This is a genomic window from Parasphingorhabdus sp. (assembly GCF_059726685.1).
The window spans coordinates 113616-170723 of sequence record NZ_AP041068.1 but is presented as its reverse complement, the minus strand read 5'-3'; the positions used below and the strand labels follow the sequence as shown (position 1 = coordinate 170723).

57 protein-coding genes and 1 pseudogene (2 of these 58 running past the window's edge) are annotated in these 57108 nt (G+C 54.4%); 13 read left to right on the top strand and 45 right to left on the bottom strand.

The features are described 5' to 3' along the window. Window positions 1–732, bottom strand: the 5' portion of a protein-coding gene (locus AC6I9Z_RS00810; RefSeq protein WP_461457893.1) for an LD-carboxypeptidase. It extends 102 nt beyond the left edge of the window; the window shows 732 of its 834 coding nt (coding positions 1–732); it begins with the start codon at window positions 730–732; its stop codon lies beyond the left edge, outside the window. Between the two features lie 76 nt (window positions 733–808). Between AC6I9Z_RS00810 and AC6I9Z_RS00805 the strand changes: the two genes are divergently transcribed. Continuing rightward, the gene (locus AC6I9Z_RS00805) at window positions 809–2206 is read left to right on the top strand and encodes a glutamate ligase domain-containing protein (RefSeq protein WP_461457895.1); all 1398 of its coding nucleotides are present in this window, start codon (window positions 809–811) and stop codon (window positions 2204–2206) included. Window positions 2207–2299: 93 nt separating this feature from the next. On the opposite strand, the gene AC6I9Z_RS00800 is transcribed toward AC6I9Z_RS00805, so the two are convergent. Both AC6I9Z_RS00800 and AC6I9Z_RS00795 read right to left on the bottom strand, forming a co-directional pair. Beyond that, window positions 2300–2554 carry a hypothetical protein gene (locus AC6I9Z_RS00800; protein ID WP_461457897.1) on the bottom strand — a complete coding sequence of 85 codons (255 nt, stop codon included), beginning with the start codon at window positions 2552–2554 and terminating at the stop codon, window positions 2300–2302. 178 nt (window positions 2555–2732) lie between these two features. Continuing rightward, on the bottom strand, window positions 2733–3611 hold the full coding sequence (locus tag AC6I9Z_RS00795; protein WP_461457899.1) for a LysR substrate-binding domain-containing protein: 879 nt from the start codon (window positions 3609–3611) through the stop codon (window positions 2733–2735). A 353-nt stretch (window positions 3612–3964) separates the two neighbouring features. On the opposite strand from AC6I9Z_RS00795, the gene AC6I9Z_RS00790 reads away from it, so the two are divergent. Further along, entirely contained in the window at window positions 3965–6301 is a 2337-nt protein-coding gene (locus tag AC6I9Z_RS00790; protein ID WP_461457901.1) for a CDC48 family AAA ATPase, read from the top strand. A 52-nt stretch (window positions 6302–6353) separates the two neighbouring features. On the opposite strand, the gene AC6I9Z_RS00785 is transcribed toward AC6I9Z_RS00790, so the two are convergent. The 3 genes from AC6I9Z_RS00785 to AC6I9Z_RS00775 all read right to left on the bottom strand — a co-directional run bounded on the left by AC6I9Z_RS00785 (window position 6354) and on the right by AC6I9Z_RS00775 (window position 8564). Next, window positions 6354–6743 carry a hypothetical protein gene (locus tag AC6I9Z_RS00785; RefSeq protein ID WP_461457903.1) on the bottom strand — a complete coding sequence of 130 codons (390 nt, stop codon included), beginning with the start codon at window positions 6741–6743 and terminating at the stop codon, window positions 6354–6356. Window positions 6744–6862: 119 nt separating this feature from the next. Continuing rightward, the gene (locus AC6I9Z_RS00780; RefSeq protein ID WP_461457905.1) at window positions 6863–8209 is read right to left on the bottom strand and encodes an MFS transporter; all 1347 of its coding nucleotides are present in this window, start codon (window positions 8207–8209) and stop codon (window positions 6863–6865) included. 7 nt (window positions 8210–8216) lie between these two features. After that, complete coding sequence (locus tag AC6I9Z_RS00775; protein WP_461457907.1) at window positions 8217–8564, bottom strand: antibiotic biosynthesis monooxygenase family protein; 348 nt, start codon at window positions 8562–8564, stop codon at window positions 8217–8219. Between the two features lie 104 nt (window positions 8565–8668). Here AC6I9Z_RS00775 and AC6I9Z_RS00770 point away from each other — a divergent pair, with 104 nt between their 5' ends. The 3 genes from AC6I9Z_RS00770 (at window position 8669) to AC6I9Z_RS00760 (ending at window position 12677) form a co-directional block, all read left to right on the top strand. Continuing rightward, window positions 8669–9295, top strand: coding sequence for a class I SAM-dependent methyltransferase (locus tag AC6I9Z_RS00770; RefSeq protein WP_461457909.1), 627 nt, complete (start codon window positions 8669–8671; stop codon window positions 9293–9295). A 129-nt stretch (window positions 9296–9424) separates the two neighbouring features. Then, window positions 9425–12343, top strand: coding sequence for a M16 family metallopeptidase (locus tag AC6I9Z_RS00765; RefSeq protein WP_461457911.1), 2919 nt, complete (start codon window positions 9425–9427; stop codon window positions 12341–12343). A 37-nt stretch (window positions 12344–12380) separates the two neighbouring features. Next, entirely contained in the window at window positions 12381–12677 is a 297-nt protein-coding gene (locus AC6I9Z_RS00760; RefSeq protein WP_109354279.1) for a hypothetical protein, read from the top strand. A gap of 74 nt (window positions 12678–12751) precedes the next feature. Here AC6I9Z_RS00760 and pal read toward each other — a convergent pair whose 3' ends face one another. From pal to AC6I9Z_RS00685, 15 genes are all read right to left on the bottom strand, one after another. After that, window positions 12752–13255 carry a peptidoglycan-associated lipoprotein Pal gene (gene pal / locus AC6I9Z_RS00755; protein ID WP_461458240.1) on the bottom strand — a complete coding sequence of 168 codons (504 nt, stop codon included), beginning with the start codon at window positions 13253–13255 and terminating at the stop codon, window positions 12752–12754. An 82-nt stretch (window positions 13256–13337) separates the two neighbouring features. Next, the gene (tolB, locus tag AC6I9Z_RS00750) at window positions 13338–14678 is read right to left on the bottom strand and encodes a Tol-Pal system beta propeller repeat protein TolB (RefSeq protein WP_461457914.1); all 1341 of its coding nucleotides are present in this window, start codon (window positions 14676–14678) and stop codon (window positions 13338–13340) included. 22 nt (window positions 14679–14700) lie between these two features. Then, entirely contained in the window at window positions 14701–15447 is a 747-nt protein-coding gene (gene tolA / locus AC6I9Z_RS00745; protein WP_109354277.1) for a cell envelope integrity protein TolA, read from the bottom strand. Between the two features lie 21 nt (window positions 15448–15468). Continuing rightward, a complete protein-coding gene (gene tolR, locus AC6I9Z_RS00740; protein WP_461457916.1) occupies window positions 15469–15909 on the bottom strand; it encodes a protein TolR in 441 nt (146 codons plus the stop codon). A gap of 3 nt (window positions 15910–15912) precedes the next feature. After that, window positions 15913–16611, bottom strand: a complete 699-nt coding sequence (gene tolQ, locus AC6I9Z_RS00735; RefSeq protein WP_461457918.1) for a protein TolQ — start codon at window positions 16609–16611, stop codon at window positions 15913–15915. A 12-nt stretch (window positions 16612–16623) separates the two neighbouring features. Next, a complete protein-coding gene (locus AC6I9Z_RS00730; RefSeq protein WP_461457920.1) occupies window positions 16624–17121 on the bottom strand; it encodes a YbgC/FadM family acyl-CoA thioesterase in 498 nt (165 codons plus the stop codon). A 76-nt stretch (window positions 17122–17197) separates the two neighbouring features. Further along, a complete protein-coding gene (locus AC6I9Z_RS00725) occupies window positions 17198–17698 on the bottom strand; it encodes an SRPBCC family protein (protein WP_461457922.1) in 501 nt (166 codons plus the stop codon). Then, window positions 17691–18029, bottom strand: a complete 339-nt coding sequence (locus AC6I9Z_RS00720; RefSeq protein ID WP_461457924.1) for an ArsR/SmtB family transcription factor — start codon at window positions 18027–18029, stop codon at window positions 17691–17693. Before AC6I9Z_RS00720 ends, AC6I9Z_RS00725 begins: the two co-directional genes overlap by 8 nt. Before the next feature lie 291 nt (window positions 18030–18320). Further along, a complete protein-coding gene (locus AC6I9Z_RS00715) occupies window positions 18321–18914 on the bottom strand; it encodes a hypothetical protein (RefSeq protein WP_461457926.1) in 594 nt (197 codons plus the stop codon). Next, window positions 18911–19258, bottom strand: coding sequence for a TraR/DksA family transcriptional regulator (locus AC6I9Z_RS00710; RefSeq protein ID WP_461457928.1), 348 nt, complete (start codon window positions 19256–19258; stop codon window positions 18911–18913). The genes AC6I9Z_RS00715 and AC6I9Z_RS00710 overlap by 4 nt, the downstream gene beginning before the upstream one ends. Before the next feature lie 6 nt (window positions 19259–19264). Next, a complete protein-coding gene (locus tag AC6I9Z_RS00705) occupies window positions 19265–20611 on the bottom strand; it encodes an amidohydrolase (protein WP_461457930.1) in 1347 nt (448 codons plus the stop codon). A gap of 34 nt (window positions 20612–20645) precedes the next feature. Continuing rightward, on the bottom strand, window positions 20646–21038 hold the full coding sequence (locus AC6I9Z_RS00700; protein WP_461457932.1) for a VOC family protein: 393 nt from the start codon (window positions 21036–21038) through the stop codon (window positions 20646–20648). Window positions 21039–21042: 4 nt separating this feature from the next. Continuing rightward, window positions 21043–21426, bottom strand: a complete 384-nt coding sequence (locus AC6I9Z_RS00695) for a VOC family protein (protein WP_461457934.1) — start codon at window positions 21424–21426, stop codon at window positions 21043–21045. A gap of 63 nt (window positions 21427–21489) precedes the next feature. After that, window positions 21490–22641 carry a serine hydrolase domain-containing protein gene (locus tag AC6I9Z_RS00690; protein WP_461457936.1) on the bottom strand — a complete coding sequence of 384 codons (1152 nt, stop codon included), beginning with the start codon at window positions 22639–22641 and terminating at the stop codon, window positions 21490–21492. A 40-nt stretch (window positions 22642–22681) separates the two neighbouring features. Then, the gene (locus tag AC6I9Z_RS00685) at window positions 22682–23209 is read right to left on the bottom strand and encodes a DUF3617 domain-containing protein (protein ID WP_254054239.1); all 528 of its coding nucleotides are present in this window, start codon (window positions 23207–23209) and stop codon (window positions 22682–22684) included. Between the two features lie 149 nt (window positions 23210–23358). Between AC6I9Z_RS00685 and uvrB the strand changes: the two genes are divergently transcribed. From uvrB to AC6I9Z_RS00670, 3 genes are all read left to right on the top strand, one after another. After that, the gene (gene uvrB, locus AC6I9Z_RS00680) at window positions 23359–25536 is read left to right on the top strand and encodes an excinuclease ABC subunit UvrB (protein ID WP_461457938.1); all 2178 of its coding nucleotides are present in this window, start codon (window positions 23359–23361) and stop codon (window positions 25534–25536) included. Between the two features lie 112 nt (window positions 25537–25648). After that, window positions 25649–26452: a class I SAM-dependent methyltransferase gene (locus AC6I9Z_RS00675; RefSeq protein ID WP_461457940.1), complete on the top strand. Its 804-nt coding sequence runs from the start codon at window positions 25649–25651 to the stop codon at window positions 26450–26452. 326 nt (window positions 26453–26778) lie between these two features. After that, the gene (locus AC6I9Z_RS00670; protein WP_461457942.1) at window positions 26779–27153 is read left to right on the top strand and encodes a hypothetical protein; all 375 of its coding nucleotides are present in this window, start codon (window positions 26779–26781) and stop codon (window positions 27151–27153) included. Window positions 27154–27408: 255 nt separating this feature from the next. Here the strand turns inward: AC6I9Z_RS00670 and AC6I9Z_RS00665 are convergent, their stop codons facing one another. Together AC6I9Z_RS00665 and AC6I9Z_RS00660 are read right to left on the bottom strand one after the other, a co-directional pair. Continuing rightward, complete coding sequence (locus AC6I9Z_RS00665) at window positions 27409–28044, bottom strand: thioredoxin family protein (RefSeq protein ID WP_461457943.1); 636 nt, start codon at window positions 28042–28044, stop codon at window positions 27409–27411. 24 nt (window positions 28045–28068) lie between these two features. Further along, window positions 28069–30213 carry a protein-disulfide reductase DsbD family protein gene (locus AC6I9Z_RS00660; protein WP_461457945.1) on the bottom strand — a complete coding sequence of 715 codons (2145 nt, stop codon included), beginning with the start codon at window positions 30211–30213 and terminating at the stop codon, window positions 28069–28071. 83 nt (window positions 30214–30296) lie between these two features. On the opposite strand from AC6I9Z_RS00660, the gene AC6I9Z_RS00655 reads away from it, so the two are divergent. Further along, window positions 30297–31970: an alkaline phosphatase family protein gene (locus tag AC6I9Z_RS00655; protein WP_461457947.1), complete on the top strand. Its 1674-nt coding sequence runs from the start codon at window positions 30297–30299 to the stop codon at window positions 31968–31970. A 105-nt stretch (window positions 31971–32075) separates the two neighbouring features. On the opposite strand, the gene AC6I9Z_RS00650 is transcribed toward AC6I9Z_RS00655, so the two are convergent. The 5 genes and pseudogenes from AC6I9Z_RS00650 to AC6I9Z_RS00630 form a co-directional block, all read right to left on the bottom strand. After that, window positions 32076–33020, bottom strand: a complete 945-nt coding sequence (locus AC6I9Z_RS00650) for a right-handed parallel beta-helix repeat-containing protein (protein ID WP_461457949.1) — start codon at window positions 33018–33020, stop codon at window positions 32076–32078. Between the two features lie 147 nt (window positions 33021–33167). Next, on the bottom strand, window positions 33168–35798 hold the full coding sequence (gene metH, locus AC6I9Z_RS00645) for a methionine synthase (protein ID WP_461457951.1): 2631 nt from the start codon (window positions 35796–35798) through the stop codon (window positions 33168–33170). A gap of 119 nt (window positions 35799–35917) precedes the next feature. Beyond that, window positions 35918–36967, bottom strand: coding sequence for a homocysteine S-methyltransferase family protein (locus tag AC6I9Z_RS00640; RefSeq protein ID WP_461457952.1), 1050 nt, complete (start codon window positions 36965–36967; stop codon window positions 35918–35920). Then, a pseudogene (gene metF / locus AC6I9Z_RS00635) lies at window positions 36964–37921 on the bottom strand (methylenetetrahydrofolate reductase [NAD(P)H]). The gene AC6I9Z_RS00640 and the pseudogene metF overlap by 4 nt, the downstream one beginning before the upstream one ends. Then, the gene (locus AC6I9Z_RS00630; protein WP_461457955.1) at window positions 37918–38934 is read right to left on the bottom strand and encodes an ArsR/SmtB family transcription factor; all 1017 of its coding nucleotides are present in this window, start codon (window positions 38932–38934) and stop codon (window positions 37918–37920) included. The pseudogene metF and the gene AC6I9Z_RS00630 overlap by 4 nt, the downstream one beginning before the upstream one ends. 232 nt (window positions 38935–39166) lie before the next feature. Between AC6I9Z_RS00630 and AC6I9Z_RS00625 the strand changes: the two genes are divergently transcribed. Both AC6I9Z_RS00625 and AC6I9Z_RS00620 read left to right on the top strand, forming a co-directional pair. Further along, on the top strand, window positions 39167–39526 hold the full coding sequence (locus AC6I9Z_RS00625) for a hypothetical protein (protein ID WP_461457957.1): 360 nt from the start codon (window positions 39167–39169) through the stop codon (window positions 39524–39526). A gap of 119 nt (window positions 39527–39645) precedes the next feature. Beyond that, a complete protein-coding gene (locus AC6I9Z_RS00620; RefSeq protein WP_461457958.1) occupies window positions 39646–39837 on the top strand; it encodes a hypothetical protein in 192 nt (63 codons plus the stop codon). A 16-nt stretch (window positions 39838–39853) separates the two neighbouring features. Here the strand turns inward: AC6I9Z_RS00620 and bla are convergent, their stop codons facing one another. Both bla and AC6I9Z_RS00610 read right to left on the bottom strand, forming a co-directional pair. After that, window positions 39854–40951, bottom strand: a complete 1098-nt coding sequence (gene bla / locus AC6I9Z_RS00615) for a class A beta-lactamase (protein WP_461457960.1) — start codon at window positions 40949–40951, stop codon at window positions 39854–39856. Between the two features lie 156 nt (window positions 40952–41107). After that, window positions 41108–42346, bottom strand: coding sequence for a phospholipase D-like domain-containing protein (locus AC6I9Z_RS00610; protein ID WP_461457962.1), 1239 nt, complete (start codon window positions 42344–42346; stop codon window positions 41108–41110). Window positions 42347–42481: 135 nt separating this feature from the next. Here AC6I9Z_RS00610 and rpoZ point away from each other — a divergent pair, with 135 nt between their 5' ends. Further along, window positions 42482–42829, top strand: coding sequence for a DNA-directed RNA polymerase subunit omega (rpoZ, locus tag AC6I9Z_RS00605; protein ID WP_109354237.1), 348 nt, complete (start codon window positions 42482–42484; stop codon window positions 42827–42829). 8 nt (window positions 42830–42837) lie between these two features. Here the strand turns inward: rpoZ and AC6I9Z_RS00600 are convergent, their stop codons facing one another. The 15 genes from AC6I9Z_RS00600 to AC6I9Z_RS00530 all read right to left on the bottom strand — a co-directional run bounded on the left by AC6I9Z_RS00600 (window position 42838) and on the right by AC6I9Z_RS00530 (window position 56311). Then, on the bottom strand, window positions 42838–43704 hold the full coding sequence (locus tag AC6I9Z_RS00600) for a sterol desaturase family protein (RefSeq protein WP_461457965.1): 867 nt from the start codon (window positions 43702–43704) through the stop codon (window positions 42838–42840). A 114-nt stretch (window positions 43705–43818) separates the two neighbouring features. After that, complete coding sequence (locus AC6I9Z_RS00595; RefSeq protein ID WP_461457967.1) at window positions 43819–44067, bottom strand: hypothetical protein; 249 nt, start codon at window positions 44065–44067, stop codon at window positions 43819–43821. After that, the gene (gene ccoS, locus AC6I9Z_RS00590) at window positions 44054–44251 is read right to left on the bottom strand and encodes a cbb3-type cytochrome oxidase assembly protein CcoS (RefSeq protein WP_461457969.1); all 198 of its coding nucleotides are present in this window, start codon (window positions 44249–44251) and stop codon (window positions 44054–44056) included. The genes AC6I9Z_RS00595 and ccoS overlap by 14 nt, the downstream gene beginning before the upstream one ends. Further along, window positions 44248–46380, bottom strand: a complete 2133-nt coding sequence (locus tag AC6I9Z_RS00585) for a heavy metal translocating P-type ATPase (protein ID WP_461457970.1) — start codon at window positions 46378–46380, stop codon at window positions 44248–44250. Before AC6I9Z_RS00585 ends, ccoS begins: the two co-directional genes overlap by 4 nt. Next, on the bottom strand, window positions 46377–46853 hold the full coding sequence (locus AC6I9Z_RS00580) for a FixH family protein (RefSeq protein ID WP_461457972.1): 477 nt from the start codon (window positions 46851–46853) through the stop codon (window positions 46377–46379). The genes AC6I9Z_RS00585 and AC6I9Z_RS00580 overlap by 4 nt, the downstream gene beginning before the upstream one ends. Next, on the bottom strand, window positions 46850–48307 hold the full coding sequence (gene ccoG / locus AC6I9Z_RS00575; protein WP_461457974.1) for a cytochrome c oxidase accessory protein CcoG: 1458 nt from the start codon (window positions 48305–48307) through the stop codon (window positions 46850–46852). The genes AC6I9Z_RS00580 and ccoG overlap by 4 nt, the downstream gene beginning before the upstream one ends. After that, window positions 48294–49247 (bottom strand): cytochrome-c oxidase, cbb3-type subunit III, encoded by a 954-nt coding sequence (gene ccoP / locus AC6I9Z_RS00570; RefSeq protein ID WP_461457976.1) that lies wholly within the window; start codon window positions 49245–49247, stop codon window positions 48294–48296. The genes ccoG and ccoP overlap by 14 nt, the downstream gene beginning before the upstream one ends. Beyond that, window positions 49240–49401: a cbb3-type cytochrome c oxidase subunit 3 gene (locus AC6I9Z_RS00565; protein WP_461457978.1), complete on the bottom strand. Its 162-nt coding sequence runs from the start codon at window positions 49399–49401 to the stop codon at window positions 49240–49242. Before AC6I9Z_RS00565 ends, ccoP begins: the two co-directional genes overlap by 8 nt. Further along, window positions 49398–50132 (bottom strand): cytochrome-c oxidase, cbb3-type subunit II, encoded by a 735-nt coding sequence (gene ccoO, locus AC6I9Z_RS00560; RefSeq protein ID WP_109354224.1) that lies wholly within the window; start codon window positions 50130–50132, stop codon window positions 49398–49400. The genes AC6I9Z_RS00565 and ccoO overlap by 4 nt, the downstream gene beginning before the upstream one ends. Window positions 50133–50145: 13 nt before the next feature. Beyond that, window positions 50146–51816 carry a cytochrome-c oxidase, cbb3-type subunit I gene (ccoN, locus tag AC6I9Z_RS00555; protein WP_109354223.1) on the bottom strand — a complete coding sequence of 557 codons (1671 nt, stop codon included), beginning with the start codon at window positions 51814–51816 and terminating at the stop codon, window positions 50146–50148. A 173-nt stretch (window positions 51817–51989) separates the two neighbouring features. Beyond that, entirely contained in the window at window positions 51990–52700 is a 711-nt protein-coding gene (locus tag AC6I9Z_RS00550) for a Crp/Fnr family transcriptional regulator (RefSeq protein WP_367889541.1), read from the bottom strand. Window positions 52701–52814: 114 nt separating this feature from the next. Then, window positions 52815–53342, bottom strand: coding sequence for a single-stranded DNA-binding protein (gene ssb / locus AC6I9Z_RS00545; RefSeq protein ID WP_108810934.1), 528 nt, complete (start codon window positions 53340–53342; stop codon window positions 52815–52817). A gap of 50 nt (window positions 53343–53392) precedes the next feature. Next, on the bottom strand, window positions 53393–55252 hold the full coding sequence (gene feoB / locus AC6I9Z_RS00540; protein ID WP_461457982.1) for a ferrous iron transporter B: 1860 nt from the start codon (window positions 55250–55252) through the stop codon (window positions 53393–53395). 3 nt (window positions 55253–55255) lie between these two features. After that, a complete protein-coding gene (locus AC6I9Z_RS00535; RefSeq protein WP_461457984.1) occupies window positions 55256–55522 on the bottom strand; it encodes a FeoA family protein in 267 nt (88 codons plus the stop codon). 111 nt (window positions 55523–55633) lie between these two features. Further along, window positions 55634–56311: a COQ9 family protein gene (locus tag AC6I9Z_RS00530; RefSeq protein ID WP_461457986.1), complete on the bottom strand. Its 678-nt coding sequence runs from the start codon at window positions 56309–56311 to the stop codon at window positions 55634–55636. 166 nt (window positions 56312–56477) lie between these two features. On the opposite strand from AC6I9Z_RS00530, the gene AC6I9Z_RS00525 reads away from it, so the two are divergent. Next, a protein-coding gene (locus AC6I9Z_RS00525; RefSeq protein WP_461457988.1) for an alkene reductase crosses the window boundary here: on the top strand, window positions 56478–57108 show its 5' portion. 467 nt of this gene lie beyond the right edge of the window; 631 of the gene's 1098 nt are visible here — the first part of the coding sequence; the start codon lies at window positions 56478–56480; its stop codon lies off the right edge, out of view.

The window sequence follows — 57108 nt, the reverse complement described above, 5'->3', positions numbered from 1 at the left end:
GACGATTTCTTCGGCTTCTTCACCGAAGGGCCGGTTGTTCTCCGGCACTTCGCTGACCCGGCCGAGGCGGATACCTGCGAGACTTTTGTCTGCCAGATGTGTCGTGACATTGAACAGCGCGCGGTCGAAGGCGTAGAGATATTCGGCAATTTCCTCGATCATCAGCACGTGGCCTTTAAGATCGGGCAGCAAGGGCGTACCCACCATCATCGCCAAAGTCATCAGGTTGAATGCGGCATATTTCTGACCAGCTTCAACATGCGGTTCCAGCGCGGTTTTGTCACGGTGCACCAGCCAGTCGAGCCCTCGCCGGACGGCTGCCATACCGCCATCGCGCCGCATGTCGACCGGCATCGGACCATGCGCCTGTGTGCCAATACCCGCTTTGTATAAAGCGCCGAGCAAGTTGCCGCCGTCGCTATAACCCATATAATGTTTGTCGTGCGTCGCTGGTTCCAATCGCGCTAAAATATCGTCGGTGATCCGCGCGGCTCCATAGCCACCGCGTGCAAACCAGATGGCATTAATCGTCGGATCATTGGCTAGTGACAGGAAGGCAGCGGATCGCAGTTCGTCCTTTCCGGCAAAATGCCCTTCAATGGCAAAGCATTGATCGTGGAAAACCAGCTCGGCTTCGGGGTGGCTTTGGCTGGTGAGGGCGATGAGCTGTTCGGCCTCCTCTTTATATAAGGGCGTTGACGGCGCACAAATGCCGATCCTGAACTGTCCCACGATATTTTTATCCCCTCCACCTTGTTTTTACGCCAATATAATTGCCAAAAAGCTGCCGAGGCCATAGCGGGGGATGATGAGTAAAGACAAATCCTATTATTTTTGTGGCATCGGTGGATCAGGTATGTTGCCACTGGCGATGATCGTCCGGGAAAGCGGTGCAGACGTATCAGGTTCGGACCGGGCATTAGATCAGGGACGGCTGGCAACCAAGTTTGAATGGTTGAAAGAAAAGGGTGTCGGGCTGTTTGCGCAGGATGGCAGCGGTCTGACCTCGGGCGAACAGATATTGATCGCGTCCGCGGCCATTGAAGACACGGTGCCCGATGTCGCCAAAGCCAACAGCCTCGGCTGCGCCCGCATGACCCGTGCGGAACTATTGGCGCAGCAGTTTAATGCATCCCCGCGCAGCATTGCGATTGGCGGGACCAGCGGAAAATCGACCGTAACCGGCATGATCGGCTGGATATTGACCGAGGCCGGTCTGGACCCGACGATCATGAATGGCGCAGTGATGAAAAACTTTGTCGCGGACGACGCGCCTTTTGCCAGCTCCAGAGTTGGTGATGGCGGCATCATGGTCAGCGAAGTCGATGAAAGCGACGGATCGATAGCCTTGTTTGATCCGGAAATCGCTGTTTTGAACAATGTCAGTCTGGACCACAAAAGTCTGGAGGAATTGCGCCAGCTTTTCGGTGACTTTGCAAGCAAGGCAAAGCATTGCATCTGGAACCGGGATGATGCGGAAACGGCGGCCTTGGTTGATGGGCTTGAGCTAAGTGATGCTATCAGTTTCGGATTTTCCGATAAGGCGGATTTCCAGGCCTCTGATGTGGAGGAAGCTCCGCTCAGCAGCCGCTTCACACTATCCGTGAAGGGTGAGGGTTTTTCTGTCACCATGCGGGTACCAGGGCGGCACAACATTGCCAATGCCCTTGCTGCCATAGCGGCGGCGTCCGCCATTGGTGTGCCCGTGCCAACCAGCGTCGCCGCCATTGCCAGCTTTTCAGGCCTCGCGCGACGTTTTGATGTTGTTGGCACAGCAAATGACATAAGCGTTATCGATGATTTCGGGCATAATCCCGACAAGATCGCGGCTACGATCAAAACGGTGAAAGCATTCCCGGGCCGAATCATCGCTTTTTTCCAGCCACACGGGTTTGGGCCGATACACAAGATGGGTGCCGAACTGGCCCATGTATTTGCAGAGCTGTTGGATGAGGATGACCGCGTGATCCTGTGCGACCCTGTTTACTTTGGCGGTACTGTCGATCGCAGCATCGGCAGCAATTCCATTACCGATGCGGTCAAGGTGGCTGGCGGTAACGCAAAGCACATAGCGGATCGGGAGGACTGCGGAGAGCATTTAGTCGAAATTGCGAGACCGGGAGATCGCATCGTCATCATGGGTGCCCGCGACGATACGCTGAGTATATTTGCATCTGATATATTGAGCAAACTGGCGGCCAAGTAAAAGACCGCTCTGTCAACGCAAATCAGGCCCTTGAGAAGGGCCTGATCTTGATTGCTTATCGCGGGTGTAAAGTGAAATCAGATTCCACTTTTGTCAGGGGCTTGTGGGTGTATCGTCATCATCATCATTATTGATTATGGTGAGCGTTATAAAACCGACTGCAATGGCGCCGGCTAGCACGGCAATGATGGTATCACTGCCGCCCCCTAAATTATTGGCTTGTTCCTGAGTCGCGGAAACACGCTCTACGCTTGCGCTGGTCATAGGGGCGACCGCCTGTGATTGCGCCATAACAGGCGCCGTCGAAAGAGATAGAGCGGATAAGGTAGCCAAAGTCTTGAAACGCATGCATTTTCTCCAATATTTTAATCGGTCAATATTATACTGCAATTCCGCAGCATTATATTTCCCCAATATTTGGTTTTACGACAAAAAATGTCGATACAGCGTGACGATTCTGTTCTTTTATCAGAAAATAACATGAATGTCATGAGCATCCAGCGGCCAAACAGGCACGCTTCGTCGCCTAAAGCCCTGCTTTTAGGACCCAATCATGAAAAATTCGCACAGCCCGGTTTTTCTTGTCCCGTTTGCGGCAGACGAACCAATAGGAGTAAGGACTGTCGATATCATAATCGAACAAGCGGGCGAGGCGGGGGTCATTGGCATCGGAGAAATGACCGCCATGCATGATGGCGACACCCAGGCCCTGGGCGGCCGCCTCCAGCATTAACGGACCGCTATTCATCTGATCGACGCTGGCCGGGTCCAGATCTGGCAAACCGACAGCTTCTTTCCAGCGATCGAAGGCTTTGGCCATGTCGCTGTGGATTAATATGTTGTGATCCTTCAGATCTTGCGGTGTTTTTATGGCATTGGGGCCGTTGACAAGTTCTGTTGCGGCAATGGCATATACTTTGTTGCTGTCCAGCTTCACGGCATAGAGATTGGGATCGACATGATCCGCAATGATTATCGCCGCATCAATTACGTCACCGAGCATATTTTCTGCATGGGTGGAAGTGTCGACATCAATATGCAGCTTGGGATAGAGTTTTCTCAGTTCCGGCAAGCGTGGCAAGAGACGCGTTGCTCCGAAAAGCGGCAATACACCAAGTCGCAATCTAAGATCGCTGCCGCTGACGGTCATTTGATCAACCGCTTCGCCAATGGTTTCCATAGCTGGCGCCACCGCATTGAGCAGTACCTCGCCATCGTCGTTCAGGATCATTGCCTGATTACGCCGTTCAAAAAGGGGCTTGCCGATATGATCCTCAAGAGATTTGATTCGGCGGCTTAGCGCCGGGGCAGAAAGAGCCAGTTCTGCTGCAGCCGCCTTGGATGAGCCGAGTCGTGCGACGCGGATAAAGGCTTCCAAGGCGCGTAGGGGAGGGAGACGTCGCATGGTGTTGTTGATATTGCGGCTAAATGCGAATTGTGCAACGCAAAATTGCACTAAAGGTGAATAGATTGGCTAAATCGCGTCGCTAGCATAATTAATAGGTTGCACATTATGCAACTGACAATGTTTTTTTCGCACTTGCAACATAAGCGATTCTCGCCCAAATAGAACTCGCCTTTCAGGCATCCTCTCCTAAAAACTTTTACGGGCCAGTCCTTCGGGATTGGCCTTTTTTTGCCTGAAATCCGGCTCTTCTTATCTTGCTGGCCTGATTTGAGGTAAATACGGGGTCGCATAATGACGACCGCCTCCCTATCTTGTTGGAAACAATAAAAGTGGCAGGAGTTCATCCCCCTATGTCTGATCCCAAATCCGAATCCAAATCTGACGCTGAATCCGACTCCCAGATGATAAAGCTGCAGGTCGCCAATGCGCGGCCGGAAGATAGCGGCCGCGGGCTCGCGCGTTTGTCGCGGGACAATCTCAGCAAACTGGGCCTGATGGAAGGGGACGTGGTTGAGATATGCGGAAAACAGGCAACCCCCGCCCGTGCAGTTCTGCCCTACCCCGAGGATGAAGGGCTTGATTTTGTGCGGCTTGACGGTTTGCAGCGGGCTAATGCTGGCGTGGGCTCGGGTGATTTTGTTGAAATTCGAAAGGTTGAATCGAAACCGGCCAAGAAAGTCATTTTCGCACCGGCCCAAAAAGACCTGCGCCTGCATGGTAGCGGTGCCGGCCTGAAACGCAGTTTCATGGGGCGGCCATTAAATGCCGGTGATTTTGTCGCGACTCATGGCCAGCAACAGGTTGATCGCAGCGATATGCCGCCGCAGCTGCAACAGATGCTGGCTGCACCGGCTTTTTCGCTCACCCAGATCCGTTTGATGGTTGTGTCCACCGTACCCAAGGGCTTTGTGCATATTGACGAGAATACCGAAGTTGAGCTGCGCCCTGAATATGAAGAATCAACCGAGCATCGCCGGGCTGATGTGACTTATGATGACATTGGCGGGCTTCACGAGACAATTGACCAGTTGCGTGAAATGGTCGAGTTGCCGCTGCGCTATCCACAGTTATTCACCCGGCTCGGCGTTGATCCGCCACGCGGTGTTCTGCTGCATGGTCCTCCGGGGACTGGCAAGACACGGCTTGCCCGTGCTGTGGCGAATGAGAGTGATGCCGAGTTTTTCCTCATAAATGGCCCTGAAATCATGGGTTCTGCCTATGGCGAGTCAGAGAAGAAACTGCGCGAGGTTTTTGAAGCCGCAACAAAGGCCGCGCCCTCCATATTATTCATCGATGAAATTGACTCCATCGCTCCCAAGCGCGGCGAAGTGCAGGGCGAGACGGAAAAGCGTCTGGTCGCTCAATTGCTCACGCTTATGGACGGGCTGGAATCGCGCCTCAATCTGGTCGTGATCGCAGCGACCAATCGCCCGGAAGCGATTGACGAGGCATTGCGCCGCCCGGGCCGGTTTGATCGGGAAATTATCGTCGGTGTTCCGGACCTGCGTGGCCGCAAGGAAATTTTGGGCATCCATACCCGCGGCATGCCACTGGAGCCAGCGGTCGATTTGACGGAATTGGCCCGCACAACCTATGGTTTTGTCGGTGCTGATCTGGCGGCATTGACGCGTGAGGCGGCCATTGAAGCTGTGCGCCGGATCATGCCGAAACTGGACCTGGAGTCCGAGACCGTTCCGCCGGAAGTCCTGGAGGAACTGGTGGTGCGCCGTGATGATTTTATCGAGGCGTTGAAACGGGTGCAACCGTCGGCCATGCGCGAGGTGATGGTGCAGGCACCGGATGTGCGCTGGGAAGATATTGGCGGTCTGGATGACGCGCAGATGCGTTTGAAAGAAGGCATCGAGCTGCCGATGAAAAGCCCGGAGGCTTTTGCCAAGCTGGGCATCCGTCCAGCCAAGGGATTTTTGCTCTACGGACCGCCCGGTACCGGCAAAACATTGCTTGCCAAAGCGGTGGCACGGGAAGCGGAGGCCAATTTCATCGCCACGAAATCCAGCGACCTTTTATCAAAGTGGTACGGTGAGAGTGAGCAGCAGATTGCCCGGCTTTTTGCCCGAGCCCGGCAAGTCGCCCCGACGGTATTGTTCATTGACGAGATTGACAGTCTGGTGCCCGCGCGTGGCCGCGGTATGGGCGAACCGCAAGTGACTGAACGCGTGGTCAATACGATACTGGCTGAAATGGACGGGCTTGAAGAAATGCAGTCGGTAATCTTGATCGGCGCAACCAACCGGCCCGGTCTGGTCGATCCGGCGCTGCTAAGGCCCGGCCGTTTTGATGAGCTGGTTTATGTGCCGGTTCCTGAGAAAGAAGGTCGCCGCCGGATACTCGCCATTCACACTGCGAAAATGCCAATCGGCAAAGATGTCGACCTTGATGATATTGCCGAGCGCGCAGAGCGCTATTCCGGCGCTGACCTGGAAGATCTGGTGCGCCGTGCCGGTCTTTATGCCTTGCGTGAGCATGGCGGCCTGGTTGAAAAAGTGTCGATGAAGCATTTTGTGCGCGCGCTGAAAGATAGCCGCGCTTCGGTCACGCCGGAAATGGAGGAAGAATATTCCAAGATGGAAGCACAGCTGAAACAAAATGCAATGCGGGCAGAACCAATTGGTTTTGTTGCCCCCGGCATGTTGACGCCGGTGAACGACAGCAAGCATGAAGTTTAGGTCAGAGAAGACCAGCTAGCTTGTGGGTGTGTCAGTCCATCGAGCAGGCGCCTTAGCAGCGCGTGATGACTTCGCCCTTGTGTATCGGGCCGCCGTAAAGACTGACATCAATGCGCGCTTTCCCGCCCTCTCGAAAATATGACTTGAGGCCTTTTCGATTGGCACAAAAGGCGTTTTTGTTGAGCCGGGCAAATTCGGAAGCTGTGAATGCGCCTTCAAAGTCATGTGGTGATTTGATGGTAAATATTGCAACGTCATCTTCCACCCGTGGCGCGGCTAGATAGGTCCCATCATCAAGGGTTTTCGGTAAAACGCCTTCAAAAAGCTCAACAATCTTTTCTGCAGGAGGGTCAGATGATTCAAAGGCATCCGTCGGTGTCATCACTATCGCAAGGAACAATCCGATAGGAAGTGCGAAAAGTTTTGCATCGCCAATAGACAAATCCCGACCCCTCGAGTTACATTTTTATATTGTCCGGCTTAAATGCAAAAAGTGAATATCATGTTATCGCAATATGATTTGCAACGGGAAGGGCTCAAAGATCTCTTTCGAGACGGCCGTCAGGCGGCGTCATCCAGCTTTAGTGTTTTGAAGCCCCAGCCAAAGATGAACAGGCACATGGTGACTGCGATCCAGAAAGGCAGCGCGCTGATATAGGTGTACAGCAAAACGCCCAGTGCCGGCGATGCAATGAACGCCATGCCGTTTACTGACGCGACGATGCCGGCAACTCCGTTTTGCTCCGATCGTTGGACCGCCAGTGAAGCGCCTGCGGTAAAGCCGGGACGGAATAGACCAAAACCCAGCGAGCTGACTGCAAAGCCGATTATGATGCCGTAAAGATCGCCCGATACACCGATGACCAGGCAGCCTACAGCAGCGAGCAACATGCCCCATAAAACGGACGATCGCGGTCCCATTTGCAAGAGTGGGATCAGGCCCCATTGCGCGAGCAAGGTTGCTGCCGCACCCGACATAAGCACAATGCCGGTCATCTCGATTGCTGTTTTCGGATCGTCTCTAAGGCCGAGCCGGTCGAGTACCAGAAAGCCGATTACGCCCAATATCACCGCATGGGCATTGCCGCCCATGATTCCTGTGATCAGCCATGGTTTGATGCGTTTGTCGCCCCAGCGAAGCCGCGGCGGTATGCTGTCTGGCGCTGGCTTGCCCACCGGCTGGTCATCATGGTCGTCGTCTTTGAGGCTGCCTGCCGAGGGTGCAGCACTATAAGGTTCGGAGGTGACGACACCGCGTGCTTCAAATCCGGGATCGTCATTGGGTAGTTTGAGTGCCAGCGCAACCATCACCAGAATCCCAATAAACGCAAAAGCGAACATCGGGCTCGACAGGCCGAGAAACGGGAGGATCAGCAACGGGGCTATGGCCGGACCGACAATCGTGCCCAGACCAAAGGATGAAGAAATGAGCGACAGCGCCTTGGTGCGATCCTCGCGCGGAGTCCGGGCAGCGACATAGGCCTGAACCGCCGGCGGTGCGGCCGAGCCCAGCCCACCATAAAGGCTTCGGAATATGGCGAACAGGATGAAGGTCCACAGCGCGCTATACCAACCGAGCAATCCCAGGAAGAGTGCCAGTCCTGCCAATGCCATTGACGCAGTAAAACCAATCATTCCCAGCCGCATCAAGGCCTTGCGCCCGCGATGATCCGACAGCCGGGCCCATTTGGGTGCGGTATAAACCCACAATAAAGCAGACCAGCTGAACGCGGCGCTGACCCAGAAATCAGGGATGCGCAGCTGCGTGCCGATGGTTGGCAATATCGATTGCATGGCAGTATTGCCCGAAGCCGTGACAAGCATCACTGCGAACAATACCGTCATCCGGGTATTGTCTATCGTCTTATGCTTTTTGGCAGCAACGGGCGGGGCGGGAGAATCAGCCATGCATGCCCTATGGCACGCTATTTTTTCCAATCCCAGATTTATTCCAGTCATAGCTGCGTTCTATGCGTGCGACATGGAGCGTGTAGCTTTCGTACCATTTGTCACGACCCTGTTCGCGGATCGCGCTGTGAACCGGATGATCGCGCCAGGCCCTGGCCGCGTCATCACTTTCCCAATAGCTGACCGTGATTCCCAGGCCGTCTTCCGATCGGCTGCTGTCCTGTCCGAGATATCCGGATTGCTGCGCGGCGAGATTGCTCATGACATTTGCGGCCGCTTCATAGGCTTCATCATCATCCTTGGTGCGCTGGGCACAAAAGATGACAGCGATACAGTCAGGAGGATGGAGTTTCATATTGCTCTTTTAAACCTCTCCCCGCCCCGGACAAGCGCGAAGATGTTTGAATGTGATACTGTTATGGCTTAATAAGACAGCGGGATGATAGCAGGAGAGTCTGATTGACCAATACCATTGCAAAAGCGCCATTATGGGGACGAATCAAGCTGCGTGCAGCCCGGACCTTCGGTGCATGGGGCGTGTTTTTCAAAGGTTTCCTGAAGCATCCTGTCATGGTCGGCTCGATCATTCCCTCGTCGGCCGCAACTGTCAAAAAAATGCTGGAACCGGTTGACTGGAATGAATGTGATGTGTTCGTCGAATATGGGCCCGGCATTGGTACATTCTGTCGGCCGGTGCTGGAACGCATGAAGCCGGATGCCACATTGATAGTCATCGACCTTAATCCGGATTTTATCGAATATCTTGGCAAGAGCATTCGCGACAGCCGTTTCTATCCCATTCACGGATCGGCAGCGGATGTGCAGCAGATATTGAACGATCTTGGTCACGACAAGGCGGACTACATATTGTCCGGCCTACCGTTTTCTACCTTGCCCAATCAGTTGGGACCTAAAATAGCGGAAGAAACCCATGCAGCGTTGCGCCCGGGCGGGGCTTTTCTGGTCTATCAATTCGTCAAACGTGCGCGCGATTTCATGGCGCCTCATTTTGACCGAATAGACGATGGCTATTCCGTCTGGAACATATTGCCTTGCCATCTGTTCTGGGGCTGGAAAAAGAAATAGACTATTAGTGAGCGTTGTTGTTGGTCGATTGAGGTCGGCCGTTTGTCGAAGATCGATCAGGACTTGCGCGACAAGTCCGCCTGCCCATAGTAGTTTCCAATGATATAATATTTTGAAGAGGATTTCCGGATGTCACGCTTTTCCCGCACGGTTGCGATTGCACTCACGTCGACCGCCCTGAGCTTTGCCGCTCCAGCCTATGCCGAAAACCATAGCAGCGCCGCGCCTGCGCCGGTTGGCCAGCTGGTTGATGCGGTCAATATTCCCTATGAACGATTTACCCTCGACAATGGTTTGAAGGTGTTGGTCCACACTGATCGCAAGGCACCGATCGTGGCGGTCTCCATCTGGTATGGCGTTGGCTCTGCCAATGAACCCAAGGGCAAAACGGGTTACGCCCACCTGTTCGAACACATTATGTTCAACGGTTCTGAAAACGCACCGGGTGACTATTTTGAGCCGCTGCGGCAAATTGGCGCGACCGATTTGAACGGGACGACCTGGCTGGACCGGACCAACTATTTCCAGACGGTTCCCAAATCTGCCCTTGATGTCGCACTGTTTCTTGAAAGCGACCGGATGGGGTATTTGTTGGGCGCGGTCACGCAAGAGAAGCTCGACAATCAGATTGGCGTGGTTTCCAACGAGAAGCGTCAGGGTGATAACCAGCCTTATGGGTTGGTCAGCTATCGGCAGACAGAATTGCTGTTTCCCGAAGAGGGCCATCCTTACGGACATAGCACCATTGGATCACTGGAAGATCTCGAAGCCGCTTCTCTCGACGACATGAAGCAATGGTTTATTGATCATTATGGACCGAATAATGCGATTCTGGTGCTGGCCGGCGACATTGATGTAGCGGCCGCCAAACCTATGGTCGAAAAATGGTTCGGCGCTATTCCAAAAGGTAAACCGATTCCGGAGCTGAGCCCGGAATTGCCAACCCTGGATGAACCGGTTTTCGATGTGATGAAGGACAAGGTTGCGACGACGCGTATCTATCGCAACTGGATCGTTCCGGGTCTGAATGATCCGGACTACACGCCGCTGGATGTCGGCATGACAGTGCTGGGCGGTCTGGCAAGTTCGCGTCTCGACAATATCATGGTGCGGGAAGAGAAAAACGCGGTGGCAGTATCTGCCTTTGTGATTCCGTTCGTGCACGGAAGTCTCGTTAATATTCAGGCGGATGTGAAGCCCGGTGAAGATGCAGACATGGTTGCCAAGCGGCTGGACGAGATTATCGCCGATTTCATTGAGAACGGACCGACGGCAGATGAAGTGCAGCGGGTTGCGACGCGAGATGCCGCTGCCCGTATTGCCGGGCTGGAGCAGGTTGGCGGATTTAACGGCAAAGCGACGGCACTGGCGCAGGGCGAGCTCTATTCTGATGACCCGGAATATTATAAAAAGGAACTGGAACGGTTGGCTTCTGCAACCCCGGAATCGGTGACGGCAGCAATGAAAAAATGGCTAACCCGGCCGGTGGTCGGTATTCGTGTGGTGCCGGGCGAGCGGGAGGCCTATCAGGAAGTAGAGTCCGGTAAAGGCGCGCGAACCGGAACGCTAACTGCTCCTGCCTTTTACATGCAGGACGGTGGCGAGAATGCTGTACGCGAGCCAGTTGATCGATCCTCGCTTCCTCCGGTTGGAGAGATTCCGAACGTTGATTTCCCCGATGTCGAAACAGCGACATTGTCCAACGGCATCAAAGTCTATTTCGCTCAGCGCAACGCGGTTCCAATGACCCGTGTGACGCTGTCTTTTGATGCCGGGGCTTCTGCTGATCCTGCCGACAAGATTGGCCTGCAAAACTTCACCACAGCGATGATGGAGGAAGGCACGACCAGCCTGACCTCGGTGCAGATTGCCGAGCAGCAAGAACGGCTAGGGGCCAATGTCAGTGTCGGCGGCGGACGGGATCGCACGGATGTCAGTTTGAGCGCGGTTAATCCCAATCTTGATGCGTCACTCGATCTGATGGCGGACATTGTCAAAAACCCTGCTTTCAAAACAGACGATATCGAACGCATACGGGTGCAGCAGCTGACTGCCATTGACCGTGAAGAAAGCAACCCGCGCAGCATAGCGACCAATGCTTTGCCGCCGCTTCTGTTCGGCGACACCCATCCTTATGGTCGCGGCCTTTCTGGCAATGGCACGAAGCAATCCGTCGCCGCGATCAGCCGGGATGACCTGGTGAATTTCCACAAAGGCTGGATGCGTCCGGAAAATGCTACGATATTTGCCGTCGGCCAGATTGATAAGCAGGCATTGCTCGACAAGCTGGAAATGCGCTTTGGTCAGTGGAAGGCTGAGGGACAGGCTGCTCCGGCCAAAAATTTCGATGCCGCGATTCCGGAAGCGCAAGGCAAGATCGTGGTTATTCACCGGGCCAATAGCCCGCAATCAATGATCCTTGCAGGTCAGGTTCTGCCGTTTAAGGGCACTGATGATTTGCTGACCCTGAATGCCTCCAATGAAGTTCTGGGCGGGAATTTCCTGTCGCGGATCAACATGGACCTGCGTGAGACGAAAGGCTGGAGCTACGGCACGCGTAACACCATTTTGCGCGGTGAGCATGACGTACCTTATATCATGCGTGCGCCGGTGCAGACCAATCAGACCGGTCCCGCTGTTGCCGCTATCATGGGCCAGGTTAAGAGTTTCCTGGGTGACAATGGTGTCACGCAGGCGGAGCTGGAACGGACAGTCAATGGCAATGTCCGCCAGTTGCCGGGACAGTTCGAGCAATCGAGACGCGTGCTCGGACAAATGCAGGGCGATGTCATGTTCAAGCGCCCGTCCAACTATGCCGAAACCGTGGCAGATCGCTACAGGGCCTTGACCGCCGATGATCTCAACAAAGCGATGGCTGGAGCAATTGACCCCGACAGGTTTACCTGGGTGATTGTTGGAGATGCGGACAAGATCAAGACCCAGCTGGAAGCCCTTAACATGCCAATCGAATATCGTGGCTATGAAGCTGGTAACACCGATGTTAGTAAGGCAGGCAGTTCAAATGATTCGGCAGTCGGCCAAGACTGATCGCTGATTCAGAGCTTTGATTTAAAAGGAGAAGAATATGTCTATCGATGGTTCATATGATTGCGTAACCAAATCCCCTATGGGTGACCAGGCCTCTGTCGTGACGATCGTCACCAATGGCGACACGTTCACCGGCACCAATGAAGGCGCCATGGGATCCATGGAACTGGAAGATGGTAAGGTTGACGGCAATACGCTGACCTGGGTTATGAACATGACCGTACCTATGCCGATGAAACTGGAAGGCACAGCGACCATCGACGGCGATACGCTGACAGGTTCAGTCAATGCTGGTGCTTTCGGTGAAATGGCGATGACCGGCACCCGGAAATAAACCTTTACACAAGACATAAAAAAGGCCGCTGCCCTATCGGGTTAGCGGCCTTTTTTATTGGTATGTGATTGGGGTTATTGCACCACAATGCTTACCGCGCGGCGGTTCTGCGCCCATGCCGCTTCGTTGGAGCCCAAGGCTTCGGGGCGTTCCTTGCCGTAGCTGACCGTCGTCATGCGGGTGGGACTGACGCCCAGGGATGCCAGATAGTTTTTCGCTGCATTGGCGCGGCGTTCACCAAGGGCGAGGTTATAATCCCGCGTCCCGCGTTCGTCGGCATGACCTTCAATTGTAATCCGTGCATTGGGATGCTGTGCCAGCCATTGTGCCTGACTTTGAAGGACAACTTGATCCTGTGAGTCGACATTATAGCGATCCGTATCAAACAGAATGCGGTCCGACATTGTATTTGCCAGGAAATCACCCTGAGAGCCCGGCGCATAACCTGGGCCAGATGGCGGCGGAGGTGTCGGAGTGCTCGTTCCAGCCGGAGCGGGTGGCAGCTCTTCCGGCGGTTTTTTGGCGCAACCTGCCAGAATCAGGCTGGAGGTAATCAGGAGGGGGGTAGCATATCTTATCATATTTCTGCTCCTAGTCTTATTTGCCCTTGGGCCAGTTATAATCGTTTTTCAGTGACTTGTCTTACTTTTTAATCCTGTTTTAAGGCAGCAATGGTCCCCAGGCCGGATCGGAACCATCGACCGGTGTGGGCAATTGCCGTTCATTTCTACCGGTGAGGTCAACCTGCCATATGCCGGTCTTGCCTGAGCCGCGCGACGTTCGGAAAAACTGGATGATCCGGCCATTGGGTGCCCATGTCGGGGCCTCGTCCTGCCAGCTGTTGGTGAGCAGACGCTGTCCGCCGCCACTGGGTGTCATCACACCGACACGGAAATTGCCGGCGATTCTGGTGAAGGCGATCAAATCCCCGCGAGGGCTCCATTCGGGGGTCGCATAGCGCCCGCCACCAAAGCTGATCCGCCGTTCATTGCCGCCATTGGCGCCCATGACATATAGCTGCTGGCTGCCCGAACGGTCGCTTTCAAATACGATCCGGCTGCCATCGGGGGAGAAGCTGCCGCCAATATCAATGCCGGGCGAGAAGGTCAGGCGCTTGGGCTCGCCGCCTTGTGAAGAGACTTTGTAGATATCGGTGTTGCCGGCAATTGCCATGGAATAGAGTATCCACTTCCCGTCCGGTGACCAGCGCGGCGCAAAAGTCGGGTTGGTACTCTGGGTAATCAGGCGTTGCCGGCCAGTCCCGATTTCATAGACATAGATGCGCGGGTTGCCATCTAGAAAGCTGAGATAAACGATCTTGGAGTAATCCGGCGAAAAGCGCGGTGTCAGGGCCGTGGCCTGGCCATTGGTAATGAACCGGTGATTGGCCCCGTCACTATCCATGATCGCCAGTCTTTTGCGACGGTTACCCTTGGGACCGGTCTCCGCAATATAGGCAATCCTGCTGTCAAAAAATGGCGATTCACCGGTCAGGCGGGAATAGATGCTGTCCGCACATTTGTGCGCCGCGCGCCGCCAATCACCGGGCTCGACCACAAAGCCTGTCCGGGTGAGTTCTGTTTGGAGCGCCACGTCATAGAGATAACAGCCTACAGTGAGCTTGCCATCGCCATTGGAGCGGACAAAACCCTGGATAAGCGCCGAGGCATTCGTACCATTCCAATAAGGAAATTGCGGCGATGTCACTTCGGCAAAACTGATCCCGCGTACCCGATTACGGCCAAGCGGTTTGAACAGGCCGCTGGAGCGCAGATTGCTGACGATCACATCGCTGATCTTGTTACCCAGTTCAGCGGTGGTGCCAGCTGGGGTTTCGGTACTCCGGGGGGTTGGCAGGCCCGGCACGGCAATGGTCAATTCATCCGCAGCGGTATTTTCGACATCGACGGTCAATTGCGCTTGTGCAGGCAGCGCCAAGCCAATCAGCAAGGTAAAGGCGACAAGCCATGATTCGATACGCTTTGGGGCCGTTATAGCCATCATATTCTCCTGGTAACCGAGCCTATACGCCAAGGAAGAGGACAGGCTCGATTACCTGCCATTCATTATAATATTTCTCGGGAAATGTCTTGAAGGGCGCCGCCAGTTTTACTGCGGCAATCGCACGCTCCTTATGGATCGCGGCCTGAGACCGGTTGCTGGCGTTTATACCTGTTGTAGTCGCCGATGGCGTGCCGACAATATTGCCGCTGCGGTCCAGTCGTGCGGTGACCTTTGTACGCAGTTTTTCGGCATCAGCGCCGGTTGGAGGTTTCCAATGGGGTTTGACCTGCCGGAGCAGTTCCCGCTGCAATGAAGCAACCGCGCTGGATGATGCTTTTTCCGCAGCGATATTCTGGTTTCGGCTGACCGATGACTGATCGGTAACGCCTTTCAGGAAATCCTTGCCAAGGCGCGATCCCCGGGGTTTTTTCTTGGGCGCAGGGTCTGGTTTGGGTTTTGCAGCTGGTTTTTCACGCGGCGGCGTCGGTTTGACCTCCGGCGCGGGCGCGAGTTCTGCAGGAGCAGGTTGGCTCAGTTCAGCTGGTTCAGGATCACCGAGCTCGGGCGCTATGCTGGTGGCGGGCGGGACCAGAGCAGGATTGGGAGACGCGCTTTCGAGGCCAACCTCATCGGCAATCATGACCTCTATGGGCTTTGACTTATAGGCGTCGTCCGGCTGGGATAGCAGGCTGAGCGACAATAGGCCGAACAGGGCAATATGCCCGCCAGCCGCGACGCCCAAGCCAATTTTTTCAGCTCTTTCCATAACAGCCTTTAATTTCTAATTTCACTCAGATGAACCTGTTGTGACTAAAGACACACGGTTGAGACCAGCCCGGTTGAGCTCTCCCATGACCGCCATGATCAGGCCATAATCCAGCGTTTCATCGCCGCGCAGCATGATCTGCCGGGGGTCTTGCGCGTTCTGGTTTGCCGCTATTTCGTTTAACCGTGTTGCCAAGGCATTTCGGCTCATTTCTTCCTCACCCAGATATATCCGGCCTTCTTCATCTATGGAAATCTGCACTGGTTCCTGATCCTGGTCCAGTGCATTGGCGCGGCTTTCCGGCAGTTTTACTGGCACGCCAGTGACGAGCAGGGGCGCCGTGATCATGAAAATGATCAGCAGCACCAGCATGACGTCGACAAAAGGTGTCACGTTAATCTCTGACATGGGTGCACGGCCGCGATTGCGGCGGCCATTACTGGGGGCAAGGTCCATTCCCATGGCTTATTCCCCCAGTTCCAGTTTGCGGCTCATCGTCGCGTGGAATCCGTCGGCAAAGCGGCCCATGCGGGCTTCCAGCTTATTGAGCCGGTGGGAGAAGCGGTTATAGGCGATAACCGCTGGAATCGCCGCGAACAGGCCGATGGCCGTGGCAAACAGTGCTTCGGCAATGCCCGGAGCGACCACGGCCAGTGAGCTATTCTGCTCTGCGGCAATGGCCGAGAAGCTGCGCATAATGCCCCAGACCGTCCCGAACAGGCCGACAAAGGGGGCGACACTGCCCACGGTGGCGAGAAAATTCAGCCGGTCGGCAAGCTTGTCCACTTCATGCGCAATAGTCGCATTCATCGCGGTTGCCAGCCTCTGCCGCGTGCCATCCCGGTCAATCGGTCCGCGTGCCGTCGACCGCCGCCATTCGCGCATGCCCGACGCCAGTACCTTGGCCATGGGCAGGCCGGATTTGCTATGGTCATCATAGAATTTGTCGACATCATTGGCTTTGGAAAAAGATTTTTCGAAACGGTCCGACTTTCTTCCGACCTGACCAATTTTCATCGCAAAGCTGACAATGATCATCCATGTCCAGACGCTCGCGAATAACAGGCCGATCATCACCAGCTTGACGATGATATCCGCTTGTAGAAACAGGGCAAAAGGAGAAAATTCGCCGGATGCTGCGTGGATCGAAAGGCTGTCTAGCAAGGGTATTTCCTCTTAATTTTGTTCTTCATCATCGGCGATGACAGACGCAAAGGCGTTCGTCCATGCCTCCGGCTGTCGCCGTGGTCGCCCGGTGGGCGTAAGGAAGGCTGCCTGAACGCTGGCTGACGCTATTTTTTCGTCCTCGCGCATGATGATTTGTTCAATATTCACGCTGGCTTTGCGCAATTTGCTTACATGGCTGATGACCAGCAGATTATCCTGAAATTTGGCGGGTGCAATATATTTAATGTGCATATCGACCACAGCATAAGCGCCATCATCCGCTTCAAACGCCGCACGCTGGTCCATGCCGAGTTGATGCAGCATGTCGGAGCGCGCGCGCTCCATGAATTTCAGGTAATTGGCGTGATAGACAATGCCGGAAAAGTCGGTGTCTTCATAATAGACCCGGCAGGCGTAATAGTGATGATGGTCGCGAAACTCACCTTCATGCGGCTTAATATCAGACGGAAGATTGCTGGTTGCATCCATCTTCGGGACATTAGTCACCTGATTCCAGCGGGGAAAGTGCTAATGATTCCGTTCAGCGTAAATTTGAGTCTATTTGGCGGTTAACTATCGGAAATCATTTCCAATCCTCTTCCGACATGGCTTTGCCGGTTTCGATCATGCTCTTGAGGTTGCTGAGAACGGCAGACCAACCTTCACGAACGCCGATATCCATCGAAGAACCGGGTTCCAGTTCGCTATGGGTCACGGTCAATTTCGTATCAGGGCCCAGTGCAACCAGTTCATAAGTCACCCGCGACAGCTTGGCCGGTTCGTCTGCCTCGTCCGCAAAGGCCCAACTCCAGACCATTTTGTGCGGCGGATCAATTTCGATAATCTGACCCCTTACGTTAACCTTACCACTGTCGCTGCCAACATGTTCCCAGCGTGATCCTTGTTTCCAGTCGGATTCATTGTAATGACCCCAATAGGCTTTGGTCATTTCCCTATCGATCAGGCCGTTCCAGACCTTTTCCGCACTGGCGGCAATATAGATGGTGTAGACGAAATCCGGCGCGCATGGTTCTCCGGTTGAGGCACGGGTGGCAATGGTTCCAATGGTGGTCGTATCAGGCACGGCGTTTCTCCTGTTTTGGCTTTTGATTGTCTTCGATCTGATCTTTGAAATCGGTCAGCGCGGCGATGCGGGCATCTTCAAATTTGCCGACCCAGCGGTGGACAATATCACCGAGCGGCACGGGATTGAGATAGTGAAGCTTGCTCCGCCCCTGCCAATGGACGGAAATCAGATTGGCTTTTTCCAGTATGCCGAGATGCTTCGCCACGCCCTGACGGGACATGGGAAAACCTTCACATAGGTCGGTCAGGCTCTGCCCGCCTTTTTCGAACAAACGATCGAGAAGCAGGCGGCGCGACTCATCGGCAAGGGCGTGGAATATATCGGTCATGCTTGCAATTATGCAACCATATAGTTGCATGTCAAGATATATATTCCAAGAGGTCAATGGCGACCCAGAAATCAGTGGCTGCAGGCTTTCCTACATCGCCGGGAAAAGCTAAACTTATTGCTGCTCTTTCTCGGTTTTGAATATCAATCCTACACATTGCCATCTTCGGCAAACCTCTCCACAAAAGGGGGTGTGATATGTGTGAACTTTGGCTTCGAATGACGTGGTGAAAATAGCCCAAAAAACCTGATATAGACGCGGCATGCGAAAAAGGCTCTTTTTGAGCAGTCTTTACTGCTTTTCGAGGGGTTTGCGCCATTTGGCATAGAGCCGAATGATTAGTGCTAAGAACAACAGGCCGGAACCAATTATGCCGATATGATTGAGTTCCGGATCGGCCAGTCGCCCGATATAGGTAAAAACATAGATAAACCAGATATAATGGATTCCAAAAACATGAAGCCGTTTCCAGTTTTTACCCAAAAGTTTCATTGACCAGTTGTTGGACGTCAATGCCATCACATAGATCATGAAATAGGCAAGTCCGCCGCCTAATATCGTAATTAAATCTGGCGGGGTTTTCGCGATGACCAGATAATAGGTCAGTGCCACCAGATGCACGCTATGTGTCCATGCAAAGGCCAGTCCCCATTGTCGTCTCCGCCGCATCAGGGTTTTCGTTAGGTCATTTTTGGATAGTCGGAAAAGCGTCGAGGCAAGGTAGGCGGTCAGAAATACAGGCACACCCACCCGCGAGGTCCAGCGTGCGGAAAGCTGCGCGCCTTGGATATGCTCTATGCCCGCGATGAAGCCCGCTCCAACTGCACCGATGCTGAGAAGCAAGCCGATAAGAAGCGGTGTCCGTCGGGATGCTAATAAACTCATGACGCGCAGCCTATGCATAGCGTCGCGGCGGGATCAATTTTCAGGCGCTTATAGGCAATGGGTTCGCCGCATTCGGCGCACCAGCCATATTCGTCCTCGTCCATGCGTTTGAGCGCCATATCGATCCGCGACAGATCATTAACCCGTCGGCGCGCCTCGGCCTGTGCCATTTCCTGTTGCTGCATGGCGTCCATCCGTGACAGGCGGCCAACGCTTTGCTGGTCGAGTTCCACCGTATCGCTCCAACCCGCAGCTTCTTCATCCAGCGCTTTGAGCTCCGCCTGTCGTTCGAGCAACAGGACCTTCAGGGCCGCGATCTGGCTTTTGGAGAGATCGTCAGCCATCGCCGCCTATTCGGTTTTCGGGGCAAGATAATCCAGGGCTGCGGCTGTCATCGCTTCGGTGCCTAATGTTACCGATTCTCTCGGCGCGACCTTGAAGAAGGGCGAGTGATGCGACGGCACTGGTGGTCCGCCGGCATCTTCGCGATCAAAATCCGCTTGCGGTGTTCCGCCGACCGAGAAATAGACACCTGGTACATCTGTATTGGGCGCCACAAAATAGGCGAAATCCTCTGCGCCCATGCCTTGGCGCGGCTGATCGTCAAAAACGTCTGCTCCGAAACGTTCGGAAAACAGGTTTCTGATCCGCCGTGACAATGTCACATCATTATAGGTGGCCGGGGTCCGCTCGTGCGATATCTTGACCTCGGGCAATTTGTCTTCGGGCAGGCCGTTCATCCGGCCCACATTTTCGGCAATGCGCTTGATACCCTCGAGCAGCTTTTCGCGTGTCTCCTGATCATCCGACCGGACCGTAAGCTGCATCGTCGCCTTGTCGGAAATGATGTTGTGCTTGAAACCGCTGTTAAATGCACCAACCGTCACGACTGCCGGTTGTAGCGGCGCGATTTCCCGGCTGACAATAGTTTGCAGGTTCATAATGATCTGCGCGCCCATCACGATAGGGTCCTTGCCGCGATGCGGCGATGCGCCATGCGCGCCAACGCCGTGTACGGTAATATCGACACTGTCGGAGGAGGAATAGGTGATGCCTTCGCGCAGCGCTAGCTTGCCGGTTGGTGTGTCAGCGGAAACATGAAAAGCCATGGCAAAGTCTGGTTTAGGAAAGCGGCTGTAAAGGCCATCATCCATCATCAGCTTGGCGCCGCCAATGCGCTCTTCAGCCGGTTGCGCGATCAAAACAATCGTGCCGCGCCACCGATCCTTCATCGCTGACAAACGGCGCGCCGTGCCGATCAGCGAAGTGATATGAACATCATGACCGCAAGCGTGCATGACGGGCTTTTCCTCGCCATCAATACTGACTTGGGTCGCGGTGGACATATAGTCCAGCCCGCTATCTTCGACGAGCGGCAGGCCGTCCATATCGGCGCGCAGCATCAGGGTCGGGCCGTCGCCATTTTTCATGACGGCGACCACACCGGTGCCACCCACTTTTTCGGTCACATCCCATCCGACCGCGCGCCATTCCTTGGCAATAATGCCAGCGGTGCGGACTTCCTTATAGGACAGCTCGGGATTGCGGTGAAAATCCTTGAACAACGCTTCCAGCTTGCTGTCATAATCTGCTGCAATCGTTTTTGCCAAATCCGCCGGGGATTCTGATTGCGCGAGGACAGGCTGCGCGGCAACCAATGCGCTGCCAGCGGCTAAAGCCAAGAAATATTGCTTCACGATTTTCTCCTAGTTATTCGTCCTATATGGGCCCTTATGCAGGCCCAACACGGAAAGCGCAAAGCTTGTTGCCTTCCGGATCGCGAAAATAGGCAGCGTAAAAGGCTTGCGGCCCTTCATCACCACGGACGCCGGGCGCACCTTCGTCACTACCGCCCAGTTCAATGGCTTTACTGTAAAAGCTGTCGATCTGTGATCGTTCCTCGAAAGGAATAGCGATCATATTGCCATTGCCGGGCACAGCTGCCTCGCCATTATGAGGTTGGGTGATGGCAAGGGATGGCGCACCCATTTCGACGCCATAGAGTGTGAAGCCGCCCTCTTCGAGTTGCATGAGTCGTTTTGCTCCGATTTCTCCTAGCAGGGCGTCATAATATTCGCGTGCCTTTTCGACATTGTTGGAGCCCAAAGTTGCATATCCGATCATGGCCTCAGCCTCCCATGTTCATTTTGCAGACGCACAGCTTGTTGCCGTCAAGATCACGGAAATAGGCCCCGTAAAATACATCCGGTGCGCGCCAGCCCGGTTCGCCTTCATCAGCTGCACCCAACGAAAGTGCCTTGGCATGCAAGGCATCAATCTGGTCGGTATCATCAAAGGACAGGGCGACCATCGTGCCGTTGCCGAAACAGGCTTCATTGCCATCATAAGGATTGGTGATGCAGATCATCGGTTGGCCGGGTTTCTTACCGTAAAACTGACCACCAAGCGGTGTCTGGAACAGTTTTTTGACGTCCGTGTCTTCGAAAAGCTTGTCATAAAATTCAACGGCTTTGTCTTTATCATTCGTGCCGAGCATGGTGTAGGCGATCATCTGTATTTCTCCTGATTGAGAACCGATTGAGGGTTTATTGATTCGGTTTCGGAGTGAAACCTATCACTCACAGAAATAGATGCAATGACCTGACGGATCATTTTCAGGAACCTGCGTTCTATAGAAAGCGGTGCCGCGCCCGCGCGCCGGATTGATCCAGAGGCCGGACTTCAGGGCATAGGCTTCGCCGCTATGGCCAAAGCGCATTTCGCCATCTCCAAAAGGATCATCTTTGCAGGATGCGGGGCGCCCAGGGGCCGCGAGAATATGGACCGCCAGACCATAAGCGCAGAAATAGCCGTCTGCGCTGTCACCGTTCTTGCCATCATATTGCCAAACAGGACTGGTCATTGTGGTTATGCTTTTTCTGCTTAAAAAGGTGTCGTCATTGCGCAGGAACATTTGTCCGACTTTTGCAAGGTCAACAGCAGAAATCCGCAAGCCGCCTTGCGGACTGAATACTGATCCTGTCTGGCCCAGTCGATAACGCGCCATATCACAGCCGCCGTCACTGGCGGGCACGACCGGGCAAGCTTCCCTTATCCCGCGCAAATCGTCCCGGGCGACGTCGCCATTGGCTCTGTAAAGGGTGACGGCGGCGGTGATTTTTTGATCGCTGCACAAAGTCCAGTTGAAACAGGCATCGAGTCCCAAAGGATCAAAGACTTGCTTTTTCAAGATCTTGTCAAAGCGGCTGCCGGTGGCTGCTTCCATCACCGCTGCGATGACGGGAAAATTGAGATTGGCGTATGTGAAATACCCTCCAGGACGGTGATCGGGATCCCAAGCTTCTTCATTTTTCAGCTCAGTTTCCAGGTGGGCATCCATGGGCAAGGCATAGTTTATTTCATCGCGCAGACCGGCCTGATGGGAAAGCAGCATGCGCAAGGTAATGGGGACAGTAGGATAGCCTGGGTGGCGCAGGCTCCAGCCAAGATAGGTGGATATATCGGCGTCCAGCTGCATCGTATTTTGCTCGGCCAACCGCATAACCGCAAGGGCAACGAACGTTTTGGAAATGGACGCGATCCGTACAGGATCATCGGGCATCAGGGCTCGGCCGGTGGCGCGGTTGGACAGGCCCTGAATGGCTGCGGTTGCGGACTGTTCTGCATCAAATTTGATCTTGATCGCTGCGGGCGGCGCGCTGGTTTGTGCTGACGCGTTCAATAGCGACAAACAGAATAGGCAAAAGAAAACGGAGCAAAAGCCCATGGCCTCTGCTCCGTATCTTGCAATTTTCGAGATCAACAGATTAACCCGCCGGGCACGCGCCGATCCGTTTGCCGTTATTTTTGGCGGTGATGTTCATCTTCATGCCGCCAGCGCCTCCGTCCATTTTCATGGTCATATCATAGTTGCTGGGACCATATTGGCCGGTCATGACCATATTCATCTCGCCCGGTGCGCCGACATTGGAACAGGACATTTCTGAGTTGATCGCGCCGCCGCTCATATCAAATTTCTTGATTTTGCAATCGGTCTGTTCCTGGGCCGCAAAAAATTCTGCGCCCGGGTTTTTGGCCTGCTCTTCGGTGATGCATGTTTTGCTTACGGTCGTCGTCTTCATCGAATCCATCATGTTCGCAGGCGCTCCTTCCGGCAGGCCTTCGATTTGTACGTCGACAATCTCGACAGTGTTTTCCCACTCGCCGGGTTCAAGGGTCACTTCGTTCATGACCTTTGCCACTTCCTCGGCACTGATGTTGCCGTCGCCATCGGCATCCGCTTCATTACTTGAGCAGCCCGCCAGCAATGCCACGGCGGCAACCGATAATATCATCTTCTTCACTTGGATTTCCCTCATCTAATTACTGAACCCTCGATTCCCATAACTCGATTGGCCGATATTGTAAATTTGCGAAGTGTAACGTCTTCGTTCCGGCGATATTGGGGGATGACAATGGACCCGTTTTGTTCCATATCACTTGCATGGCAAAACTGGTTATTAGAGAAGGTTTGGCTGAACCGCAAACCGATGAAAATTTCGTCCCCCACAAACCGGTTCGACCCGATAAATCGGAAGGCGGAAAAGCCTTTGAACTGGTCAGCGACTTTGAACCTTCCGGTGATCAACCCGAAGCCATCGCGGAACTTGTCGAAGGTATAAAAGGCGATGAACTGGATCAGGTTCTGCTGGGTGTGACGGGGTCAGGCAAGACTTTCACGATGGCCAAGATTATCGAAAAGACCCAGCGCCCGGCACTGATATTGGCTCCGAACAAGATACTTGCCGCACAGCTTTATGGAGAGTTTAAAAGCTTTTTCCCCAATAATGCGGTCGAATATTTCGTCAGCTATTATGACTATTACCAGCCCGAAGCCTATGTTGCCCGGTCAGATACTTATATCGAGAAAGAAAGCTCGGTAAACGAGGCAATTGACCGGATGCGCCACAGTGCAACCCGGTCGCTGCTGGAGCGGGATGATGTGATCATCGTCGCGTCCGTTTCCTGCCTTTATGGTATCGGTTCAGTCGAAACCTATTCGGCGATGATCTTTGATCTCAAAAAAGAGCAGGCGGTGGATCAGCGCGATATCATCCGAAAGCTCGTGTCGCTGCAATATAAGCGCAATGACCAGGCTTTCGCGCGCGGCAATTTTCGGGTGCGCGGTGACAATCTTGAAATTTTTCCTTCGCATTATGAAGATATGGCGTGGCGAATTTCCTTTTTTGGCGACGAGATTGAGGAGATTGTCGAATTTGATCCGCTGACCGGCAAGAAGGGCGCGAGCCTCAATCAGGTCCGGATTTTCGCCAATTCCCACTATGTGACGCCCGGCCCGACGATGAAACAGGCGATGGATGCGATCAAGCTGGAGCTTGGCGTGCGGCTGAAAGAGCTGGAGACCGAGGGCAAGCTGCTGGAACATCAGCGGCTGGAGCAGCGCACAAATTTCGATCTGGAAATGATCGCGGCAACCGGCAGCTGCGCAGGCATCGAGAACTATTCCCGCTTCCTGACCGGCCGGTTGCCCGGCGAGCCGCCACCGACCCTGTTTGAATATCTGCCAGACAATGCCTTGCTGTTTGTGGACGAGAGTCACCAGACGGTGCCGCAAATCGGCGCGATGTCAAAGGGCGATCACCGGCGCAAGATTACGCTGGCGGAATATGGGTTCCGCCTGCCAAGCTGTATCGACAACCGTCCCTTGCGCTTCAACGAGTGGGACGCGATGCGGCCGCAAACGGTCAGCGTATCGGCAACGCCCGGTCCGTGGGAGATGGAGCAGACCGGCGGCGTATTTGCCGAACAGGTGATCCGCCCGACTGGACTGATTGACCCGCCGGTCGAGATCAAGCCGGTAGAGGATCAGGTCGATGATCTGATCAACGAATGCAAGAAGGTGGCACAGCAAGGCTATCGCACCCTGGTCACGACATTGACGAAGCGCATGGCCGAGGATCTGACCGAATTCATGCATGAGGCGGGCCTGAAAGTTCGCTATATGCACAGCGACGTCGAAACTCTGGAACGGATCGAGCTGATCCGGGATCTGCGGCTTGGCGTTTATGATGTTCTGGTCGGGATCAACCTGCTCCGCGAAGGTCTGGACATTCCCGAATGCGGACTGGTGGCAATACTGGACGCGGACAAGGAAGGTTTCCTGCGCTCCGAAACATCGCTGATCCAGACGATTGGGCGGGCGGCGCGCAATGTGGAAGGCCGGGTAATCCTCTATGCGGACCGGATTACCGGTTCGATGGAGCGAGCGCTGAATGAAACCGGACGGCGGCGGGAAAAGCAGGAGGCCTATAACAAGCTGCACGGGATCACACCGACGACGATCAAGAAAAATATCGGTGATATTGTCGCCCATGTCGCGAGCAAGGATCAGGTGACGGTGCCAATCGATGACGATACCGAACATCTGGTCGGGCATAACCTGCGCAGCCATATCGAAAGTCTTGAAAAACGGATGCGCGATGCGGCCGCTGATCTGGAATTTGAAGAAGCCGGACGGCTGCGTGACGAGATCCGCAAGCTGGAGGCTGACGAATTGGGACTGCCGGCGGACTTGCAACTGGCAAAACCCAAAGGCCGCGCGACAGAAGGCAAACCAGGTACGCGCAAGATGCGCTACGGCAAGACACAGCGAAAATTCTGAACAGCGGTTTTTCTCGACCAACCACATGCTCCGATAGACAAACGACAGAGGCCCCGGTTGAACTCGAAGAGAGCCAGGTTCATGCTGCGGCGATAACGAAATGGGGAGAGAGATGATGCAATCGAAAGTTTTTACCGCCTTGGCGTGCTCGGCACTGGCACTGGGCGCTGCAGCCTATGATGGCAATCAAACAGCTGCTGCCGCTCAGGAAGGCGCAGCACAGACCGGACCTGACTATACTGCTGCTGTTGCGTCTCCCGGCCGTTCCGAAGCTGATGTGAAACTCGATGCCAGTCGTGAGCCAGCTGCGATACTCGCTTTTATGGGACTGAAGACCGGCGATGTCGTACTCGATATATTTGCCGGTGGCGGCTATTATAGTGAAATTATGGGTGCAGCCGTAGGTCCGCAAGGCTCGGTTGTCGCCGTTAACCCGCCGCAATTTGTGTCGAGCGATGCCGCGAAGGCAAAGTGGGCAGGGATTACCAACCGGCAAACCGGCGTGTCCCTGGTGCCGTCACAATTAGGTGATTATTCGCCGGAAGCGAACAGCTTTGACTTTGCGATGATGCACCTCATCTACCACGATCTCTATTGGGAAAGTGAAAAGTTTAAAGTTCCGCGCATGGATCCGGCGGCATTTTTGACGAAGCTTTATGCCGGTATGAAGCCCGGCGGCATCGTTGCGGTTGTCGATCATGTCGGCAATGCTGGCGACACAAGAGCAGTGGTAGAGAAGACTCACCGGATTGATCCGGCGACTGCCAAAGCCGACTTTGAAAAAGCAGGTTTTGTGCTGGAGGCGGAAAGCGACATGTTCGTCAATCCGGATGATGATCTGGAGAAAAATGTCTTCGATCCATCGGTACGCGGAAAAACCAACCGCTTTGTGATGAAATTTCGCAAGCCCGCTTGAACATAGCCGTCATTAGCCCACAGCGGCGAATCACATCGAAAAAGACAGTCAGGGCGAATCGATTCGCCCTGATTTTTTGTGCAGTGCAACATATATTGGAGCGGGCAATCGGTTCTCGCCTCAAAAATTCCACATAATTGTAATATAATTTCAACGATTTACGGATAGTTACAATAGTTTACAAGACGGTTCAGGCCCGGTTGGGCTAAAGAGTCCTACATAAGTTGCGTAGTTACGAGCTGACACGAATAGTGAAACACCGGCCACAAGGATGAGCCGCGGTCAGCATCTCGGTTTTGGACAGAGAGGTTCTTATGGAGCTTGTTGTGAACAATGACGAACAGATGAAAGCCGGCATGATGGCCGCGCCCGGGAAATCCGGTCGTGTGAACGCTGCTGATTTCGACTCTGCCGAACTGCGGGCGGGCCCAACTTTGGGTCAGGGGCTGTACCTGATTGTGTCAGGGCCAGCACCAAAGTCCGGTGCGAATGTACGATTATTACCGGTACTGGGCGATCCTGAGCCCGAGTATCGGAAGATTGAGTTAGCGTGGGAAGCGCACGCGGCAAATGACCATGATGTTTCGATGGGGGTCGAACGTTATGAGAAATCAATGCCGCTCTCTGGCCTGTCAGGTACAAAGGGCATTGAACTTGTTGGCGCCAACGGCACCAAGAAGTTCAACCTGACAGGTCACTAGTTTGACCGGCGGCGGCTTAGGGTCGCTTGCCGTCGGAACAAAGGCGGGGGGCAGGTTTGTGTTGTGTATTAAACCCGTCCTCCGATCCTTTGATCAGTAACAGGCATTGTTGCTTACAGTTTAGGTCCGGCAATCCGTGTTTACGGGGGCTTTCAGGGGGTTTGCAAGCCGCCGGACTTTTGGGGGAGTAGGGCTGGCGCGCTGGTTGTGTATCGCGCGACGGCCCTACTTTTCTTCCTATTTCAAAAACCCACCTTAGCTCGCATATTTGACAGAACAGCCATAGGGCCGCGATTGTGCGACGCTAACGCTCTTGCCAGCATTCAGTTCCGTCAGAGCCGCGGTGACATGATTGCGAGCGACCTTGATATCGGCCTTATTTGCAGTTGGTTTGTCATCGATACCACCTTGATAAACCAGCTTCCCGGAGCCATCGATAATATACATATGCGGTGTTGTCTTGGCGGCATAGGCCTTGCCGACCACGCCTTTGACATCGAGCAGATAATGGTCTGAATTCATGCCCTGCTCCTTGGTCAGTTTCTGCGCCTCTGGGCCTTTCATGTAACCCTGTTTTCCCTGTGCGCCACTGTTTATGGTCAGCCAGACGGCTCCTTGTTTGCGTGCCGCAGCTTGGGTTGCCTGCATATTGCCGCTATCATAATGTTTGACGACAAATGGGCATCCCGGATTGTGCCATTCCATCACTACGGTCTTGCCGCGAAAATCGGAAAGCTGGACAGTTTTTCCATACATGTCGGTCAGTTTGAAGTCTTGAGCGACGGCTCCGTTTTTCTGCGCAGCGGTGAGCGGCATCGCGACGCTGATCGTGGCAACAGCGGCAATGGATGTGAGGGCGGTCTTATAAAAAATGGGGGCTCTCCTTATCATATGATCCAGATCTGAGGTTTCCAATTATGTGACCAAATCGGTGAGTGTCCCGACGGTCAGAATCTGCGGCAATATAACAGGCTCCTCGCCCGGTGCATAATAGAGATATAGCGGGACACCCGCGCGTCCGTGTTTTTCCAGAAATTTGCTGATTGCCGGATCAGGGCGGGTCCAGTCACCCATCAACACCGCAACATTGGCCGCGGCAAAAGCATCGGCGGTTTCCTGACGCTGAACGGCTGCGGCTTCATTGGCTTTGCAGGTTATACACCAATCGGCCGTGAAATAAGCGAAAATCGGTTGATCAGTAGCACGCAATTCTGCCAACCGCGCTTCACTAAACGGTTCGCTGGGCAAAGTGGCGGAGGAGGCTGTTGCCAACCGCTGGCTGTCCATCGCTTCTTCATTGGGCAAGAACATTATGCCGCCGATAATCGCAGCGGTTAGTGCGCCTGTGGTCGCCATGCCGCGCGATAACCCTTTCATCTGACCGCCGCCAAACCACCAGAGGATCAAAGCGACGAACAACAGGAAGATCAGCGATAGCGCCAGTCCGTCCTCGCCAATCTGCCTTCCGAGTAACCAGATCAAACCAATGGAGGTGAGGAACATTGGAATGGCCATCGCCTTGCGGAAGCTGTCCAGCCAGGCGCCCGGTTTGGGCAAACGGTTGCGGATAACCGGGACGAAAGCGATAAGCAGGAAGGGTAAAGCCAATCCTACCCCCAGTCCGGCAAAAATGACCAAAGCTGCAATAGGAGGCAGAACGATAGTAGCACCCAGGGCCGCCGCCATGAACGGACCGGTGCAGGGGGTCGCGACGAAGGCTGCGAGTGCGCCGGTCCAGAAAGAGCCCGCGGGTCCATCCTTGGCAGCCAGCTTGTTGCCGAAATTGACATTGGGCAGTTCAAACAGTCCGGCGAGGTTAAACCCGATCGCGGTTACAAGAGCCAGCAGCACAAAGATAATCCGGGGGTCCTGCAGCTGAAAGGCCCAACCAACGGCAGCGCCACTGGCACGCAAGGCCAGTAACAAAGCGCCCAATGCCGTCGCGACAACGACGACCCCGGCGGTGTAAGCCAGTGCATCGCGGCGAACAACGCCTTCATCGCCGCCCGCTTTGGCAAGGCTGATGGCTTTCAGGCTGAGGATCGGGAAAACACAGGGCATCAGGTTGAGCAGCAGGCCTCCGACAATAGCCCCGCCCAAAGCTATCAACAGCAAAGACGCGTTAGACTGGTCGCCACCACCGAGAAAATTTCCGCTATCTCCGCTACTGACCAGAGGTGTGCCGGACATTTCGACATCGCCGCTGGCGGCTTTCAGGGAAAACCCGGTGCCGGGGCCGATTTTCAGAACGCCGGAGATATTTTGCAAGGCATCACCGCGAGCGCCGGTTTCGATGATCAGGCTATCGCCATCGCGATTGACTTTTTGCGGTGCAGCATAGTCAACAATCCCGTCTTCTTTGATAAAGAAATAGGGTGTGTCAAGGTCAATATCGGCTGGAAAGGGAACTGACAGGCGGAACAGGTCATCCTTGACCATGAAGGTCGCGGCGCTGCCAAGCTGGCGTGGCAAGGCTTCACGATAGCCGTTAAACGCATTATCCAGCGATACAGCGGCATCCGGCCCAACGACTTGCAGATTTATGGAAAGCTCGTCTTGTTCGGGCACACAAATCTCGTCGGTACAGGCTAGCCATTCCGATTTGACAGAGATTGGCAGCGGTCCCGGCTTGACCCTTTCCGACACGACCAGATTGACGAGGACGGCGTAGTCGCCCTTGTAAATATAGTTCATGATTCCGGAAATCAGCAGCGTATCCGGAACTGGATATTGTGCTTTTCCCGCTGTCACACCGTCGGGCAGGTTCCAGTCAAAGCTCATACCGATACCGGCGTCGCCCGGATTTTCCCAATAGCCGTGCCAGGTTGGCTTGGGGGTCATGACAAAGGCTAGGGTTACGCTTTGTCCTGATTGCACCTGCTGCGATTCCGCGACCAAGGTGGCGGCTACGTTAAGCTCGCGCTTGTTGAGATCGACCTGCGCCTGCGCCGGGGCGACACTCATAAAGGCAGCGAGGAAAATCGTTGCCAGCAAGATGTGGAACATTGTCCGGATATTCTGAGCTGACCGGATGGTCGGCAAAGAGCTGTTAGATGTCATAAAAACTCACCATTTTGTCTTTAACGCTGTTAGGCTATCCGGGGCTCTCTTGCCATAGCCGCTTTATACCATGGGGATTATTCGTGCGCGTCATAAAATATGTTACAGGTTTCATAGCTTTTATCGCAATTTCCGCCGCGGCCAATGCCGAAAATCACAGCGAAGACAAGGCCGGCAGGCCGAAACTGGTCATAGCCGTATCGGTGGACCAGTTTTCGTCCGATCTGTTCAGCGAATATCGCAGTACCTTTACCGGTGGCCTGAAACGTCTGGCAAGTGGCGCTGTATTCCCATCGGGCTATCAGGGGCATGCCGCGACCGAGACTTGTCCCGGGCATGCGACAATCATGACCGGCGTCCATCCCGGTCGCGCCGGTATCATCGCCAATAACTGGATCGACCTGGGCGTAAAGCGTGATGACAAAACCATCTATTGCGCCGAGGACGAACGGATTGAGGGCACAAGCTTTGGCAGCATTACCGCCGCGACGCAGGGCGACTATGTGGCGTCGGCATGGCATTTGCTCGTGCCGACATTGGGCGAGCGGCTAAAGACATTATCACCCGATTCCCGCAATATGGCGGTGGCAGGCAAAGACCGTTCGGCCTTGATGATGGGCGGCAACACACCGGACATGATATTCTGGTGGCGGGGCGAAGGATTTGAAACCAAACAGGGCGGACTGATGTTGCCCGCGCTTGCCAAGTTCAACGCGGATCTCAAGACTATGCTCGCCCGCCCGCGAGCGCCCATGGCGGTGCCGGCCCATTGCGAGGCCCGCAACCGGGCAATCCCGCTAGGCACGGAAAATGCTGTGGGTACCTACCGGTTCCAGCGCCCCGAAAATGGCGCGCGTATCTTCCGCGCGTCCCCGGATTTTGATGCCGCGATATTGGCGCTGGCGGCGAAAATGGTTCAGGATGAGCGGCTCGGTACGTTTGAATTTACCGATGTCCTGAATATCGGGCTCTCCGCAACGGATTATGTCGGTCATGCCTTTGGCACCGGGGGGGTGGAGATGTGCATCAACCTGTCCGAGCTGGATAAAAATCTGGGACAGTTTTTTGATGTGCTGGACGAGATGGGGCGCGACTATCTGGTCGTTCTTACGGCCGACCATGGCGGCCATGACTTGCCGGAACGTTTGCAACAGCAAGGCGCGCCAAAGGCCCAGCGCGTTGATGCCAAGCTGAATGCAAAAGACATTGGCGTACAGGTCAAGCAGGCGCTGTCCCTGACCGGTGAGGACCCGGTGCTTTATGCCGACAGCCCGTTCGGTGACTATTATGTCAGTCTGGCGCTGGATGCCGATACCAGAGCCAGGGTGAAGGCCGAGGCGATCAAGCAGATACGTAATCACCCACAGGTCCATGCGGTGTTTGACGGGGCGGATCTCGCCGCCATGCCGATGCCGCAGGGACCGGTTCAGGAATGGACCATGAAGGAAAGAGCGCGCGCCTCGTTTCATCCCGACCGGTCTGGCGATTTCATCGTGCTGCTGAAAAAATCGGTCACGCCGATTGCCACAGCCATGCGCGGCTATGTCGCGACCCATGGCAGCCCGTGGGAATATGACCGGCGTGTACCGATCCTGTTCTGGCGCAATGGCATGAGCCATTTTGAACAGCCACTGGCGGTACAGACGGTCGACATTGCCCCGACCCTGGCCACGATCATCGGTCTGGATGTCCCCCAAGGCGAATTTGACGGCCGCTGTCTGGATATTGACGGCGGTGTGGAGGATAGCTGTCAGTAGTTTTTATAGAGCGACGTGCTCCGCACTTGATGCGGAGCCCAGGATGGCTGTTCTTACGATCTACTCTAGGCTCCGCATCAAGTGCGGAGCACAATAGCTTCAAACTTACCGCCGTTCGTAACGGGTCAGGCCCCGGCCGAGACGGTTATTCGCAATCCGCATCTGGTCACCGCTCCAGTCGGCAACAAACCATGTGTTGCGCTCAACGCCTTTGGCGAGAGATGCACTGTTTGAATGGATGTTGAGACCGGCAGCACTGTGCTTTTGACCCTCGGCAGCGACAGCGATAAAGGCGCTCCAGTTTTCCTTGTTCTGACCCTGCACGAAAACGTTACCGCTGATCACGCCAGATGCACCGGCGGGCAGGTCGATCATGTAATTGGTGGTGCGCCCTTGGGTGTCGTCAAAACTGCTGTTGGTGACGGTGATCCGGGGTGCGCGGCTTTTCACATAATGACCGCCGCTGCCTTTTTCAAAACGGCTGTTGGTGACGCGCAGCGAGCCATAATCGCCAATATAGATGCTGTGCGCACAGGAAAGTCCGCGGTCACAGCGGCCCAGCCGCTGGAAAGTGGAACGGTCAATGACAATGCTGCCACTGGCATCATCGGCGGTCAGCAATCCCTGTTCGCTATTGCGGAACAGCGCATTGGTGATGGTCAGATTGCCGCGTTCCAGCCGGATGCCTGCGCCATTGCCATCGGGCACGCGCTGGTTCTGGAAGATGATGCCGTCCACTACAGCCGCGCGCCCGCGTAGCACCAGTGATGCCTTGCCTTCGCAAATCCCGCCATCAAATATGGCTTGTCCGGCAATCTCGGCGCGATAGGTAATCTGTCCTTTGGTCTGGACCGCGCAATCGCCATAGGCACCCGGTGCGATGACAATAGTGCCGCGGCGCGCGCCGATGGAGTCGACCGCCTCTGACAGGCTGTAAAATCCCTGTCCGTTCTCCGCGACCGTAAACGGTGCACTGTCCTGTGCGAGCGCGGCCGCGCTGTTGGCCACAGCCAAAAGGCCTGCAATAAGAGTTGGGACCGAAAATCTCACTTACGAAGCTCCTGAAAAACGCGGGTTATTTCAGCTTTTCCATAAAGCGGAGTACATTTCAAAACAATATCAGGGATCACGCTGTCCCAGAGTGCGTCATCGCGGCGGTAATAAGTTAACGGCCCAAACCTCGCCTTACCCGGGCCCTTATTCGTTCAAATTGGGCCGCAGCCATTGCCGCGCCCGGTCCAGCGAAACGCCGCGCCGCTGCGCATAATCCTCGACCTGATCTTCACTTATCCGCGCCACGCCGAAATAATCGGCTTGCGGGTGGGCGAAATAGAAACCGGATACGGCTGCCGTTGGCGTCATCGCAAAACTGCTGGTCAACTCCAGGCCGGTATGGGTGGTCGCATCCAGCATATCGAACAGGATGGGTTTCAGACTGTGGTCCGGGCAAGCGGGATAGCCAGGGGCAGGGCGGATGCCCTGATATTTTTCCTGGATCAGCGCCTTATTGTCGAGGCTTTCATCCTCTGCATAGCCCCAAAGATCCTTGCGCACATGCTCGTGCATCCGCTCGGCAAAGGCCTCGGCCAGCCGGTCGGCCAACGCTTTCAAGAGGATGCTGTTATAGTCATCCTTGTCCGCTTCGAACCGCGCGACATGCTCATCAATCCCGTGCCCAGCAGTCACTGCAAAGCCGCCCATCCAGTCATCGGACGTATCGATAAAGTCGGCGAGGCAATTGTTCGATTTGCCCGATCGCTTGCTCACCTGCTGACGCAGCATGGGGAGGGCGACTTCCTCATTCTCCGGTGACACCATGATGTCATCACCATCCCGCCGCGCCCGCCACAGACCTGCGACGCCTTTGGCGGTCAGCCATTTCTCGTCGATGATTCGGTCCAGCATCACCTGTGCGTCTTTATACAGATCACTGGCGCTTTCCCCGACCACTTCGTCGGTCAGGATGGCCGGGAAGGTTCCGGCCAGTTCCCATGCGCGGAAAAATGGCGTCCAGTCGATATAGTCGCGCAGTTCCGCCAGATCCCAGTCCTCATAGATATGCAGGCCCGGCTTTTTCGGAGCGGGCGCCTTCTGGTCCATATCGATCGCCGCACCATTGGCGCGGGCGTCGTCCAGCGTCGCAAGTTTCTTTGCCGTCTTGCCAGCGCGTGCCTGGCGAACCTGCTCGTAATCCTCGCGGGTGCTGGCGATAAAATCTTCGGCCTGTGTGTCGCTGACCAGTTGCGAGGCGACGCCCACGGCGCGGCTCGCATCGAGCACATAAACAGTCGGGCCGGAATAAGCGGGCTCAATACGCAAAGCCGTATGGGTTTTCGATGTGGTGGCCCCGCCGATCAGTAACGGCATGGTCATTTTTGCGCGTTCCATCTCTTCGGAGACAGTGACCATTTCGTCGAGCGACGGCGTGATCAAACCGGACAGCCCAATCATGTCCGCGTCATTTTCATTGGCGGCTTTTAAAATATCCGTCCACGGGACCATCACGCCGAGATCGATCACTTCAAAGCCATTGCACTGCAGCACGACGCCGACGATATTCTTGCCGATATCATGCACGTCGCCTTTGACGGTCGCCATGATGATCTTGCCTTTGCCCTTAGCACCCTCTTCCTTTTCCTCTTCGATAAACGGGAAGAGATGGGCGACAGCCTTTTTCATGACGCGCGCGGACTTGACCACCTGCGGCAGGAACATTTTGCCCGATCCGAACAAATCGCCGACGACATTCATGCCGTCCATTAAAGGACCTTCGATAACCTCGATGGGCCGACCGCCAGCATCCTTGACCGACACCCGCATTTCTTCGGTATCTTCGATAATATGGGCATCTATGCCTTTGACCAGCGCATGCTCGAGGCGCTTGACGACATCATAGCCGCGCCACTCGGCGGCTGCTTTTTCCGCCGCCTTGTCGGTGCCGCGGAATTTTTCGGCCAGCGTGATCAACCGGTCGGTGGCATCACCGCCATCTTTCGGTTCGCGGTCGAGAATGACATCCTCGCAATGTTCGCGCAGAACGGGATCGATATCGTCGTAAATATCCAGCTGCCCGGCATTGACGATAGCCATGTCGAGTCCGGCGGGAATGGCGTGATAGAGAAAGACACTGTGCATCGCACGGCGCACCGGTTCGTTACCACGGAAGCTGAAGGACAAGTTGGAGAGGCCGCCGGAAAAATGGACATGGGGGCAGCGTGCCTTGATTTCGGCAACCGCCTCGATGAAGTCCAGTCCGTAGCGGCGATGTTCGTCTATCCCGGTTGCCACCGCAAACACATTGGGATCGAAAATAATATCCTCGGGCGGAAATCCGATGCCGGTGAGCAGTTTATAGGCCCGCTCGCAAATCTCTACCTTGCGCTCTTTGGTGTCCGCTTGCCCGGTTTCGTCAAACGCCATGACCACGACTGCGGCACCATAGGCCATGCATTTGCGGGCATGGGCGAGAAATTCCTCTTCACCTTCCTTCATCGAGATGGAATTGACAATCGGTTTGCCGGACACGCATTTCAGCCCCGCTTCGATGACCGACCATTTGGAGCTGTCGATCATCATCGGCACGCGGGCGATATCGGGTTCTGCTGCGATCAGCTTGAGGAAGGTCGTCATCGCATGTTCAGCGTCGAGCAGGCCTTCATCCATGTTCACGTCGATAATCTGCGCGCCATTTTCGACCTGCTGGCGCGCGACTTCGACGGCGGCTTCATAGTCGTCGTTGAGGATGAGTTTTTTGAACCGCGCGGACCCGGTAACATTGGTGCGTTCGCCGATATTGACGAATTGCGCGGAAGAGGGGGGTGTGGTCATTGATTTCTTTCTAGCCCCTCCCCTTCAGGGGAGGGGTTGGGGTGGGGTTGTCGTCGAAGAGGTGCTGGCCTTGTAGCCCCCACCCCCGTCCCCTCCCCTGAAGGAGAGGGGTGAGAATGTTATGCTGCCATGGTGAATGGCTCCAAGCCGGACAGGCGTGTTTGGACCGCTGGCGAAACCGCAGCGCGCGGCTTGGCGCTCTCGACCGCTTTGGCGATAGCGTCGATATGCTCCGGCGTTGTACCGCAGCAACCACCGACAATATTGACCAGACTGTCATCCAGCCACTCACCAATCAGTGCGGCAGTTTGCTCCGGCGTTTCATCATATTCGCCCAGCTCGTTGGGCAGACCGGCGTTGGGATAGGCCATGATCAGCGTATCGGCTTCCTTCGCCAACATCGCCAGATGCGGCCGCAATTGATCCGCTCCAAAGGAACAGTTGAGACCCATGGTGAGCGGTTTCAGATGGCGCACGGCATGCCAGAAAGCTTCCACCGTATGGCCAGACAAATTTCGGCCTGAAAGGTCCGTAAGCGTCATCGAGATCATCAGCGGCACATCGCGGCCGCTGGCCTGTGTAGCTTCCTGTGCCGCCATGCCGGCGCATTTGGCGTTCAGCGTATCAAAGATTGTCTCGATCAGCAGGAAATCAACGCCGCCTTCTATGAGGGCATCGCATTGCTCGCGATAGACACTTTTCAGATAGTCAAAATCAATCTCGCGAAAACCGGGGTCATTCACATCCGGTGACAGTGACAGCGTCTTGTTGGTCGGGCCGATGGAACCGGCGACGAAACGTTTCCTGCCATCTTTCGCCTCGGCCTTGTCACAGGCCCGGCGCGCGATTTCGGCAGATTTGATGTTGATGTCCTTCACCAGATGTTCGCAGCCATAATCGGCCTGACTGATCTCGGTCGAGCTGAACGTATTGGTTTCGACAATATCCGCGCCCGCTTCGAGATAGGCCGTGTGAATGCCTTCAATAATATCCGGCCGGGTCAGGCTGAGCAGGTCATTATTGCCTTTCTGGTCATCGCTGAGTTCGAGTGTGCCGCGATAGTCACGCTCGCCAAGGCCGTGATTCTGGATCGCGGTGCCATAGCCACCGTCAAACACCAGGATGCGTTCCGCCGCAAGCGCACGCAGTTGTTCACCCGGACCCGTCATGCCGCTTTCTCCTGCGCCGTGCCGGAGGGGCGTTTGCCGAGCAGGTGGCAGATGGCGTAGCTCAGCTCAGCCCGGTTGAGTGTGTAGAAATGGAACTGCCGGACGCCGCCCGCATATAGCTTGCGGCACAGTTCCGCCGCGACGGTTGCCGCGATCAGCTGGCGTGCGGAGGGGTGGTCATCCAGGCCTTCGAACAGGTCGTTCATCCATGCGGGAATTTCCGCGCCGCACATGCCCGCAAACTTCCGCGTCTGGGCCACGTTCGATACCGGCAATATACCCGGTACCAATTCGGCATCAATCCCTGCCGCTCCCGCTGCATCCCGGAACCGGAAAAAACGCTTCTGCGGTAAAGAAAAACTGCGTAATTGCGCGGCTTGCACCGGCATCCAGCTTGCGCTTCAGATTATCAAGATCGCTCTGCGGACAATTGGCCTCCGGATGCGTTTCCGGATAGGCCGCCACCGAAATCTCAAAAGGCGCAATGTCCTTAAGCCCTGCAACCAATTCCGCGGCACTATTATATCCTTCAGGATGCGATTCGAAGGCCTGGCCTTCGGCTGGCGGGTCTCCGCGCAGGGCAACTATATGGCGCACACCGGCTTCCCAATAAGACTGCGCGACTTCGGCAATTTCCGCCTTACTGGCCCCGACACAGGTCAGATGTGCCGCCGCCGGAATGCGGGTTTCTTTGGCAATCCGTGCTACTGTAGCATGGGTTCGTTCGCGTGTTGATCCGCCAGCCCCATAGGTTACTGATACAAACCGGGGATTGAGTGGTTCCAAGGTCACAACACTGTCCCACAATGTCTGTTCCATTTTCTCCGATTTCGGTGGAAAAAACTCAAAGGAGACATCCGCATCACCGCTCAATCCGGCAAATAGTGGAACGTCCAGTGCCCGTTTCGCTTCCTCCAGTTCGTTCAAGCCCAAAGGTCTGGTATGTTCCGTCATAAGGTTGCTCTTTTTTGTTTTATATTTGTGGAAGATGCAGTGCGAGTACCGGTATGAATTTGTGAAAGGCCGGATTTGCGCCCCACCCATATTTTGACAGTCAGTTCGCCGCCATCAAGTGTTCTGCTTTGCACCATATCAATCTGAGAATCTGCGAACCAGCGTTTCATACTGTCGTCGGAAAAACCAAGCCGCGCATGCGCATGGGCGGACCGCAGCTCTTCACGGTCATGCGGTGCAAAATCCGCGATCATGACTGTTCCACCATGGCGCAGTACTCTCGATACTTCTGCCAGAGCGGCTTCTGGATGCTGTGCATAATGTAGAACTTGATGCAATAGGACGCTGTCCACCTGATTGTCTTCAATTGGCAGGTTGTTAAAATCGCCAATTTTCAGTTCAGTTTTGCTGGCCAGTTCCGCCTGATCGGCTTTATCACCCAGTATCTTCGCACGCGCCAGACGCAACATTTCTGGGCTTTTGTCGAGAGCTGTGACTTTTTCGGAATTTGGTCCGAAAAGCTCAACCATCCTTCCTGTACCTGTACCGATGTCAAGCATATGTCCCAGATTAATGTCTTTCAGCAAGGCGAGCATGGCCTGCTCCACATCATCTTCTGGCAAGTGCAGTGATCGGATAGCATCCCATTCCTCAGCATGAGCCTCAAAATAACGTTCCGCCATTTCAGCTCGCGCTTTGCGGACGAGGGATAGTTGCGCTTGATCACTAAGGGCCTGTTCTGACGTTACGACATTTTTCGCGCGAAAAAGTCGGCGCAGGACGTCGAGCTCGGGGGCCTGTCCAGGCCGAAGAAAAACCCAGCTTCCTTCCTTTCGGCGTTCTGCCAGGCCCGCTTCATCCAAAATCCGGATATGGCGAGAAATGCGAGGCTGGCTTTGCTCCAGGATTTGCGCGAGCTCGCCAACTGCAAGCTCCATCTTGAGCAATAACAGCATGATTCGAATCCGCGTAGGGTCAGCCAATGCTCTAAATATGGTCAGAATCTCATTCATTGGGGATATCATATAAAGAATTCTTTATATGTAGTCAATCTAATAGATTTCTCAGGCCTTGATTCACAATTTCCTGAATTGTCGGGAAAAAAAACCTGCGAGAAGAGAGGCTAAGGATGTTCATTATTGCTATCCCTTTTTCAACCCGTTAATGAGGCGCTTCGTAAGCAGATCAAGGGAGTATTTCATCTGCTTGCGTGGTTTTTTGAGGAAAAAGTAAAGGGTTTACCCAATGAAAAAAGTTACAACATCAATCGCACTTGCTGCTGCGTTTGGCCTGGCTGCATGTTCCGGCGCTGCTGACAATGCAGAAGCTGGTGCTGAAGAAGCCGTAGAAGGCACAGAAGCAACTGCTGAAGAAGCTGCTGACGACGCAATGGATGCTGCTGAAGGTTCTGCAGACGCCATGGGTGAAGCTGCTGCTGAAGCGACCGAAGAAGCTGGCGATGCCGCTGAAGGTGCTGCTGAAGAAGCTACGGACGCCGCTGACGAAGCTGCTGGCGTTGCCGATAAGGCTGCCGACGCTGCTAAAGATGCTGCAGGCAAGATGATCGACAAAGGTGCTGACGCTGCGAAAAAAGCAGTCGAATAAGCCGCTTTTGGCATGAATTGAAAAAGGGCTGCCTTTTGGGCGGCCCTTTTTTTTGGGCTAAAAAGACGATATCTTGGTTATCCGGTTTGCAGATACCTCACAGAGAAAAAAGGAACCGTATGATGAAGACTCGATATTGCGGATTTTTAGGTTTCCTGCTTGTGGCGTCATGCGGACCCGCCCAGAATGATCCGGGTCCTGGCGGAGTAACGGTCGGGGAAGCAGAAGCATTGGATGCCGCTGCTGAAATGCTCGATGAACGAAATATGTCCTCTGAAGACGAATCAGGAGCTGCCGAAACAGCTCAATAATATTGGAATTTGCCTTCTATCGCCTGTGATAGCTGGCAACGGCCCGGGTCACAGCTTGCATCATCCGCATACGCTCAGGAATAGGAGCAGTGGTGTCGCCCAACATCACGGCGACTGCATAGCGGCTGCCATCGGGCGCGGTCATAATGCCTACGTCGTTGTAACCTGTTGAAGTACCACCCAAAACTTGACCGGTACCAGTTTTGTGGAGAAATTCCCAATCGGATGGAACACCGGCCTTCAGGCGTTTTGGGCCACTGCGTGTTCGTTTCAATATGGATTGCAGTAACTGCGTTGAGTTTGCTGACAGTAATTTTCCACGTGCGAGCTGGTCCAATGCATTAACGATCGCATCGGGGCTGGCTCCATCAATAGGATCGGCAAGATAGTCTGCCAGAGCTCGTCTGCGTGTTTCTATCGGCAGATTTGCCCGAGCCGTATAAAATTTACGGCCTTGAGACAGACTTTGATCCCATTTGAGGCCTGCGATTTGGCTTTGCATTAATCGTTCGCCGGGACCGAATTTGATCTTACCAAGCCGGCTACGGCGAATGAAATCGTTCACAGCCTCTGGACCACCGGCATGGCGCAGCAATGCATCATTTGCAGTATTGTCACTATAGGCCAAAGCCCTTTCCAACAGGGTGTAAACGCTTTTGACAACAGCGCCCTCGCGCTTCACCTCGGCAGCAAGTGGCTGGTAGAATAATGTCAGGTCATCCGGACCGATACGGATGGAATCGGACAACGAGATTCGGCCCTGATCAACTTTGTCGAGTACAGTCATCGCGACCCAAAGTTTCGAAACGCTTTGCTGAGGAAAATTCTGATCTGCCCGGTGGCCGATGCTCCAACCGCCATCAATGCTTTTAATTGCAATCCCCGTTTTACCCGGAAAAGTGCGCCATAATTCAGCTATTTGCCGTTCCAGTGCTGGACTGGGCCGGTTACGTGAGGGCGTCGTTTTTTCCCGCTGGGGTGGCGGAGGATTATAACGCGGGGAAGGATTTTCCGCGCGTTGATTGGGTGTTACCGGTCGGCCCTGAGATGGGGCGACGCATGCTGTCAGGATACTGACACAAATTACTACGATCAGCGTGCGAAAATAAATCATACAAATAAATCATTCCCTGTTTCGAATGACAGCAATCAAACACAAGATGCTGCTATCGAATGCGAACTATAGTTACTACGTAAGCATTATTCCCTGAACAGAGGCAAAACCGACCTTTGCGATGAACGATTCTGGACGTGCGACCAACTGCAGATATTACTTCTTGACCCCGAAATTCAAACGCCGGGTCACGGTGTAATCCAATATGTTCACTACAAAGTACGATAAGGTCCAGCGCAACCGATTCAGTATTCCCTTGCGAGCTTTGTGCAGTGCCGTGGAAATCGGCAAGGCGTCGGTGCACATCTGATCAACTAACAAGCGCATGTGGTTGGCAAAGGCCTGATTCTCGATCCGAACCATCAGTTCGACATTGATGAAGAGGCTGCGAAGGTCAAAATTGGCAGAACCGATATAGACTGCATTATCGATGATCACCAACTTCACATGAAGCCTTTTGGGCTGATATTCGAAAATCCGCACGCCTCTTTTCAGCAAGTAGCCATAGAGCAGGCGGCTCGCCCCGATTGTCGCAGCATTATCGGTTTTTCCAGGTAGAATTAGGCGGTCTTCGCCGCCGCGCTTGGAAAGATGGGCAATTCGCCGCAGCAGTCCTTGACCAGGAGAAAAATATGCACTGACCAGATCAAGTCGCTGGCCGTGCTCGAGATCCTTCTTTATCGCCCGCGCCCAGCGGCTGAGACGATTGCTTGGGCCGCCGAGCAGCCAGCGAAAATTGCCACCAGCCGCATCCCACTGACGCACCATTTTTTGCAGCAATCGGATATTGCCGTTATTGTTATGCACCCAATTGGACAGCAGGCTGTAATAGTCCGCCAGCTTGACGACTTCTGGACCGTCAATGATGACGCCAAGATCAACCCAGCTCGTGTCGTCATGCTCTTTATCTTCGTCGGCTGGATGCCGATCGAAATATTGATTGGCAATGTTGAAGCCGCCAACTAGAGCAAGGCGGTCATCAGCGATCAGTATTTTCTGATGATTGCGAACAAAATAGCTGGTCGAAAATCGCGGACTGAAAATCGCAAAACTTCCACCTGCTTGCTCAAACGGATCGAAAAACCCCCTGGGCGCGCCGTTGGATCCAAAACTGTCGACCATCAACTCCACTTTGACACCGCGATTGCAGGCATCGACAAGCCTATTGAGGACGATCTTGCCGACATCATCGCCCTCGAACATGTAGAAAAATAGCTTCAGCTTTTGGCTTGCCTTTTCGATAAGGCTGATCACCGCCTGCAAACGATCTTCTGGAAGATAAATCGGCTTTAATCTGCTGCCGCCGACATCAAACCATTCACTATCATCAAAAATACGCGCAGTGCTATTGTCCGGGACCGGATGGGTTGCAGAGCTATCCATGATCTTGCGCATAGATTATTCGCCCTGAATCGACAATTGCTTAACCCCCCAGCGAACCGGTCAGCCGATCCAATTTGTTGACAAAAGTGGGGGCAAACCCTAGATGCGGGGCTCTTTTCATGAATTTTAGAGAATCAGGAGCGCCTTATGGCTCGCGTTACCGTTGAAGATTGCGTTGATAAAGTCACCAATCGATTTGATTTGGTTCTATTTGCAGCGCAGCGTGCACGCGAGATTTCTGGCGGTGCTGAGCTGACAATCGATCGCGATCGTGACAAAAATCCGGTTGTTTCGCTGCGTGAAATTGCGGAAGAAACGATTAAACCAAAAGACTTGGAAGAAAGCCTCGTCCAGTCGCTCCAGAAGGTGCAGATTGACGATGATGATACACCGGATGAGATTGGTTCGATCAGCCAGTCTGCCGAGGCGTTGCGCCTTACTGCTGCTGCCCCACCGCGGAGCGCTGGCGTATCAAATGACTATGGCCGTCGCTGATAGCCATATTAGTCTGACTTAAAAACCGGGCGGCGCTCTTCGACGGAGTTGCCGCCTGTTTTTATTATGGCATTCCTGTTCCGCGAAAACGGTATCAGAAGGCTCCAGATCAGCTTGTCTGGCTTGCTGTCCTGATATTCGGACAGGCCAATGGTCATTTCATCGTGCCCCTTTTCCGGCTGCGCAATATAGGTTCCGAACATGCGGTCCCAGACGGTCAGGAAGAAACCATAATTGCTGTTGGTCTCCCGTTCTATGACCGAATGATGCACGCGGTGCATGTCCGGGGTCACGACGAACAGTCGCAGCAACCGGTCAAAGCCAAGCGGTAATCTTACATTGGCATGATTGAACATGGAGGCGGCGTTCAGCACGACCTCGAACAGGAATACGGCGAAAGCGGCTGGCCCGATCAACGCAATACAGAGTAGTTTATAGGCCATGGACAAGACGGCTTCTACAGGATGAAACCGTGCGCCACTGGTTACATCAAGGTCGCGGTCAGCATGATGAACTTTGTGAACGCGCCAAAAGATCGGGACTTTGTGGAATGCGACATGCTGGGCATAGATGAGCATGTCGAGCAGCAGGAAGGCGATGATAATCTCAATCCAGATGGGTAGATCGGCTATGGCGAGTAGTCCCCAACCGCGCTCGTCGGCATAGTGAGCCATCCCCACCGCCAATATCGGCATGATCAGACGCAGGGCGAACGTATTGATAATGACCAGTGATATGTTGGTGAACCAGCGCATGCCTTTTGCCGCGACGCGCGTTTTGCGCGGCATTGCGATTTCAAGCAGGGCCATGATCAGGAATATTCCGGCAAAGGCGGTTAACCTGATGACTGCTTCATGTTGTTCGACAAAGAGCATATGCTTTTGTTGCAGTTAACACAAAAGAGCGCAAGGCGGAGCCTGCAAAAGTGGCAGTAAACATCCAAGCATCATATCCGGCTGATGCTCGATCCACTGCCTAAATTGTTCAGGTCAATCGTCCGCCTCATCGCTGTCTTCCGGAGACTGCTTGCGCGAACAAAAGCCGTGACAGGCCTGCGCGCAATCATCACCGTCCTGTCGTTCCGGGTCCATTGGAACGGAGACAGTCCTGGTAACACCATCTGCACCGCATATTGACAGGCTCATCATGCCGCTGGCCGGCGCCAGCGGGGCAACAGCCAGCATCGCTATCGCGACCCCTGAAAGCGCGGTTGCGCTATGCTGTTTATGCTTTGTCATGTTTCTCATCCATCTTGTCATCATCCTGTGCGGTGGCCGATTGCGCTTCATCATCAATCAACACGCGCTGCGCTGCTCCATCAAGGTCCTCAAACTGGCCGTTGCGCATGGCCCAGAAGAAAAAGGCGAGGCCAGAAAGACCCATCAACAGAGCAACGGGGATCAGGATGGCTAAGCCACTCATTTTGCAGCTCCGTTTAATCGCAAGGCATTACCAACTACGATCAGCGATGAAAGTGACATGGCAATAGCCGCGATCAAAGGTGTGACCATGCCGGTCAAGGCCAGCGGAACCGCCAATATGTTATAGCCAATGGCAAGAACAAAATTCTGTCGGACAATCTGCATCGTGCGCTGAGCAGTTTGTACCGCCAGCGCCACCGGCAAAAAGGAATCGCTTGTAAAAACGGCGTCCGCCGCTTGTTGCCCGACATCACTGGCGGAACCCGGCGCAATCGAGACATGGGCAGCGGCAAGGGCCGGGCCGTCGTTCAGGCCATCGCCAACCATCAACACCTTGTAACCGCTGGCACTGAGCTTCGAAATCAAATGCAACTTGTCCTGGGGACTGGCGCTTGCCTGAGCCGTCAGGCCGACGGCGCGAGAAATTTTCGCGACCGAGGCAGCATTATCGCCGGATATAATGGTCCCAGGCAGACCAAGCTGGTTCAGCCGGTCAATCGTGCTGACAGCATCGGGGCGAACATCATCCTGCAATTCTATGGCAAAATGCTCGTCGCCAATCGTCAATTGGCAGGAAAGATGATCTTCTAACTTAACCGGTTTCCCAAGCGCAACGTGGGCGCCGCTCCAAGACGCCGACATACCCTCGCCCGGCACTTCTTCAATCGCATCCAGATTGGCAGGGGTGATGTCTCCAGCCAGCAGCGCATTGCGGATCCCCTTGCTGACAGGGTGATTGCTGGCCTGAGCGAGCGCCAGCGCAACCTGTTTCTGGTGGAGAGAGAGATGATCGAGATTCAGCGGCACTGGGCGGCCAAGGGTCAGCGTTCCGGTCTTGTCAAACAGCACACGGTCAGCCTCAGCCAGTCGTTCCAGGGCGCTACCATCCTTGATCATAACCCCCTTGCGTAACAGCGCGCCGGAAGCGACCACCTGGGCTGCCGGAACCGCCAGTCCCAAGGCACAAGGACAGGTAATGATCAGCACCGCCACCGAAATCAGCAAAGATTGATGCCATCCGACTCCGGCAAACATCCAGTAGATAAAGGCAAGCAGGGCGAGGCTGTGCACTGCCGGCGCATAGTAGCGTGCGGCCTTGTCCGCCACCCGGACATAAAAGGAGCGCTGTTGCCCGGCTTCATCCATCAACCGTGCGATATCAGACAAGCTGGTATCTTCTCCCGCCGCTGTAATTCTCACAGTTACCGGCGCGGTCAGGTTCAACGTACCGGCAAGCACCAGATCGCCTGACATCTTGTGCTGAGGTTCGCTCTCACCAGTCATCAGGGCAAAGTCAAAATTGCTGGCGCCTTTTTCAATCACGCCGTCGGCGGCGAGATTGTCGCCCGCCGCGACCATCATCCGCATATCGGGGCGTAACTCTTTCGAGGTAACCCAGCGGGTCTTGCCATCCTCATCCAATACCATCGCACCCGGTGCAGTCTGTTTCAGCAGCGCCGATATCCCTTCACGCGCACGATCACGCATCATGCCGTCGAGAACCCGCCCAGCGAGCAGGAAAAAGATCAGCATGACGACACTTTCAAAATAGGCATGCGCGCCGCTCGTCATGGTTTCAAAAAGACTGAGTCCGGTGGCCAGGATGATACCTATGGTGATCGGTACGTCCATGTTGGTGCGGCCATAACGTAGTGCCATGAATGCAGAGCTGAAAAAAGGCCGTCCAGAATAGCCGATTACCGGTATCGCAATCAAAGCCGATATCCAGTGGAACAGGTCCCGGGTCGTTCCCATCGCACCTGACCAGACACTCACCGACAACAACATGATATTCATCATGCCAAATCCGGCCACAGCGAGTGCGCGAATCAGCTTGTCCGTACCGCCTTTTTCCTCGGCCAGAGGATTATCTGCCAATATCTGCGCGTCAAAGCCCAGTTGTTCGATCTTGTGCTTGATAGCATCTTCACGCAGGTCGGGAAGATGGGATACTGCGACCTGTTTGGTCGAAAAATTGACCCGAGCCGACAATATGTTTTGTTCCCCGGTAAGGCCGTTCTCGATTTTGGAGATGCACCCAGCACAGCGGATCGCGGGCACGGCAAAGCGCGAGACAATATTGTCTACGGTATCGGCCTTTGCGGCATCAAGTTTGGTGACGGCGTTCAAAATACTTCCTGTGCAAGCGCCATTTTGTTGCCGCGATGCGTGATTGTGATGCGCAATTTCCAGCGTCCTTCCGGCAAGACGCCACGGCTGATATATGTTCCGGTCTGGTCTCCCACGAAATGCAAGATGATCGGCTCGGCTCGCCCCACTGGATGTTCTGCGATTGCCATGATCTCGGCATCCTGTAGCGGGCTATTGTCGGCTTTCAGGACGGTCATCGCAAGTTTATCCTGAAAGCGTGTGACCTTCGAGCTAGTCCAGCCATGAGCCTGTTGTTTGCGGGCTTCCTCCAGCCAGCTATTATATTTCTGGCTGGCAACATAGGTGTTGTCGACCAGAGTGCCGCTAAAGGTCGAGACAGCAAAGCGCGCCATGACCATGTTAACAGCTACAACCACTGCGAAAAAGGCAACAATCATGGCAGCGGCATGATAGCCGGTGAAGGTCTTGCGTTTGGAAGGGTCGGGGGTCATTCAGCACTCTCCGGGCGTTCAAAAAAGACGTTGTGACTGTCTTGCGCCGTCCGGTCATCGACAGCCCGGACAGTTAGTACAAACTCTTCCCGTGAAGCGCCGACACCCGGCGCTGCAACAAATAACCTCATCCTGCCGACGCTGTCGGCAGGGACATCGACCGTTACGGTTTGACCCGCTGTTTCCCTCGATCCCTCACTTGACCACAATACAGCCTGACCGAGACCGGACATGGAAACTTCCATCGTTCGTGGCCGGTTCTCCATATTCCGCAAGTTTGCGGTATAGGCGTTGCGGACCGCGCCGTCAGCAAGCTGAACATAGAGCGGATTGCGATCATGATTGGCGCTAATGTCAATACGCGTGCGGTTACCGACGGCAAAGAGCATGGCGAGACCGATGGCACCCCAGACTGAAAAATAGAGAATAGTTCGCGGACGAAAGAGCGTTTTCAGGACCGGAGTATGTGGCTGGCCAGCTTTCTCCAGCTCCGCATCCTCTTCTGTGACATAGTCAATCAATCCGCGTGGGCGGCCCACTTGATCCATTACCTTGTCACAGGCATCAATGCACAAGGCGCATGTTATGCAGCCAATTTGCGGTCCTTCGCGTATATCAATTCCGGTCGGGCAGACTGCAACGCATTGATTGCAGTCGATACAATCACCAAAGCTGCCGGGTTGTGCTTCGGCCTTTTTGACACTGCCGCGAGGCTCGCCGCGCCAGTCTTTGTAAGTCACCGTCAGTGACTTTTCGTCCATCATTGCGGCTTGAATCCGCGGCCAAGGGCACATGTAGATGCACACTTGCTCACGCATGAAACCGCCAAAAATAAACGTTGTCGCGGTCAAAACGCCGACGGTAGCATAAGCGACAAAGGCAGCTTCGCCCGAGAAAAAGTCCCGCGCCAGGGTCGGTGCATCGGCAAAATAGAATATCCACGCACCACCTGTGGCCAATGCAACCAGCAACCATATTGTCCACTTGCTCAGCCGTTTGATTATTTTCTTTGGCCCCCAAGGGGCGTCCTGCAAACGAAACTGAGCATTGCGGTCGCCGTCAATCGCACGTTCAATATGCTGGAATAAATCGGTCCAGACAGTTTGCGGACAGGAATAGCCACACCAGGCCCGGCCGACTGCAGAAGTGACCAGAAACAGGCCAATGCCCGCCATCACCAGCATGCCAGCCACATAGTAAAATTCATGCGGCCAGATTTCGATCCCGAACATGAAAAAGCGGCGATTCGCCAAATCGACCAATACCGCCTGATCCGGCGCGTAAGGACCGCGATCCCAACGAATCCAGGGGGTGATGTAGTAGATCGCCAACGTCACCGCCATGATCGCCCATTTCAGCCGTCGGAACGTACCATCTACTGCCTTGGGATAAACGCCCTTGCGCTTTTCATAAAGCTGCAGTTGCGGATCAAGAATTTCGTTAGGATTGCTCATCTACCGGAGTCTCCGCGTCAGTGGCTATCGCCGCTTGCTCTGTTGCAGTATCCTCTGATACCGGCGCAGCTTCGCCGCCACCCAGTGAATGTACGTAGGCTGTCAGCATTCTGATAGTCGCTGCATCCAATCGATGACCCCAGCGGGGCATTACACCATAACGACTGTTAGTGATCGTTTCGGTCAGTGAGGCACGATCCAGACCATAAAGATTGATGGCATCGGTCAGGTTGGGTGCGCCCTGCGTTCGGTCGCCTTTGGCATCATTGCCATGACATACCGCGCAATTGATCTCAAACAGTGCCGCACCCCGGTTTGACGATGCGCTTTGTGGTTCGCGATCACTGAGCACCCGGACATAGGAAACCAGATCCTGAATTTCATTCGATTGCAATATCCCGTCCCGGCCAAAAGCGGGCATCTGGGAAAAACGCGTTTCATCATGGTCGGGATTACGGATGCCATGGACCAGCGTATATTCAATCGCTTCCATATCGCCGCCCCAAAGCCACTCATCATCATTCAGATTGGGATAGCCCTTGGAACCCGCAGCGCCCGCACCATGGCATTGCACACAGTGGACTTTAAAAGCGGAGCGACCACCCTGAACCGCTTCATTGAGCAGTTGAGGATTATCCGGCAAATCATGAATGTCCGTGTTTACCAGCGCTTGCCGGATCGGTTCCAGCTCGGCTTCACGGGCTGCCAGAGCCTTTTGATAATCGCCGCGGCTGGACCAGCCGAGTACACCTTCGGTTGCGCTGTTGACCATTGGCCATGCCGGGTAAAGCACAACGTAGACGAGACCCCAGATAATTGTCGCATATAGAGTCCACAGCCACCAGCGAGGCATAGGGGTATCGAGTTCCTCAATACCATCCCATTCATGGCCAACCGTCTGGGTGCCCGTCGCTTCGTCTATTCTTTGTTTATCAACCATCTTCGTGATCCTCTTCAAAGATCATATGCGCCGCTTCTTCATGTTTTCGTCCCGATCCAGGCCGGAAGGTCCAGCCGATCATGGTCAGGAATATCATGCCCAGAAACAGCAACCCCCAACTATCCGCAAAATGCCTGAGTGCCTCGTAGCTCATCGTGGCTGCTCCTGTGCTTCGCCCGCTTCAAAATCGACAAGCGTGCCGATCATCTGCAAATAGGCCACGAGCGCATCCATTTCTGTCAACCGGTCAGGGTCGCCGTCAAAATCGCGAACTTGCGCTTTAGGGTAGCGTTTCTCCAAATCGGTAGTTGATGCTGTTGGATCGGCCTGCGCCATCAAATCATCGTTGGCCGCCGCAATCGCTTCGTCAGTATAGGGAACGCCGACACGCCGCTGTGCAGTTAGATGTTTGACCATATCACCAGCTTTCAGATCTTTCTCAGCCAGAAACGCATAAGGCGGCATGATCGATTCCGGCACCACCGAGCGGGGATCAATCAGATGCTGGACATGCCATTCATCCGAATATCGTCCACCAACCCTGGCCAAATCGGGGCCGGTTCGTTTGGAACCCCACTGGAAAGGATGGTCATACATGCTTTCCGCCGCCAGACTGTAGTGACCATAGCGCTCCACTTCATCGCGGAAAGGTCTCACCATCTGGCTGTGACAACTGTAGCAGCCTTCTCGTATGTAGATGTTGCGCCCTGCCAGTTCGAGCGGGGTATAGGGCCGTACGCCTTCGACTTTCTCAATCGTGTTATCGATCCAGAAGAGCGGTGCGATCTCGACGATCCCGCCAATCGCCACAGTGACAAAGGCGGCCAGACCCAGCAGGGTGACGTTGCGTTCGAGTTTCTTGTGATGTTTAGCAAAACCGGACATGTTCTCGCCTCCCTTATTCTGCTGGCTCAATTGCAGGTTTTCCTACAATCGGCTTATCTGCGGCCTCGTCATAAGGCGTTTCGGTCATGGGTTTTTCTTCGCGCTGCTTGCCTGCAATCGTCATCCAGACATTGTAGACCAGCACGATGGCACCAGCGAGATAGAGCAGCCCGCCCGCCGCACGGATCAGATACATGGGCAGCATCGCGGATACGACTTCGGAGAAAGCGTAAACCAGATAGCCATCATCACCATATTCGCGCCACATCAGACCCTGCATGATACCGGCTACCCACATTGACGCGGCGTAGAGAACGATACCAAGCGTCGCGAGCCAGAAGTGCCAGTTCACCATGCGCAGTGAATAAAGCCGCTCTTTGCCCCACAGGCGCGGGACGAGATAGTAAAGGCATGCGAAGGTGATCATGCCGTTCCAGCCCAGTGCACCGCTATGCACATGGCCAATTGTCCAGTCGGTGTAATGCGACAGGCTGTTCACAGCCTTGATCGACATCATCGGACCTTCAAAGGTACTCATGCCGTAAAAGGCGAGTGCAAGGACCATCATCCGGATGATGGGATCGGTACGGATTTTGTCCCATGCCCCGTTCAGGGTCATCAGGCCGTTGATCATTCCGCCCCAACTTGGCATCCACAGCACGACCGAGAAGACCATGCCGAGCGTCTGTGCCCAGTCAGGCAGCGCCGTGTAATGAAGATGGTGTGGTCCGGCCCAGATATAGAGGAAGATCAAGGACCAGAAGTGGATGATCGACAGTCGGTAGCTATAAACCGGTCTCTCTGCCTGTTTCGGCACGAAATAGTACATCATTGCCAAGAAGCCTGCCGTCAGGAAGAACCCAACCGCGTTATGGCCATACCACCACTGGGTCAGCGCATCCTGCACGCCAGCAAAAGCGGCATAGCTTTTCGAACCCAGCAGGCTGACCGGCATGGACAAGCCGTTCACGACATGCAGCATGGCAATGGTCAGGATGAATGACAGATAGAACCAGTTGGCGACATAGATATGCGGCTCGGACCGACGTACGATTGTACCAATGAAGACTGCTGCATAACACAACCAGACGATGGTCAACCAAAGATCGACATACCATTCGGGTTCGGCATATTCCTTGGACTGGGTAACACCCATCAGATAACCTGTGGCCGCCAGCACGATGAACAGCTGGTAACCCCAGAAAACAAAACGGGCGAGGCCAGGGAAGGCCAACCTCGCCCGGCATGTACGCTGTACGACATAATAGCTTGTCGCGATCAGCGCATTGCCTCCAAAAGCGAAAATAACGGCAGATGTATGGAGGGGCCGCAAACGGCCGAAGGTGGTATATTCAAAATTCAGATTAAGCACCGGAAACGCCAGTTGCAGGGCGATGATCAGCCCAACCAGAAAACCGGCAATGCCCCAGAAAATAGTCGCGATCACGCCCCAGCGGATCGGATCGTCATCATAAATACCGGGATCGGCGGGGGCCTTTAATATACCGCGTCCAATGGCAGCATAGTCTGCCTTGTTGATGGTCACCCAAAGAGTGATCCCGGCAGCCAAAGCGATAATTGCCATATGCACGGCAAATCCGGCGTCTGCCGCCAGAACCATTGCAATAAACGCAAAAAATACGATAGCCAGCCAGCCGCCAGCCTTTAATAAGAGCGTATCCATGATGTCCTTCCCTGTATGGACGATTCAAAAAATCGTCTTCAACAGGAAGCGGCATGGCAGGCCAGACAGTCATCCACATTGATCTAGATCAACGCGACAAACTCTTTACCAAATCGTTTTTGTTGAAACAACGTTCCCGCAAGGATGCGGCTTCATTTATCGATTTGCCCGACCTAGCTTGATCCAGCATCGGCAATATCATGCAAGCGGTTCGCATCCAGTATCTGGACATTGCGGTGATCGGGCAGTGCGATCACTTCATTCTTTTTCAATTGTGTCATTTGACGGCTCACCGTTTCAATGGTCAGGCCCAATATATCCGCTACCTGCTGACGGCCGAAAGGCAGCGCGAATTGTTGAAGACTGCCGCCGACGACGCTGCAACTGGCATCCGCCAGCCGATCCGACATTTCCAGTAGGAAAGACGCCACGCGCTCTGGAGCTGTTTTCCGTCCCAACATCAACATAGACCGGCGCACGCGGTCGAGTTCAACTAACGTGCGCTGCAGTAATTTATGTTCGAGGTCAGGATGTTCACGAACAAACTGGTCGAAATCGGAGCGCGAGAAAACACAGACTTTCGAATCTGCAAGAGCGGTTACCGTATATTCATTCCTGTCACCGAACGGGCGCCCGACAAAATCGGACGGGTAGAGCAAGCCGATAATTTGCTCGCGGCCGTCTTCCAGAGACGAGGTCAGTTTAAACGCCCCTTCCACAACATTGGCCACGATCAGGCTATCGTCACCCTCCCATATCAAAGCCTGCCCCGCCTTGATGGAGACTTTGCGGGAGAGCCGATTGATTGCGATCAGTTCGTCCGGGTCCAATGCCGAACAAATGGCCTTGTTTTTGACAACACATTGTTCGCAATTGTTCATCATGGATCAGTAAACCTCGTCGAGTGTCAGGGCAATAGCCCGGCCTGTCCCCGATTATATGGGCCGATACTGTCAAGCAACTTCACACCCTCGCGGGTGTAAGCTACGCTCTAGCTTCTAGAACGGTACGTCGTCATCGAGGTCGCTGTCAAATGCGCCGCCGCCTTGACCACCGGAAGATCCGCCACCGGTATTGCCCCACCCGTCATTGGAACCACCACCAGAGCCGCCACCGGAACCACCGCCGCTCCAGCCGTCATTGCCGCCGCCTTGGCCGCCCATACCGCCACCTTGACGGGAATCGAGCATTTCCAATTTGCCATCAAAACCCTGCAAGACAATCTCGGTTGAATAACGGTCATTGCCGGACTGGTCTTGCCATTTGCGGGTCTGTAGTTTTCCCTCGATATAAACTTTGCTGCCTTTGCGAAGATATTTTTCCGCGACGCCAGCTAGGCCTTCGGAGAAGATAGCGACGCTATGCCACTCGGTCTTTTCCTTGCGCTCACCGGTGTTACGGTCTTTCCAGCTTTCAGATGTCGCGATGCGCAGATTGCAGACTTTGCCGCCATTGTTAAACGTGCGCACTTCAGGGTCGGCACCCAGATTTCCTACGATAATTACTTTATTGATGCCGCCAGCCATTTGCATTTCCCCTTGGAATATATGTGATGTTTTTCGATTCTCTGGAGGCTCTATAGACCGAGGGCGACAGCACTCCAATATGTAATCCCGGCCGCCCCATAAGCCAGCGCGAAAAGATACCCCAACATGAACATTGGCCATTTCCAGCCATTGGTTTCGCGGCGTGTCACGGCGATGGTCGAGATACATTGGGGCGCAAAGACAAACCAAGCCAGAAACGCCAAGGCGGTTGGCAAGGACCATCGGCTTTGGAGACGCTCGGTTAATGATTTCGCTTCTGCTTCCTCATCAGGCGCATCAATCGCATAGGTTGTTGCTAGTGCCGCTACTGCCACTTCGCGGGCCGCCATCGCGGGGATCAGCGCCAGCGCCATATCGCGATTAAAACCAATCGGTGCGACCACCGGTTCGATGACATTGGCTATCCGGCCGGCGGCAGAATAATCCACCTGGCTCACCGAGCTATCAATCGGCACTTTGGGATAGGTCAACATGAGCCAAAGCACCACGGTAGCGGCGAAGATGATTGTTCCGGCGCGGCGCAAAAATATCCAAGCCCGCTGCCAGAGGCCCAGCAATATATCACGAATACGCGGCAGCTGATATTTGGGCATTTCCATCAGGAAACCGCTATTCGGGCCTTTGGTGACCGTGCTGCGCAAGACCAGTGCAACAATCATCGCGCCGAGTATGCCGAAGATATAAAGGCCGAAGAGCACCAGGCCTTGAAGACCAATACCTCCGCCTAGGTCGCGGGCAGGAATGAAGGCACCAATGATGATTGCATATACCGGCAGACGCGCCGCGCAGGTCATAAGCGGCGCGACTAATATCGTGGTCAACCTGTCTTTGGGGTCCGCTATGCTGCGCGTCGCCATGATGCCGGGAATGGCGCAAGCGAAGGAAGACAGCAATGGAATGAAACTGCGCCCGGACAGACCAACACTGGCCATCAACCGGTCCATGATAAAGGCCGCGCGGGTCATATAACCGCTGGCTTCGAGCAACAGGATGAACAGAAACAAGATCAGAATTTGTGGGAGGAAGACAACAACCGATCCGACTCCGCCAATTGCGCCCTCGATTAAAAAATCGCGCAAGAAGCCTTCACTCAGATTGGCTTCCACCGCAACTGCGGCCCATTCACCTGCGCCTTCGATCCAGCCTATGGGCGCTTCGGACCAGGCAAAGACTGCCTGAAACATCACGAACATAATCGCAAGGAGGATGATCGGTCCGGCAAAAGGATGCAGGAATACAGCATCCGCTCGTTCTGACCACCGGCGACCCGCGGTCTCAGCGACAACCGCCGTGTTGGCAATTTCCTTAGCCTGCTTGCGCAGACCTTGGCCCCGTTCTTTGGGGACAATGGTAGCCAGTTGCTCGTTTTTCTCGGATAGACGTGTTTCAATAGCGGCGGACAAGAGCTCAAGACCGCGACTGCGAACGGCAACAGTTGGAATAACCGGTACGCCCAACTCTGCTTCCAGCTTGGCCGGATCCAGCGTCAAACCGTCGCGCTCGGCAAGATCCATCATGTTAAGCGCAATAAGGACAGGTCTGCCCAGCGCAATTACTTCCAGCGCGAAGCGCAGATGATTGTCGAGATTGGCAGCATCCAATACGATAACAATTGCATCGGGCTGACGCTCGCCTTTCTGTTCTCCCATGATCACACTGCGTGTTACCGCTTCATCCGGGCTGGTTGGATCGAGACTGTAGCTGCCCGGTAAATCCACAAGTTCAACCGGGCGACCATTGGCTAGCTGAAAATGACCGGATTTGCGTTCCACAGTAACGCCGGGATAATTTGCAATTTTCTGCCGCGCCCCGGTCAGCGCATTGAACAAGGCGCTTTTGCCGGCATTGGGGTTGCCCGCCAGGACAATAAGGGGGGCTGTTTCGCTCATAATTTAGGCTGGGATAACCACCGATATGGTTGTTGCTTGAGATTTGCGAATTGCAATCATCATCCGGCCAACCTTCAGAGCAATGGGATCATTGAAACCGAACATGCCTTTATGAAGTTTTTCTACCGTAACACCTTCATCAAGACCCAGGGCGCGAAGCCGCGCGCCTTCATTTTCCGACATGGCGTCCCAGTCAATCGACGAAATTTCGGCGCGCTGGCGCATGGCAAGGCGATCCAGCGTAAGCGCTAATGTAACCGGTGCGTTCATAGATAAACTCATTAGATAACAATTGCGACTGATTATCAATATTAGTTAAGCATGGCGAGTCTTTTGTCGGGGTTTGCGCTGCTTTGGCAATAGCTTGCTAGAAACTAGCGCTCAGGCTCCGCGATAGCGCAGCCGTCCTATAAAGCGCGCCATGCTGAATCGATCACCGCCCGGCTTTGTGAGCTTGGCTTTGACCTTCTCAAACTGCATCACATTTTCGATCCGCCGATCCAGAAACGCTTTGGTCTCGGCATGACCATCGCTTTCATCATCAAGAAAAACGCTGATTGTACTGCCATAAACAGCCGACAAAAGTGTCCGTTTTGTATAATGATTATAGTCGGTTGCTGTATCGCCGGCGAGCCGCCACATCTTATCTGCTGCTCGCCAACCGAGCTTGGCAGCAGTCCTGAGATTGGGAGGTACCGCGAGTAGGGCCAAGGCCCGGCGCAACCCTTCCCGGTCTGGCTCCAGTATCTCCAGCCGTGCAACCACGAGCACCGTGATTCGTTCGCGAATCTTCATGGCGCCAAGCTCTTCTGCGGAATATTTTGCCACCATGGTTTCATCGACAGATTGAAACCATGCATCGATCATATCCACCGGACCGTCGTTAAACGCCAGTCGCGCGATATCGCCATCAACTCTGGCTTGCTTGGCCGCTGCTGCCACTGCGTCTTCGTTCCACCCGTCAAAAGCCGCTTGCGATGCTAGAAGCGGCGCGAGATAAGCGCGCACTTCATCGAGCGTGGGATCATCTCTGAGCGGTTTGGGTTGTTTCGGGTGCATGTCCTGAATTCCTTGTACGTGATTCCCCATATGAGCGAGGGCGCGTCGGGAGACCAATAAATCCGATATAGGCTGAAAGAAAAGTTTTTAAAGCATTGCATTGCAAAGCGCCACTGGCCTGACTAGCTATTCATCAAGCAGTTAAAAATAGCGAAAGAACATGGATATGAGCACATTATTTGATCCCATTACCCTTGGCGCGATCGAAGCCCCCAACCGGATGCTAATGGCGCCCTTGACGCGCTGCCGTTCGACGATGGAGCATGTGCCTACTCCGATCATGGGTGAATATTATTCCCAGCGCGCTGGTGCTGGGCTGATCATCTCCGAGGCTACGGGTATCAGTCAGCAAGGCTTGGGTACGCCCTTTGCGCCTGGCATCTGGAACGACGAGCAAACTGAAGCATGGAAGCCGATTGTCGAGCAGGTTCATCAGGCGGGCGGTCGGATCATCTGCCAGCTTTGGCATATGGGCAGGATTGTACACCCTGATTTCCTTGGTGGTGAAAAGCCCGTTTCTTCCTCCGCGACCACCGCACCGGGAAGCGTCCGTACCTATCAGGGCAAGCGCGACTATGTGGAAGCGCGCCCACTGGAACTGGATGAAATTCCAGGCTTGCTGGACGATTATACCAATGCTGCCGAGAATGCGAAAAAGGCAGGTTTTGACGGGGTGCAACTGCACAGTGCCAATGGTTATCTGATCGATCAGTTCATCCGCTCTGGTACTAATTTCCGGACCGATGAATATGGCGGTTCGATCGAAAACCGGATCCGCTTGCTGGGTGAAGTGACTC

Coding starts and splice junctions, on each gene's coding strand:
- AC6I9Z_RS00805 (WP_461457895.1), top strand. CDS start 809: ATGAGTAAAGACAAATCCTATTATTTTTGTGGCATCGGTGGATCAGGT.
- AC6I9Z_RS00800 (WP_461457897.1), bottom strand. CDS start 2,554: ATGCGTTTCAAGACTTTGGCTACCTTATCCGCTCTATCTCTTTCGACG.
- AC6I9Z_RS00795 (WP_461457899.1), bottom strand. CDS start 3,611: ATGCGACGTCTCCCTCCCCTACGCGCCTTGGAAGCCTTTATCCGCGTC.
- AC6I9Z_RS00790 (WP_461457901.1), top strand. CDS start 3,965: ATGTCTGATCCCAAATCCGAATCCAAATCTGACGCTGAATCCGACTCC.
- AC6I9Z_RS00780 (WP_461457905.1), bottom strand. CDS start 8,209: ATGGCTGATTCTCCCGCCCCGCCCGTTGCTGCCAAAAAGCATAAGACG.
- AC6I9Z_RS00775 (WP_461457907.1), bottom strand. CDS start 8,564: ATGAAACTCCATCCTCCTGACTGTATCGCTGTCATCTTTTGTGCCCAG.
- AC6I9Z_RS00765 (WP_461457911.1), top strand. CDS start 9,425: ATGTCACGCTTTTCCCGCACGGTTGCGATTGCACTCACGTCGACCGCC.
- AC6I9Z_RS00760 (WP_109354279.1), top strand. CDS start 12,381: ATGTCTATCGATGGTTCATATGATTGCGTAACCAAATCCCCTATGGGT.
- tolB (WP_461457914.1), bottom strand. CDS start 14,678: ATGGCTATAACGGCCCCAAAGCGTATCGAATCATGGCTTGTCGCCTTT.
- tolA (WP_109354277.1), bottom strand. CDS start 15,447: ATGGAAAGAGCTGAAAAAATTGGCTTGGGCGTCGCGGCTGGCGGGCAT.
- tolR (WP_461457916.1), bottom strand. CDS start 15,909: ATGGGAATGGACCTTGCCCCCAGTAATGGCCGCCGCAATCGCGGCCGT.
- AC6I9Z_RS00720 (WP_461457924.1), bottom strand. CDS start 18,029: ATGACCGATATATTCCACGCCCTTGCCGATGAGTCGCGCCGCCTGCTT.
- AC6I9Z_RS00715 (WP_461457926.1), bottom strand. CDS start 18,914: ATGAGTTTATTAGCATCCCGACGGACACCGCTTCTTATCGGCTTGCTT.
- AC6I9Z_RS00710 (WP_461457928.1), bottom strand. CDS start 19,258: ATGGCTGACGATCTCTCCAAAAGCCAGATCGCGGCCCTGAAGGTCCTG.
- AC6I9Z_RS00700 (WP_461457932.1), bottom strand. CDS start 21,038: ATGATCGGATATGCAACTTTGGGCTCCAACAATGTCGAAAAGGCACGC.
- AC6I9Z_RS00695 (WP_461457934.1), bottom strand. CDS start 21,426: ATGATCGCCTACACCATGCTCGGCACGAATGATAAAGACAAAGCCGTT.
- AC6I9Z_RS00690 (WP_461457936.1), bottom strand. CDS start 22,641: ATGGGCTTTTGCTCCGTTTTCTTTTGCCTATTCTGTTTGTCGCTATTG.
- AC6I9Z_RS00685 (WP_254054239.1), bottom strand. CDS start 23,209: ATGATATTATCGGTTGCCGCCGTGGCATTGCTGGCGGGCTGCTCAAGT.
- uvrB (WP_461457938.1), top strand. CDS start 23,359: ATGGCAAAACTGGTTATTAGAGAAGGTTTGGCTGAACCGCAAACCGAT.
- AC6I9Z_RS00675 (WP_461457940.1), top strand. CDS start 25,649: ATGATGCAATCGAAAGTTTTTACCGCCTTGGCGTGCTCGGCACTGGCA.
- AC6I9Z_RS00665 (WP_461457943.1), bottom strand. CDS start 28,044: ATGATAAGGAGAGCCCCCATTTTTTATAAGACCGCCCTCACATCCATT.
- AC6I9Z_RS00660 (WP_461457945.1), bottom strand. CDS start 30,213: ATGACATCTAACAGCTCTTTGCCGACCATCCGGTCAGCTCAGAATATC.
- metH (WP_461457951.1), bottom strand. CDS start 35,798: ATGACCACACCCCCCTCTTCCGCGCAATTCGTCAATATCGGCGAACGC.
- AC6I9Z_RS00640 (WP_461457952.1), bottom strand. CDS start 36,967: ATGACGGGTCCGGGTGAACAACTGCGTGCGCTTGCGGCGGAACGCATC.
- AC6I9Z_RS00630 (WP_461457955.1), bottom strand. CDS start 38,934: ATGAATGAGATTCTGACCATATTTAGAGCATTGGCTGACCCTACGCGG.
- AC6I9Z_RS00625 (WP_461457957.1), top strand. CDS start 39,167: ATGAAAAAAGTTACAACATCAATCGCACTTGCTGCTGCGTTTGGCCTG.
- AC6I9Z_RS00620 (WP_461457958.1), top strand. CDS start 39,646: ATGATGAAGACTCGATATTGCGGATTTTTAGGTTTCCTGCTTGTGGCG.
- bla (WP_461457960.1), bottom strand. CDS start 40,951: ATGATTTATTTTCGCACGCTGATCGTAGTAATTTGTGTCAGTATCCTG.
- AC6I9Z_RS00610 (WP_461457962.1), bottom strand. CDS start 42,346: ATGCGCAAGATCATGGATAGCTCTGCAACCCATCCGGTCCCGGACAAT.
- rpoZ (WP_109354237.1), top strand. CDS start 42,482: ATGGCTCGCGTTACCGTTGAAGATTGCGTTGATAAAGTCACCAATCGA.
- AC6I9Z_RS00600 (WP_461457965.1), bottom strand. CDS start 43,704: ATGCTCTTTGTCGAACAACATGAAGCAGTCATCAGGTTAACCGCCTTT.
- AC6I9Z_RS00595 (WP_461457967.1), bottom strand. CDS start 44,067: ATGACAAAGCATAAACAGCATAGCGCAACCGCGCTTTCAGGGGTCGCG.
- ccoS (WP_461457969.1), bottom strand. CDS start 44,251: ATGAGTGGCTTAGCCATCCTGATCCCCGTTGCTCTGTTGATGGGTCTT.
- AC6I9Z_RS00580 (WP_461457972.1), bottom strand. CDS start 46,853: ATGACCCCCGACCCTTCCAAACGCAAGACCTTCACCGGCTATCATGCC.
- ccoG (WP_461457974.1), bottom strand. CDS start 48,307: ATGAGCAATCCTAACGAAATTCTTGATCCGCAACTGCAGCTTTATGAA.
- ccoP (WP_461457976.1), bottom strand. CDS start 49,247: ATGGTTGATAAACAAAGAATAGACGAAGCGACGGGCACCCAGACGGTT.
- AC6I9Z_RS00565 (WP_461457978.1), bottom strand. CDS start 49,401: ATGAGCTACGAGGCACTCAGGCATTTTGCGGATAGTTGGGGGTTGCTG.
- ccoO (WP_109354224.1), bottom strand. CDS start 50,132: ATGTCCGGTTTTGCTAAACATCACAAGAAACTCGAACGCAACGTCACC.
- ccoN (WP_109354223.1), bottom strand. CDS start 51,816: ATGGATACGCTCTTATTAAAGGCTGGCGGCTGGCTGGCTATCGTATTT.
- AC6I9Z_RS00550 (WP_367889541.1), bottom strand. CDS start 52,700: ATGATGAACAATTGCGAACAATGTGTTGTCAAAAACAAGGCCATTTGT.
- ssb (WP_108810934.1), bottom strand. CDS start 53,342: ATGGCTGGCGGCATCAATAAAGTAATTATCGTAGGAAATCTGGGTGCC.
- feoB (WP_461457982.1), bottom strand. CDS start 55,252: ATGAGCGAAACAGCCCCCCTTATTGTCCTGGCGGGCAACCCCAATGCC.
- AC6I9Z_RS00535 (WP_461457984.1), bottom strand. CDS start 55,522: ATGAACGCACCGGTTACATTAGCGCTTACGCTGGATCGCCTTGCCATG.
- AC6I9Z_RS00530 (WP_461457986.1), bottom strand. CDS start 56,311: ATGCACCCGAAACAACCCAAACCGCTCAGAGATGATCCCACGCTCGAT.